The organism is Micromonospora sp. NBC_01405 (assembly GCF_045040155.1).
In the GTDB taxonomy this organism is placed as follows: domain Bacteria; phylum Actinomycetota; class Actinomycetes; order Mycobacteriales; family Micromonosporaceae; genus Micromonospora.
This window is the reverse complement of sequence record NZ_CP109532.1, coordinates 7,141,459-7,199,129: the sequence shown is the minus strand read 5'-3', so window position 1 is coordinate 7,199,129 and position 57,671 is coordinate 7,141,459. Positions and strand designations below refer to the sequence as shown.

General features: G+C 68.9%; 46 protein-coding genes and 4 pseudogenes (2 of these 50 only partly in view). 18 read left to right on the top strand and 32 right to left on the bottom strand.

From position 1 onward, the window contains the following. On the top strand, positions 1 to 170 hold the 3' portion of the coding sequence (locus OG559_RS30780) for a GbsR/MarR family transcriptional regulator (RefSeq protein ID WP_405110569.1). The gene continues 307 nt to the left of window position 1, outside the view; only the last 170 of its 477 coding nucleotides appear in the window; the start codon falls outside the window, past its left edge; it ends in the stop codon at positions 168 to 170. Positions 171 to 254: 84 nt separating this feature from the next. Here OG559_RS30780 and OG559_RS30775 read toward each other — a convergent pair whose 3' ends face one another. The 16 genes and pseudogenes from OG559_RS30775 to OG559_RS30700 all read right to left on the bottom strand — a co-directional run bounded on the left by OG559_RS30775 (position 255) and on the right by OG559_RS30700 (position 16,253). Next, on the bottom strand, positions 255 to 731 hold the full coding sequence (locus tag OG559_RS30775) for a transposase (protein WP_405117091.1): 477 nt from the start codon (positions 729 to 731) through the stop codon (positions 255 to 257). A gap of 48 nt (positions 732 to 779) precedes the next feature. Next, positions 780 to 1,076 (bottom strand): annotated as a pseudogene (locus tag OG559_RS30770) (integrase core domain-containing protein); the annotation flags it as partial. A gap of 107 nt (positions 1,077 to 1,183) precedes the next feature. Continuing rightward, positions 1,184 to 1,708: a MarR family winged helix-turn-helix transcriptional regulator gene (locus tag OG559_RS30765; protein WP_405110566.1), complete on the bottom strand. Its 525-nt coding sequence runs from the start codon at positions 1,706 to 1,708 to the stop codon at positions 1,184 to 1,186. 532 nt (positions 1,709 to 2,240) lie between these two features. Next, on the bottom strand, positions 2,241 to 3,464 hold the full coding sequence (locus tag OG559_RS30760; protein WP_405110564.1) for an ABC transporter substrate-binding protein: 1,224 nt from the start codon (positions 3,462 to 3,464) through the stop codon (positions 2,241 to 2,243). Between the two features lie 556 nt (positions 3,465 to 4,020). Then, the gene (locus OG559_RS30755; protein ID WP_405110561.1) at positions 4,021 to 4,803 is read right to left on the bottom strand and encodes an enoyl-CoA hydratase/isomerase family protein; all 783 of its coding nucleotides are present in this window, start codon (positions 4,801 to 4,803) and stop codon (positions 4,021 to 4,023) included. 65 nt (positions 4,804 to 4,868) lie between these two features. Beyond that, positions 4,869 to 5,633: an ABC transporter ATP-binding protein gene (locus tag OG559_RS30750; protein ID WP_405110558.1), complete on the bottom strand. Its 765-nt coding sequence runs from the start codon at positions 5,631 to 5,633 to the stop codon at positions 4,869 to 4,871. Next, positions 5,630 to 6,394, bottom strand: a complete 765-nt coding sequence (locus OG559_RS30745) for an ABC transporter ATP-binding protein (RefSeq protein ID WP_405110555.1) — start codon at positions 6,392 to 6,394, stop codon at positions 5,630 to 5,632. Before OG559_RS30745 ends, OG559_RS30750 begins: the two co-directional genes overlap by 4 nt. Next, positions 6,391 to 7,317 (bottom strand): branched-chain amino acid ABC transporter permease, encoded by a 927-nt coding sequence (locus OG559_RS30740; RefSeq protein WP_405110552.1) that lies wholly within the window; start codon positions 7,315 to 7,317, stop codon positions 6,391 to 6,393. Before OG559_RS30740 ends, OG559_RS30745 begins: the two co-directional genes overlap by 4 nt. A gap of 47 nt (positions 7,318 to 7,364) precedes the next feature. Further along, a complete protein-coding gene (locus tag OG559_RS30735; protein ID WP_405110549.1) occupies positions 7,365 to 8,237 on the bottom strand; it encodes a branched-chain amino acid ABC transporter permease in 873 nt (290 codons plus the stop codon). After that, a complete protein-coding gene (locus OG559_RS30730; protein WP_405110546.1) occupies positions 8,237 to 9,310 on the bottom strand; it encodes a CaiB/BaiF CoA transferase family protein in 1,074 nt (357 codons plus the stop codon). Before OG559_RS30730 ends, OG559_RS30735 begins: the two co-directional genes overlap by 1 nt. A 46-nt stretch (positions 9,311 to 9,356) precedes the next feature. Beyond that, positions 9,357 to 9,680, bottom strand: a complete 324-nt coding sequence (locus OG559_RS30725) for a hypothetical protein (protein ID WP_405110543.1) — start codon at positions 9,678 to 9,680, stop codon at positions 9,357 to 9,359. Positions 9,681 to 9,682: 2 nt separating this feature from the next. Further along, entirely contained in the window at positions 9,683 to 11,059 is a 1,377-nt protein-coding gene (locus OG559_RS30720) for an acyclic terpene utilization AtuA family protein (RefSeq protein ID WP_405110540.1), read from the bottom strand. Positions 11,060 to 11,088: 29 nt separating this feature from the next. Next, positions 11,089 to 13,143 carry a 3-hydroxyacyl-CoA dehydrogenase NAD-binding domain-containing protein gene (locus OG559_RS30715; RefSeq protein ID WP_405110537.1) on the bottom strand — a complete coding sequence of 685 codons (2,055 nt, stop codon included), beginning with the start codon at positions 13,141 to 13,143 and terminating at the stop codon, positions 11,089 to 11,091. Then, the gene (locus OG559_RS30710; RefSeq protein ID WP_405110534.1) at positions 13,136 to 14,296 is read right to left on the bottom strand and encodes an acyl-CoA dehydrogenase family protein; all 1,161 of its coding nucleotides are present in this window, start codon (positions 14,294 to 14,296) and stop codon (positions 13,136 to 13,138) included. The genes OG559_RS30715 and OG559_RS30710 overlap by 8 nt, the downstream gene beginning before the upstream one ends. Further along, positions 14,293 to 15,069, bottom strand: a complete 777-nt coding sequence (locus OG559_RS30705) for an SDR family oxidoreductase (RefSeq protein ID WP_405110531.1) — start codon at positions 15,067 to 15,069, stop codon at positions 14,293 to 14,295. Before OG559_RS30705 ends, OG559_RS30710 begins: the two co-directional genes overlap by 4 nt. After that, entirely contained in the window at positions 15,066 to 16,253 is a 1,188-nt protein-coding gene (locus OG559_RS30700; protein ID WP_405110528.1) for a thiolase family protein, read from the bottom strand. Before OG559_RS30700 ends, OG559_RS30705 begins: the two co-directional genes overlap by 4 nt. Positions 16,254 to 16,845: 592 nt before the next feature. Here OG559_RS30700 and OG559_RS30695 point away from each other — a divergent pair. Beyond that, the gene (locus tag OG559_RS30695) at positions 16,846 to 17,928 is read left to right on the top strand and encodes a CaiB/BaiF CoA transferase family protein (protein ID WP_405110525.1); all 1,083 of its coding nucleotides are present in this window, start codon (positions 16,846 to 16,848) and stop codon (positions 17,926 to 17,928) included. Between the two features lie 100 nt (positions 17,929 to 18,028). After that, positions 18,029 to 19,015 carry a cyclase family protein gene (locus OG559_RS30690; RefSeq protein WP_405110522.1) on the top strand — a complete coding sequence of 329 codons (987 nt, stop codon included), beginning with the start codon at positions 18,029 to 18,031 and terminating at the stop codon, positions 19,013 to 19,015. A gap of 285 nt (positions 19,016 to 19,300) precedes the next feature. Here OG559_RS30690 and OG559_RS30685 read toward each other — a convergent pair whose 3' ends face one another. The 3 genes and pseudogenes from OG559_RS30685 to OG559_RS30675 form a co-directional block, all read right to left on the bottom strand. Then, positions 19,301 to 19,591 (bottom strand): integrase core domain-containing protein, encoded by a 291-nt coding sequence (locus OG559_RS30685; protein WP_405117088.1) that lies wholly within the window; start codon positions 19,589 to 19,591, stop codon positions 19,301 to 19,303. Continuing rightward, positions 19,558 to 19,809, bottom strand: a pseudogene (locus OG559_RS30680) (DDE-type integrase/transposase/recombinase); the annotation flags it as partial. The pseudogene OG559_RS30680 and the gene OG559_RS30685, both read right to left, overlap by 34 nt. A gap of 40 nt (positions 19,810 to 19,849) precedes the next feature. Beyond that, on the bottom strand, positions 19,850 to 20,035 hold the full coding sequence (locus OG559_RS30675; RefSeq protein ID WP_405117132.1) for a hypothetical protein: 186 nt from the start codon (positions 20,033 to 20,035) through the stop codon (positions 19,850 to 19,852). Here OG559_RS30675 and OG559_RS30670 point away from each other — a divergent pair. Then, positions 19,956 to 20,414 (top strand): annotated as a pseudogene (locus OG559_RS30670) (transposase); the annotation flags it as partial. The gene OG559_RS30675 and the pseudogene OG559_RS30670 sit on opposite strands and share 80 nt — an antisense overlap. A 159-nt stretch (positions 20,415 to 20,573) precedes the next feature. On the opposite strand, the gene OG559_RS30665 reads toward OG559_RS30670, so the two are convergent. The 6 genes from OG559_RS30665 to OG559_RS30640 all read right to left on the bottom strand — a co-directional run bounded on the left by OG559_RS30665 (position 20,574) and on the right by OG559_RS30640 (position 24,661). Beyond that, positions 20,574 to 21,431: a hypothetical protein gene (locus OG559_RS30665; RefSeq protein ID WP_405110519.1), complete on the bottom strand. Its 858-nt coding sequence runs from the start codon at positions 21,429 to 21,431 to the stop codon at positions 20,574 to 20,576. Between the two features lie 102 nt (positions 21,432 to 21,533). Beyond that, positions 21,534 to 22,049, bottom strand: a complete 516-nt coding sequence (locus OG559_RS30660) for a hypothetical protein (RefSeq protein ID WP_405110517.1) — start codon at positions 22,047 to 22,049, stop codon at positions 21,534 to 21,536. A gap of 334 nt (positions 22,050 to 22,383) precedes the next feature. Beyond that, a complete protein-coding gene (locus tag OG559_RS30655) occupies positions 22,384 to 22,758 on the bottom strand; it encodes an AAA family ATPase (RefSeq protein ID WP_405117085.1) in 375 nt (124 codons plus the stop codon). 323 nt (positions 22,759 to 23,081) lie between these two features. After that, on the bottom strand, positions 23,082 to 23,534 hold the full coding sequence (locus OG559_RS30650; RefSeq protein WP_405110514.1) for a SitI3 family protein: 453 nt from the start codon (positions 23,532 to 23,534) through the stop codon (positions 23,082 to 23,084). A 12-nt stretch (positions 23,535 to 23,546) separates the two neighbouring features. Then, positions 23,547 to 23,957 (bottom strand): hypothetical protein, encoded by a 411-nt coding sequence (locus OG559_RS30645; RefSeq protein ID WP_405110511.1) that lies wholly within the window; start codon positions 23,955 to 23,957, stop codon positions 23,547 to 23,549. Positions 23,958 to 24,133: 176 nt separating this feature from the next. After that, positions 24,134 to 24,661, bottom strand: a complete 528-nt coding sequence (locus tag OG559_RS30640) for a DUF6244 family protein (RefSeq protein ID WP_405110509.1) — start codon at positions 24,659 to 24,661, stop codon at positions 24,134 to 24,136. Between the two features lie 191 nt (positions 24,662 to 24,852). Here OG559_RS30640 and OG559_RS30635 point away from each other — a divergent pair, with 191 nt between their 5' ends. The 3 genes and pseudogenes from OG559_RS30635 to OG559_RS30625 all read left to right on the top strand — a co-directional run. Then, the gene (locus tag OG559_RS30635; RefSeq protein ID WP_405117083.1) at positions 24,853 to 24,963 is read left to right on the top strand and encodes a helix-turn-helix domain-containing protein; all 111 of its coding nucleotides are present in this window, start codon (positions 24,853 to 24,855) and stop codon (positions 24,961 to 24,963) included. A 35-nt stretch (positions 24,964 to 24,998) separates the two neighbouring features. Then, positions 24,999 to 25,124 carry a hypothetical protein gene (locus OG559_RS30630; RefSeq protein ID WP_405110506.1) on the top strand — a complete coding sequence of 42 codons (126 nt, stop codon included), beginning with the start codon at positions 24,999 to 25,001 and terminating at the stop codon, positions 25,122 to 25,124. Positions 25,125 to 25,320: 196 nt separating this feature from the next. After that, positions 25,321 to 25,683: pseudogene (locus OG559_RS30625) on the top strand (DDE-type integrase/transposase/recombinase); the annotation flags it as partial. 125 nt (positions 25,684 to 25,808) lie between these two features. Here the strand turns inward: OG559_RS30625 and OG559_RS30620 are convergent. Continuing rightward, entirely contained in the window at positions 25,809 to 27,515 is a 1,707-nt protein-coding gene (locus OG559_RS30620; protein WP_405110504.1) for a glycosyl hydrolase family 8, read from the bottom strand. A 280-nt stretch (positions 27,516 to 27,795) separates the two neighbouring features. On the opposite strand from OG559_RS30620, the gene OG559_RS30615 reads away from it, so the two are divergent. From OG559_RS30615 to OG559_RS30570, 10 genes are all read left to right on the top strand, one after another. After that, positions 27,796 to 28,986 (top strand): ROK family transcriptional regulator, encoded by a 1,191-nt coding sequence (locus OG559_RS30615; RefSeq protein ID WP_405110501.1) that lies wholly within the window; start codon positions 27,796 to 27,798, stop codon positions 28,984 to 28,986. A gap of 160 nt (positions 28,987 to 29,146) precedes the next feature. Continuing rightward, positions 29,147 to 30,472 carry an ABC transporter substrate-binding protein gene (locus OG559_RS30610; protein WP_405110498.1) on the top strand — a complete coding sequence of 442 codons (1,326 nt, stop codon included), beginning with the start codon at positions 29,147 to 29,149 and terminating at the stop codon, positions 30,470 to 30,472. A gap of 5 nt (positions 30,473 to 30,477) precedes the next feature. Beyond that, positions 30,478 to 31,425 (top strand): carbohydrate ABC transporter permease, encoded by a 948-nt coding sequence (locus tag OG559_RS30605; protein ID WP_405110495.1) that lies wholly within the window; start codon positions 30,478 to 30,480, stop codon positions 31,423 to 31,425. Beyond that, the gene (locus OG559_RS30600; RefSeq protein ID WP_405110492.1) at positions 31,422 to 32,270 is read left to right on the top strand and encodes a carbohydrate ABC transporter permease; all 849 of its coding nucleotides are present in this window, start codon (positions 31,422 to 31,424) and stop codon (positions 32,268 to 32,270) included. Before OG559_RS30605 ends, OG559_RS30600 begins: the two co-directional genes overlap by 4 nt. A 7-nt stretch (positions 32,271 to 32,277) precedes the next feature. Next, on the top strand, positions 32,278 to 33,531 hold the full coding sequence (locus OG559_RS30595; RefSeq protein ID WP_405110489.1) for a 6-phospho-beta-glucosidase: 1,254 nt from the start codon (positions 32,278 to 32,280) through the stop codon (positions 33,529 to 33,531). Then, entirely contained in the window at positions 33,528 to 34,502 is a 975-nt protein-coding gene (locus tag OG559_RS30590; RefSeq protein ID WP_405110486.1) for an N-acetylglucosamine kinase, read from the top strand. Before OG559_RS30595 ends, OG559_RS30590 begins: the two co-directional genes overlap by 4 nt. 220 nt (positions 34,503 to 34,722) lie before the next feature. Further along, positions 34,723 to 37,149: a PQQ-dependent sugar dehydrogenase gene (locus OG559_RS30585; protein WP_405110483.1), complete on the top strand. Its 2,427-nt coding sequence runs from the start codon at positions 34,723 to 34,725 to the stop codon at positions 37,147 to 37,149. A 376-nt stretch (positions 37,150 to 37,525) separates the two neighbouring features. Then, complete coding sequence (locus tag OG559_RS30580; RefSeq protein WP_405110480.1) at positions 37,526 to 39,265, top strand: discoidin domain-containing protein; 1,740 nt, start codon at positions 37,526 to 37,528, stop codon at positions 39,263 to 39,265. Continuing rightward, on the top strand, positions 39,265 to 40,470 hold the full coding sequence (locus OG559_RS30575) for an MFS transporter (protein WP_405110477.1): 1,206 nt from the start codon (positions 39,265 to 39,267) through the stop codon (positions 40,468 to 40,470). The genes OG559_RS30580 and OG559_RS30575 overlap by 1 nt, the downstream gene beginning before the upstream one ends. Then, positions 40,467 to 41,444: a hypothetical protein gene (locus tag OG559_RS30570; protein WP_405110474.1), complete on the top strand. Its 978-nt coding sequence runs from the start codon at positions 40,467 to 40,469 to the stop codon at positions 41,442 to 41,444. The genes OG559_RS30575 and OG559_RS30570 overlap by 4 nt, the downstream gene beginning before the upstream one ends. A gap of 197 nt (positions 41,445 to 41,641) precedes the next feature. Here OG559_RS30570 and OG559_RS30565 read toward each other — a convergent pair whose 3' ends face one another. The 6 genes from OG559_RS30565 to OG559_RS30540 are packed head-to-tail and all read right to left on the bottom strand — an operon-like array spanning position 41,642 to position 55,643. Next, on the bottom strand, positions 41,642 to 43,477 hold the full coding sequence (locus OG559_RS30565) for a hypothetical protein (protein ID WP_405110472.1): 1,836 nt from the start codon (positions 43,475 to 43,477) through the stop codon (positions 41,642 to 41,644). Then, complete coding sequence (locus OG559_RS30560; protein ID WP_405110469.1) at positions 43,470 to 47,960, bottom strand: DUF6603 domain-containing protein; 4,491 nt, start codon at positions 47,958 to 47,960, stop codon at positions 43,470 to 43,472. The genes OG559_RS30565 and OG559_RS30560 overlap by 8 nt, the downstream gene beginning before the upstream one ends. Then, positions 47,957 to 49,291: a ComEC/Rec2 family competence protein gene (locus tag OG559_RS30555; protein WP_405110466.1), complete on the bottom strand. Its 1,335-nt coding sequence runs from the start codon at positions 49,289 to 49,291 to the stop codon at positions 47,957 to 47,959. The genes OG559_RS30560 and OG559_RS30555 overlap by 4 nt, the downstream gene beginning before the upstream one ends. A gap of 56 nt (positions 49,292 to 49,347) precedes the next feature. Next, entirely contained in the window at positions 49,348 to 51,786 is a 2,439-nt protein-coding gene (locus OG559_RS30550; RefSeq protein ID WP_405110463.1) for a LamG domain-containing protein, read from the bottom strand. Further along, positions 51,783 to 51,974, bottom strand: coding sequence for a hypothetical protein (locus OG559_RS30545; protein WP_405110460.1), 192 nt, complete (start codon positions 51,972 to 51,974; stop codon positions 51,783 to 51,785). Before OG559_RS30545 ends, OG559_RS30550 begins: the two co-directional genes overlap by 4 nt. Before the next feature lie 48 nt (positions 51,975 to 52,022). Continuing rightward, positions 52,023 to 55,643: a hypothetical protein gene (locus OG559_RS30540; protein ID WP_405110457.1), complete on the bottom strand. Its 3,621-nt coding sequence runs from the start codon at positions 55,641 to 55,643 to the stop codon at positions 52,023 to 52,025. An 802-nt stretch (positions 55,644 to 56,445) separates the two neighbouring features. Between OG559_RS30540 and OG559_RS30535 the strand changes: the two genes are divergently transcribed. After that, on the top strand, positions 56,446 to 57,671 hold the 5' portion of the coding sequence (locus OG559_RS30535) for a fibronectin type III domain-containing protein (protein WP_405110454.1). 223 nt of this gene lie beyond the right edge of the window; 1,226 of the gene's 1,449 nt are visible here — the first part of the coding sequence; its start codon is at positions 56,446 to 56,448; its stop codon lies beyond the right edge, outside the window.

Below are 57,671 nucleotides of genomic sequence, written 5' to 3'. Positions count from 1 at the left end.
ACATGACGGTCAAGGCGATGCGCGAGGCCGCCGAGCAAGGCATCGCGACCACCGGCGAAGACAGCACCGCCGGCCGGCGCCTGGCCGAAATGCGTGACTTCTACGACTACCTCTGGCGCGAACTACCCGTGCTGATCGACAGGTGGAGGAGCCAGAAACCCGGTCAGTGACCTTAATAACATCTCGGCGCCCGGCCGCAGCCCTACCTGCCCGAGAAGACACTCCGACCGCTCCTCGGGACGCTCGCCACCGCACTAGGTTCTGTCTTGCGGATCTTGGTGGTCGGGGACGGCGCGTAGCCAGTCGAGGGTTTCGACCAGGTGGAGAGTGGCCTGGAAGTGGGCGGCGAGTTTGTCGTACCTCGTGGCGAGTCCTCGCCAGTGTTTGCGCCGGTTGAAGCCGCGTTCGGCCTGGTTGCGGCACCGGTAGGCGACCTTGTCGTACCTCGTGGCGAGTCCTCGCCAGTGTTTGCGCCGGTTGAAGCCGCGTTCGGCCTGGTTGCGGCACCGGTAGGCGACCTTGTCGAACCGTGGTGGTCGGCCGCCGCGTCGTCCGTTCCGCTTCCGGTTGGCGATCTGGTCGTTGGGCTCGGGGATGACCGTGGTGATGCCCTTGTCCCGCAGCGCGGTCCGGTTCGCACGAGAGGAGTACGCCTTGTCACCGGTGAGCGAGTCCGGACGCTGGCGGGGCCGTCCGACACCGCCGGGTCGGGGGACCCGGACCTGCTCCAGCAGGGGGACCAGGTTGGGGTCTGCTGCACGAGTAGGTGACAGGTGTAGTCACGCGGCCTGACTGGCCGGTGGGTGCATGATGGTCTCGAATTCAACGGGGGTCAACCGGGACAGCGACCGCTGTCGTCGGCGTCGGTGGTAGGTCCGTTCGATCCAGGTCACGATCGCGATCCGTAGTTGCTGGCGGGTGGCCCATGATCGCCGGTTGAGGACGTTGTTCTGCAGGAGGCCGAAGAAGGACTCCATGGCGGCGTTGTCGCCGGCGGCGCCGACGCGGCCCATCGATCCGGCCATCCGGTGGCGGTGGAGGGCTCGGACGAATTCCCGGGACCGGAATTGGCGACCACCGGCGACAACCCGTCGGTGAGCTTTCCCTGGTCACCGCCACGGTCGCCACGCTTCCGACAAGCAACAGCGCCCTCCCATCCTTGTTGATCAATCAGTGACGGGGATTAGGTGAGAAGGACGCTGCGCAGCGCTCGGAGCTCGCGGATCTGCTCCGCGGTGAAGATGCTGTCGATGAAGACGGTCGCGTTGAGTCGCTTGGTCGCGTCGAGAACCACAGCGCGGCCAATCTCGGTGAGCTGGACGAGCTTCGACCGCCCGTCCGTCGGATGGGGCACCCGAGTGATGAAGCCCTGCTTCTCCAAGCGACCGACCACGATGCTCGCGGTCGTCTGGTGAACCTCGAGCTGCGCGCATATCGTCGTGAGCGGCAGCGCTCCGCTCCGGCTAAAGTGCAGGAGAATGAGAACCTCGTAGCGGGAGAACGTTAGGTCGAGGCCGCGCAGTTGATCATCGATGCGCGCGAGCAGCAGGCGGTGCGTCCGGATTAGCGAGGTCACCACCGACATCCCTGGGGCGGCGTCACCCCAACCATGCGCTACCCACTGGCTGTACGACGCCTCCACCGGATCGTGGAACGCGGGGCTCTGCGGGTCGTCGTCGGACTTGATTGCGGGGTCTGCCTTGGTCATGAGAGGAGCATATTCTGCTCTGTGTCAGGGATCTGGAAGAGGTCGTCGCTAATGGTTGGTCAGGCTGCGGTGGCAAGGTGATGCGCGGTGAGGGCTTCGGCTGGGCATGGTGGCCCAGGGTTGAGTGCAGGCGTCGCCGGTTGTAGAAGATCTCGATGTGCTCGGCCACGGCGAACCGGACGCGGGCCTGGGTGTCGAAGTGCCGCCGGTGGTACGTCTCGGCGTTTGGGTGCTTCCATCTCCTTCACGCGGGCGTTCTCGTTTCGAGTGTTGTTCCGTGCCGGCTTGACATGTTCACAACGCTAGGTGTTAACCCAGTTTCCCAGGGGTGGCTTCGTGGACTTCCAGGTCACGGGCCGCGGCCGCGATCGGTCTACCGGTCTCGATGACCATCCACACGGCCTCACGTCTGCCGATAGGCCGCACCTGGGGAGGTCGTAAAACCATCATCAACGAAAACGAGAGCAACTGAACGTGCACCCCCGCCGGCAGTACCGGCGGGGGCCGCTGGTGTTCGAGCTACGTGTCGATGCTATACGGTGTACGGCTTGACCATGTTGAGGTCGCCCGTGCTGAGACCGCCTACCGCAGTCATCTCACCGGCCTTGAACTGCACGACCTGGAGGCTGCTATTGAACACGTGGCTGTCCGGCCCCACGGCCTGAGGGGTGAACAGCGTTTCGGCGGGGTCGAGTTTGGTCGACTCCAGCGCGGCACGGAACGACTCACGGGTGATCTTCCCCTCGACGCCGCGCAGGGCGGCGACGAGCGCCTGTGCCGCCGAGTAGCCGTACTCCGTGTAGACGCCCTTGACGATCGACGAGTCGTACTTGTCCAGGGTGTCACGGAAGAGTTGCGCCTGCGGGGTGGCCGCGTTGGGCAGTTGGTAGGGCACTGCGCCGTACACGCCCTCGGCGAGTTTGCCGGCGAGGGTGATGGTCGACGGGTCGGTTGCGCCGGGTCCGGTGTACCAGGTCGGGTGGTAGGCGCGCGCATCGGCCGCCTGCAGCACCGCCGTAAGCTCGGTCGGCGAGCCGTAGATGGCGACAGTCTCCGCTCCGGCGTTGCGCAGCTTGGTGATCAGTCCAGAGAAGTCGGTCTGGCCACGGGGGAACTCGTCAGTCAGCACGATGGTGCCGCCAGCAGCTTTAACACCCTGCTCGAAGCCATGGGCCCACGAGTATCCACCCAAGTCGTTGTATCCCGCGTATCCGATCTTGCGGACACCCAGGCTCTCGACGATGTACTTGCCGGCGATGGCGCCCTGCACCTCGAGCGGTGTCTGCACCGTGAAGATGTTGGCATTCACCGGAATGACCGTGGACAAGAACCCCGCAGCCGCGGAAACCAGAGGGATCTTTTGCGATTTGAGGTAGGGAAGGATCGCGGAGTAGGTCGCCGCGCTGCTGATCGAGCCGATCGCGATGATCTGATTCTGCTCGACTGCTCGACGAGTGAGCGTGAGGGCGAGCGACGGGTCTGTCTGATCGTCGAGCTGCAGGACGTCGATCTTCCGGCCGTCGATCCCACCCGCTGCGTTTACCTTGTCGATGTAGGACAGAAAGCCGCCGTTGATCTGCTCATTAAGTGCGATGAGGCCGGGAGGCGTACCCCCCGACATGGCCTGCGTGATCGCGACCTTGATCGAACCGGAATTCGAAGTTCCGGATGATTGAGCACTGCATGCGGCAACGGCAGCCACGGCGGCGAGAGCCGCCAGGGCCGAGAGGTGTCTGAACCGGGAAGGTGCGTTCATGGGCGCGAGGCTCCTTGTCTGCTCCGGCTCCACGCGAGCCAAGCCGTCCCGTCAGCATAATCCCAACTCTAATGATGTCAATGCTAATCCCATTGCTGTAAATGCGCCCGGCTGACCAGCGCGTTGTCTTGATCAACAGCACCAACGGGGCCGCGTGGAGTTCGACCGGGCGCCAGGGTCTTCGCGAGGTAGTTATATGATCGGATAGCCTGCTTCAGGGCAGTTGCTCCGTCGGGGTTACGCAAAAGAACGCGGACTCCTGGTGATCATTCAGCCGCTTCGACGCTGGCCACTTCCCAACGCCGTCGGCCTGCTACCGGGAACCTGACAGCTACCCTGACCGAACTTCCACCGGTAAGCGACGACGAGCTACGAATGAACCTTTTTCAGCCTCTTCCTGCGGTCGATAGTGGTCGCAGTGGAGGGCGGAGCGCAGGCGCCGCGTGATCCAGGTTGAAGATGGTTCAAAGACGATCAACCACCTACCTGGCCAACCTTCACTCTGCTGGGCGCACGAGATGGCCTCACTGTGAGAGCGCCACGACCGCCGGACCTATCAGCTCACCGCGTCGGCACCATCGAGGTAGGCAAGAGACTCGAGGGCGAGTCCGTGTCCAAGCCGTTGGTGCATCGCAGTCCGCAGCTTGTCGCTCAGGAGGATCTTCGTGAACCGGCGCACTAGGACCGGCCGTTGCCGTATGTACCGGGCGAGTTCGAGTGCCCGCAGCATGAGTGCGTCAGGGGGAAGTACCTCGTTCACCATTCCAAGATTGTGAGCGGCTTGGGCCGAGATTATCTCGCCAGTCATGAGGAAGTAGGTTCCGCGCCGGATTCCCATTATTTCCTGGTAGACGACGTGGCACCCATCGCCGGGCACGATGTGGTCGTGGAAATGGACGGAGTCCTGGAACTCCGCAGTCTCCGATGCCAGTACGATGTCGCAGAGAAATACAAGTTCGGCGTGGCGCACGGCCGGTCCATTGACGGCGCAGATGACCGGGACCCCGATGTCGAGCAGGTTAAGCTCCAAGCGCGTTGCTTCCCAGTAGCGCCGCTCCCATTCGCGGGGCGTTGAGTCAGGCCGTATCCGTGCCCCCAACTCCGGAGCCGTCGGGAGTGGGCCGCTGAACACGTCACCCGTGCCGGTGAAGATGACGACCTCGTTCTGCTCGTCGCCGGCCACGTCCGCGAACGCTGACAGCAACTTGAGGTGATCAGGCATCGTCCACATGAACGGCCCGTCACCGGAGTGGAGCCTCATCGTGAGGATTCCATCCTCGCGTTCAAAGTGAACCATGTCGTACTTATCCTGGTAATCAGCGAGGTTCGTCGTACCCATCGCCCCTGCCTTTCATCGGCCCAGCCGCTGCATCGGCGGGGCACAGGTCTTGCCCCTGGGTCTTCTCACGAGCCCATATAAGCGGCACGCACGCCGGGATCCCGGCGCACCTCGGCCGGCGTGCCCTCGGCGACGATCTCACCGAGATGCAGCACGTATACCCGGTCCGCGCTGTCGGACACGAAGTCGAGATCGTGTTCGACAAGTAGAATGCCGCGGCTGCTGTTCCTGGCGATGGCGCGCACGATCCGCGAGAGCATCGCACGGTTGTTGATCGACAATCCGGCCGCCGGCTCGTCGAGCAACAGCAGCGCGGGCTCGGCGGCGAGCGCACGGCCGAGGCCGACCAGCCGCCGGCTGCCGGTTGAGATGTCCGATGCCTGTTTGTCGAGCAGTCGGGTGACGTTGAACTCATCCGCCAGCGATCGCGCGCGTTCCCGAGCAGCCACTTCCCGGCGCCGCCCACTCGGCGTCGCGAAGAAGGTACCGAAGGCGTCGCGAAGTCGGGAAACACCCGACGCGCCAAAGAGGTTCTCCCGGACCGTCATCGACTCGAACAGGTTCCCTTCCTGGAAGGTGCGTGCGACGCCGGCCGCGAAGAGCTGGCCGGGCCGTAGGCCGGCGAGCGCCTTGCCGTTGAGGCTGATCGACCCGCGGGAAGGTCGAACGAAACCCGAGATTGCGTTGAACAGGGTCGTCTTGCCGGCACCGTTGGGGCCGATGAGAGCTACGACCTCGCCCGGGTGGACCTCGCAAGAGACCCCGCGAAGCACCTCATGTGCGCCGAACCGCACCGCCACATCGTCGACAGAAAGAAGGGGCTGACTCATCGGGGTTCTCCCTCCGCATTGCCGTCGTCGCGGGTCGCCTCAAGGCGGTCGCCGTCGGCCACGAGGTGCGCTCCGATCGAGTCGTCCTCCAGGAGCTTGGCCGCGTCGCCCTCGAGGGTGATACGGCCGTGGGTGAGGACGACGGCCCGATCGGCATGGCCAAGCGCCGTGGTGACGTTCTGTTCTACGACGAGAAGCGCAAGACCCTCGGCGCGAAGCTCATCGATCGTCGCCATGACCGCAGTGACCACTGCCGGTGACAGGCCGATTGTGGGCTCGTCGAGGAGCAGGACCCGCGGCGACGCTACCAGCGCCCGCCCGATCGCAACCAACTGCTTCTGGCCGCCGGACAGGCCCTGGACGGACGTGTTCCGCAGGCGCCCCAACGCGCCGCCAAATCGTTGTTCGACTGCGGCTACGCGGGCACGTCCCTCGCGCCGGCCAAGGGTGTAGGCGCCGATCACGAGGTGCTCCCGGACGGTAAGCCCGTCGAAGAGCGCACGGTCGGCGGGGACGTAACCCAGCCCGGCTCTCACCCGCCCGGGGGTGGGGAGGCGGTCAAGAACGACCCCGTCGATCTGGGCGGACCCTGACGTGCAGGTCGCGAGCCCCGCCACACCTTTCAGGAGGGTGGACTTGCCGGCGGCGTTGTGGCCGAGGACGACGAGAACCTCCCCGCCCTCGATGGTGAGCGAGACACCATCGACGATGTCGTCACCGCCGTAGCCGACGTGTAGGTCTTGGATGCGAAGTTCAGTCACGACGACGCCCCTTTCGCGTGGGCACGCCGTAGACGTCGCTCGACGAGTCCGGGCAGGCTTACGATGCCCCGCGGCAGGAACCGCAGACACACCACGATGGCCAGCGCGATGATCACCGGTGTCAGCTCGGCGGAGACGCCCAGGGCGAACAGCAACTCCGGCAGCCCCACGACAATGAACGCCGCGAGGACCGATCCCGTGATCGAGGCGACCCCGCCCACGATGATCGCCACCGTGATGAGCATGGACTGCTGGACCGTGTAGCTTCCGGGACTGACGTACGCCGTGCGGCCCACGAGTAGGACGGCGCCGACACCGGAGATACTCCCCGCGAGGGCGAAAGTTACCAGCTTCCAGTGCAGCGCCCGCATACCCAAAGCGGCGGCTGCTTCCGGAGCGTCGCGCAGCGCCGCCAGGCCGCGGCCGAAGGGCCCGCGGACGAGTCTACGCATGGCCAAAACGACGAGGACGGCCAGTAGACCTGCGACCAGGAACCAGAACCTTTCGGCTTCCATGCCGGGCACTGGCGCAGTGAACAGGCTGTTCACCGCGATTCCGTTCAGCCCGCCAGTCACAGCGCGCCAGCCCTCGGCAGCCCCCGAGAAGGCGAACTGGAACGCCAGCGTGATGATGGCGAGGAACAGTCCCTGCAGGCGCAGCGCCGGGAACGCGAGTAGGACGGAGCCAACAGACGATAGTGCGATCGCGACCAGCGCGGCCAAGAGCAGGGGGATGCCGGCGTTGACCGCCACCGCGAATCCGTAGGCTCCGAACCCGACGATCGCCGCCTGCGCGAGCACGATCTCGTCGGCGTAGCCGAACAGGAGGTTGGCGCTGAGGCAGATAACAACATAGGCGAACAGTTGAGTTCCGAGCGAAAGCCGGAATCCTGGGAGCACGGTCGTGAGGATGGCGATCGCCACGACTGCGGCGACCGTCAGGGCGGCCGGTGACCAGCGACGTAGGACGTTCATACGGCCCCCCGTTGACGTCGGACGGTAAGTCCCTGGGGCCGCAGCAGCAAGGCGAGTCCGATGACGAGCACGGGCACGCTCGCGCGGAAGTGGGACGGGATGTACAGGCTCGCGAACTCGTTCGCCACACCGACCATGAGTGCACCCGCGACCGCCCCGCCCAGTGAGGTGAGGCCGCCGATGGCCGCCGCAGCCAACGCGAGGAGGAGCAAGGGTTCGAGCATGCCCGGGGTGACGAACGTGATCGGGGATCCAAAAAACGCAGTCAGGCCGGCGAAGACGCCACCGATGACCCACACGAGCGATTCGAGCCGGCCGGTCGGAATGCCGGCGATGTCAGCCCCGGTGCGGCTGGCCGCCATCGCGCGCAGCGCAGTACCGAGCCGGGTGAACTTGTAGAAGGCGGCGAATCCGAGCAGGAACACGGCGGTCACCACGATGGTCACAGCCTGTTGACTCGAGACGGGCACCGGTCCGATGAGGAACACCTCCCGTCCGAGGACCGTGGGAAAGGGCCGTGGCGTGTTGCCCCAGACGATGTTCGCGACGGTCCGCAGCAGGATCGCGACCGCGAGCGTGGCGACCACGACCGACCACACTGGCGAATTGCGCATCGGACGGAGCACGATCTGCTGGGTCGCCAATGCGAGCAGCGCGCTGACGCCACACATTACGAGGAGGATCACGGGCATCGGAAGATCGGTGATGCCGTATTCCACGACCACCAGAGCGCCGATGGTCCCGATCATGCCGTGCGCGAGATTGAGCTGTCCGGTCGCCCGGTAGACCAGCACCAGGCCGAACGTGAGGAGTGAAAGAAGGCTCCCGTTGGCGATGCCGAAGACAAACGCGGTGAGAACGGTTTCCATCACAGATCCGGGAGGACGCAAGCGTGCGCATTCAACTGCGGGGCAGCCGTACGCGCGACGGTCGGGTTGGCGGCGAGTTGGTAGGGCAGGCGAACGACGGTGTGGTCACCGACGTCGACAAAGGTCTGGTTGAAGCGTGCCGCCTCGCCGCCGGCCACATCGGAGTACGAGGCGACTTTCGCCGCGGTGAGCCCCGCATCGAGCATCGCCGAGAGAACCTCGGCTGTGGGGCGGTCGCGAAACGCCGCCTCGATCAGGGGTGCCAGCTCGTCGCGCCGTGCAAGGCGGTCGGCGTTGGTCGCGAACCGTGGGTCATGGGCGATATCGAGGTGAAGGATCGCGCACAGCCGTTCCCAGTGCCCAGGCATGTAACAGGAGATCATGACCGCACCGTCGGCGGTCTCGAAGAGACCAACGGGGTACGCGTACGTGACGCTGTTGCCGGTGCGCTCGGGTCCGCGACCCGTGAGTGAGAGCTCGGTGAACTGATGTGACTGTATGTAGATAGCGACGTCGAACAGGGAGAGGCTGATGCGGTCGCCTCGACCGTGCCGGGTGCGGGCGTAGAGGGCGGCCAGCACGGCCTGCCCGGCGGCGAGCCCGGTGGCGCCGTCGATCATCTGTACCCCGGCGCGCATCGGCTTACCGTCCGGCTCCCCGGTCTGCGCCATAATGCCGCTCTCAGCCTGGAGGACGGCATCGACGCCAGCCCGGTCCCGTAGGCGCTCATGCTCCCCGAATCCCGAGATCGACAGGTAGACGACGGCTGGGTTCACGGCACGGATGGCGTCATACCCCAGCCCGAGTCGGTCCATGACACCCGGCCGGAACGACTCGATCACGACATCCGCCTGTGCCGCCAGGTCAGCGACCACGGCCCGCTCGCGGTGGTTGTGGAGGTCGATGGCCAGCGACCGCTTGCCGCCATTCCACGTCTGATACATGGCTCCGAGCCCCCGGGCTACGTCGCCTGTTCCCGGACGCTCGACCTTCAGCACGTCGGCGCCAAGGTCCGCCAGCGCCAACCCGGCTGCGGGCCCAGCGATGAGGTGCGCGAACTCCAGAACGCGCACCCCCTCCAGTGGCGTCCCAGCGCAAGCACGTTGCGCGTCCGGCCAGTCAGTCACCGGAGGCCTCGATCGGCAGGCGCAGAAGGTGGTTGCCCATGGACTTGCCGGTGACGTCCCACCACAAGGTGCGGGTCGAACCCCCGCCGAGCGCTCCGTCAACGATCACGTTGAAGGCGTTCATATTTGGCACCCGGTAGATCGTCACAGGACCATCCGCGAGGCCGGCAAAGAACTCGAGTACGAGCTTTGGAGTGAGGGCAGCGTCGATGCGGGCGAACGCGGCCGCGTCGAACGCGAGGACACAGATGTTGCTGCGCTCGCCCTTGTCACCGGAGCGCGCGAACGCCAGATCTCCGAGCTGGACCGTGGTCATGGCTAGCGGACCTCCTCCACTGTCGTACGGATGCGGGGATACACGGCATCGCGGGGCACCAGCGTGGGCCACAGCGAAATCACAGGACGCGGGGCGGTGGGCGGCGTGTGCAGGGCCATTCCGGCCGGCCCCATGATCCAGAGGTGCGTGACCTCCCGGATGATGGCGCCGACGGCTTCACGGGTACGGGCCCGCGCCGCGACGCGCAGGGCGACCTCGCTGGGCTCCTCGGCCGGCGTCGGCACCAAGCTACCGCCGAGCTCGTTGAGGCCAACGAAGCTGAACCGCAGCTCGTCGAGCTCAATACCAAGACGCGCGACACGGCCGCGGATCATCTCCACGCAGTGCTCGGCCCGGGCCAGCGCGTCCGGCCACGGACACAGGATCATGCCCTCCCCGATCCAGCCGTCCTGATATCCGATCATGAGCTTGAGCGTGTCGGTCGGGGCATGCCCGTGAATCCCGGTCACCTCGACCTCATCCTCGGCCACTTCTCGTACCTGGATGTTGGTCAGGTCGGCAACACCGTCGGGCATCAGGTATCGCGCCGGGTCGTGGACCTCGTAGAGCAGTTGCTCCTTCACCGTGAACTCGTTGACGACACCGCCGGTGCTCGGCAGCTTGCGTATCCGGATCTTGCCGTCGCGCGTCACGTCGGCGATCGGGTAACCCAGGTTGGACTTGTCGCCCTTCACAAGACGCCACTGGGTCGACAGCCCACCGGTGACAAGCGGGCCGCACTCGATCAGGTGCCCGGCCATAATGCCGGTGGCGATGTCGTTGCGGTGCCCGTCGTCGAATGTCCAGCCGAATTCGTGCATGAGCGGACCCAGCCAGATCGCATTGTCGGAGGTTCGCCCTGTGATCACAACGTCGGCGCCCTGGCCGAGGGCCTCGACGATGCCCTCGGAGCCGGTGTACGGGTCCGCGGCGACAATCCGGTCACGGATACGGTCCAGGCCCTGCTCCCCGGTGTCGAGATTCTCGAATACCCACCCACTTGCGGTGATCTTGTCGAGGTCGTCGATGAGGTGCGGCTGCACCACCGTGCCCACCTTCAGGCCGTTCCACCCGTTGCGTCGGGCCAGGTCGGCGACGGCACGGCCCGCGCCTTCGCTGTTCGCGCCGCCGCCGTTGGTGACGAGCTTGATCGACTTCTCACGGGCGATCGGGATCAGCGACTTGAACCGAGGTATGATGTCCGTGGAGTAACCAGCCTGCGGATCACGCATCCGCAATTTGTGCATAATCGACATGCCCAGCTCGCCGAGCATGTCGAACCCGAGGTAGTCCACCTCGCCGCTTTCCGCGAGGTCGAGCGCCGGCTCGTACGCGTCGCCCCACATGGCGCCTCCGCCGCCGAGTCTTACGGTTTCCATGTATCCTTACCTTCCTCGGGTCGTGATGGTCAGTCACTGGCCCGCATCGTGGAACCTGGATTTGTCGCCCGACGAGGCTCGTCCGAAAACGACCGCCTGTCCTGGATCAGTCGGCCCAAGGCAGAGCCCGTTGGGAATGCTTCCCCGAACCCCGCCGCCCGCTCGCGCACCACCGCTGGCCCGACTTGGTCGACCCAATGGAAGGGCCCGCCCAAGGGGCGCGGGAAGCCGATGCCGAGCACGGCCGCAATGTCGCCGTCGTCGGGGTGCTCGATGATGCCCTCGTCCCAGCACAGAAGCGCCTCGGACACGAAAGCCAGTAGCAGGCGCGAGCGGGCGGCCGATTCGCTCGGCCCACGCCCGGCCCCCAGCTCGGGGTTCGCGCCCGCTCGGCGGCCGTTCTCGTAGCGGTAGAAGCCGAGCGATGCTGCGCGACCGCCAGCGCCCTGCTCGACCAGCCTGGTCAGCGCGGCTTCGACCGCGTCCACGTCGAGGCGGTCGGTGAACAGCCGCCGGGCGACGTGGCCGATGCTGGCCTGTAGCACCAGCTGGAGTGTTACCTGATCTATAGCCTGGAGCGGGCCGACCGGGAAGCCGGCGAGCCGCGCCGCGTGGTCGACCGCCTCGACCGCCATGCCCTCGATGACCAGCCGCACGCCCTCGACGAGCCATCGCGCATACACCCGCGAGGTGTAGAAGCCGGGCCGGTCCGCGACAACGATCGGGACCTTGCCCATGGCGGCGCCGAGACGGGCCAACGCCTCCACTGTCGCCGGCGTGGTCCCAGCGTGCGGCACGAGTTCGATGAGCCTCATCCGCTCGACGGGGCTGAAGAAATGCATGCCCATGAACCGTGACGGGTTCGGCACCGATGGTGCCAGCGAGCTGACGCTGATGGCCGACGTGTTGGTGGCGATAACAGCGTCGGGTGGCACTACCGCAGCCACGTCCGCGAGCACGTCGTGCTTGAGTTTCGGGACCTCGAAGACGGCCTCAACCACCGCGACCACGCCATCAAAGCGGTCCCATCCGGTCGTGGCCGTCCACGATCCGGCGTGGCCCGAGCCTTGCGCGACCAACTGGTTCCGCCGTTGCTGGGCCGCGGCGAGGCGTTCGTCGTCGACGTCGCGTATGACGACGTCGATTCCGCGGGAGGACGCGACCGCGGCGATGCCCGAACCCATCTGGCCGCCGCCTATGACCCCGAGCGTTGACAACGGCGGCAGCGAGGATGCCCGGGTTGCCTGGCGGATGCGCGATTCGATGTCTCTCAGGTGCCTGGACGCCGCAAACTCGGGCCCTTGCAACAGTTTGATGAACCGTTCCCGCTCGACGCGAAGTCCGGCCTCGATCCCGCCGGCCACTCCCGCGCTGACGGCGGCGAAAATTGCGCGCTTCGCCTCGGTGGAGGCGACATCCCTGGACTCGCGGTCGCGGATCACGGTCAGGTCGGCCTCCTCATTTCCCGTATTCTCGGGCGGCTGCCGGGCGAGTTCATGGGCGATCGCCACGGCGGCAGTGACGGGATCGCCGTCGACCAGCCGGGCGAGCCCGGCGGCTGCGGCGTCGCCGGCGCTGAGGCTGCGGCCGGTCGTGAGCAGGTCGAGTGCCATCGCCGTCCCCACGAAGCGGCGCAGCAACTGTGTGCCACCCCCACCCGGGATGAGGCCTAGCGTGACTTCCGGAAAGCCGAACGTGGCAGCCGCTGAGCAGACGATGACGCGCGCCCCCAGGGCCAGTTCCAACGCTCCGCCATAGGCCCGACCGTTGACGGCCGCCACGATGGGTTTAGGCGACGCCGCCATTCGCAGCATCATGCTGTGTATGCCTTCAAGGACCACGGTCGCGTCCTCGCGGCGCGCGAGCTGCGGCAGCCAATCAAGGTCAGCGCCGGTCCCGAACGACCCCGACTTGGCCGAGGCGAGCACGGCGGCGGACACCTCCGTACGGTCAGCCAGGCCGCGTAGGCGCGCATCGAGCTCGGCGAGCAGCACCTCGTCGACCACGTTGACGGGTCGGTCGGCGGCGTCGAGCCAGAGCACAAGAACCTCGCCGCGGACCTCCGCGCGGATACGATCAGCCATCTCCGCGTGTCCCCTTCAGCCCGAGTGATCTTCCGATGACATCCTTGAGTACCTCGTTGGCGCCCGCGTAGATGGTTTGCACCCTGCTGTCAGCCCACGCCCGGGCGATCGGGTATTCGAGCATGTAGCCGTATCCGCCATGGACCTGGACGGCCCGGTCGACAACTCGCTGACACATGTCCGTGATCCACCATTTGGCCTGCGCGGCGTCGACATGATCGAGCTTCTTCGCGCCGTGGCGCAGGATCAGTTGGTCGAGGTAGACGCGCGCGATGTCGACTTCCGTCTTCATCTCCGCGATTGCCATGCGGACGCTCTGGAGTGCACCGATCGGAGCGCCGAAGGCGACCCGGTTCCGCGCGTGTTCGATCGCGAGATGGAGGGCCCGCCGGGCCTGCGCCTCGGCGTGGGCTGCGACGGCCAGCCGTTCCTGCGTCAGGTGCTGCTTTATGATCGCGAGGCCGTCCCCCTCGTCACCCAGCCGATCCTCGACAGGAACCCGGACGTCGTTGAAGAACAGCTCGCACGTGCCAGCGGCGTGCTGGCCGACCTTCCGCAGCGGCGATCCCTTGGCGAATCCGGGTGCGTTGCCGGGAACGACGAGCAGACTCAGGTTCTTGCCGGGTCCGGTCCGGACCGCCGTGACGACGAGGTCGGCATTCGTGCCGTTGGTGATGAACGTCTTCGACCCATTGACGACGTAGTGGTCACCCTCGCGTACCGCGGTGGTGGTGATCGACCCGACGTCGGAGCCGGCCCCGGGTTCAGTCATGGCGAGTGCGACGATCGCCCGGCCGGCGACCGCGTTGGGCAGCCAGCGCGCCTGCTGCTCGCTGGAGGCCGAGTCCACCAGGTACGGCATGGCGATGTCGGCCTGCATGCTCAGGTTGAGCCCGACCGCCAGGACGTCGGCCTCGGCGAGACACTCGATGAGGATCGCGTTGTACCGCCAGTCGCTCACCCCGGCGCCACCGAACTCGGGCGGCGCCGCGAACCCGAACACGCCGATCTCGCCGGCCTCCTCGAACAGCTCGCGGTCCACCCGGTGCTCCCGCTCCCAGCGTTCCCGGTTCGGCACAATCCGAGTCGCCACAAACCGGCGTACGACGTCGCGGTACTGCTCATGCGTGGACTCGTAGATGCTTCCGCTCATCGCAACGTCCCCCAGCCTCCGTCAACCGGCAGAACCACACCCGTGACCCAGCCCGCCGCCGGCGACGCAAGGTAGATCGCGGCACCGGCGATGTCCTCGGCGCGACCGTTGCGCCCGAGCGGGTTGCCGTCGCGGAGCTCCTCGAACTCGCCTGGGACAAACGCACGGCTGGTCATGCGGGACTCGAAAATGCCCGGCGCTATCGCATTGACGGTGATTTTCTCGGCCGCCAGCCGCTTGGCGAGGTGACGGGTCAGGTGGTGCAGACCGGCCTTCGACGCCGAATACGCATACGACTCCCACCGCGGCACGAACAGACCATCCACCGACCCGATGTTGATGATCCGGGCCGTGCCCCGTACCGCGACCGCGCTGCGCAACGCGGGAAGGCAGGCGACCACCACCTGGAACGGAGCCTTGAGGTTGAGCGCGAGCACCTTGTCCCAGCCCTCGTCGGGGTACTGCTCTAGGTCAGCGCCCCAGGTCGTCCCGGCGTTGTTGATCAACACATCGAGCGAGTCCACGTGCTCTGCAAGGTCCTCGGCAAGGCGCCGGGCACCAGTCCGGGTCGACAAATCAGCCGGGATCGGGATCGCGCGGGGTCCCAGTTCGTGGGCGAGCGACTTGCAGTCCTCAGCAGAACGAGCCGAGATGAAGACCGTCGCACCGCCCGCTATGAAGCCCGATGCCAGCATCGCCCCGATCCCCTTTGTGCCGCCCGTGACGAGGACCGAACGCCCCGCGACATCGAACGACGGAGCTGCGTCGCTCACCGGACACGCTCGATGATGGTCGCGTTCGCCATGCCGCCGCCCTCGCATACCGTCTGTAGTCCCCAGCGGCCGTCGCGCCGTTCAAGTTCGTTGACCAGGCTGCCCAGGAGCTTGGCGCCGGAGGCACCGAGCGGATGGCCGTTGGCAATTGCTCCCCCGCCCACGTTGACGCGGTCCGGGTCGGCCTTCATCTCGCGCTGCCATGCCAGGACCACGGGGGCGAAGGCTTCATTCACCTCAAATACGTCGATATCATCGATCGTCAGCCCGGCCGATGCGAGCACCTTCCGGGTCGCCGGGATGACGCCGGTCAGCATGAGGAGTGGATCGTCGCCGACCACTGAGAATGTGCGGACCACGGCTCGGACGCGAAGACCGAGGCGTTCAGCGACGGACCGCTCCGCCAGGAGCACGCCGGCCGCCCCGTCAGAGATCTGGGAAGAGTTGGCGGCGGTGACGTGCCAGCCGATCTCGGGGAAGCGGCGCGCGTATTCGTCGGCGAAGAAGGCCGAGCCGAGGTGGGCGATGGACGCTGCGGTCGTCTGCGGCCGCACGCCCTCGTCGGTCACCATCATCTCACCGGTGAGGCCATCTCCCCGGTGGATCCGGGTAGGGATAATGTCGCCACGATCGGAGTTGGCAGCCGCCCGCTGGTGTGAGCGAGCGGCGAACTCGTCGAGGTCGTCGCGGCCGAAGCCCCAACGCGCGGCTATGAGTTCGGCCGAGATGCCCTGGGGAACGAGCCCTTCCTCGAATCGCCGGGCTACACCCGGACCGCTGGGATCCTTGCCCGCCGTCGAGGAGAACATGGGCACGCGGGACATCGACTCCACACCGGCTGCGATCACGATGTCATAGGCGCCGGCCATAATTCCCTGCGCGGCGAAGTGGATGGCCTGCTGGGAGGACCCACATTGGCGGTCGACCGTCGTGGCGGGCACGGTGACCGGGAAACCGGCCGCCAACACCGCGTTGCGGGCCACGTTGAAGGACTGTTCGCCAATTTGCGAAACACAGCCCACGATGACGTCATCTATGGCCTGTGCGTCCATTCCGGTCCGCTCGACGATCGCCCCCAGGGCATGGGCAAGCAGATCGACCGGGTGCCACCCCGACAGCGATCCGGACGGCTTGCCCTTGCCTATCGGCGTCCTGACGGCGTCAACAATGACCGCTTCGCGCATCACCCCTCCTTGGGTCGTGGGCCACGTTACATTGCTGTCCATGTAAATTACAAGAGTCCAAAACGTTGCCGGCGGATGACGGGGGCGCCCTGGGTCAGGCGGTGGGCGGTCAGCCAGGCCAGGGTCCGCTCGAACCGCCCAGCGGCTGGGGCGCACGGCGAAGCCGCGCTGGTCGGCGGGCTTTCGCAACGATCCCCACGGCGGGGTGCGCAGGATGTCGCGGGCCCAGTCGACCAGGCGGCCAGCTAAGGCGGAGACGGCGAAGACGTGCCGGACGGGGGTAGCCGGGTGCGGCGAGCAGGGCCACCTCTGGCGCCGCCTGACCCGCGGCCACGAAGCCCTACCCGCCACCTCCGCCAGCATGACGCGCATCGCATCCAGTCATACATCTAAATTGGTGACGATGAAAATCAGCCCTTGCCGAGGGCGTCACCGCAACGTATCTTCCACCCGGGACGTGGAAATGGGTGCCATGACTCGCTCATCAGGACTGGCTTGCCCGGCACCCCCGGCCGGAGCGAGCTGGCTCGGCCACTGTGGATGGTTGCCTCGGAATCCAAAAATGGCGCTCGACAATGCGGAGGAATAGTCAATGGCGGGACCACTAAGTGGGCTGCGCGTCTTGGAGTTCGCCGGTCTGGCGCCCGGACCGCATGCGGCCATGGTGCTGGCCGACCTGGGTGCCGACGTAGTACGGATCTGCCGACCGGGCCAGGACTCAGACCCCGTGGCGGCCAACCATCTGCTACGTGGTCGGGACAGCGTCGCAGTCGACCTGAAGTCGGTGACCGGCCGGGAACTGGCTGCGCGGCTGGCCGCCCGTGCCGACGTGTTGATCGAGGGACACCGGCCTGGCGTAATGGAGAGGCTCGGTCTCGGGCCGGACAAGTGCCTGGAAGACAACCCCCGTCTCATCTACGCGCGGATCACGGGCTGGGGCCAGGACGGTCCGCTGTCCCCGCGCGCTGGCCACGACATCAACTACGTCGCGCTCACCGGGGTGCTGCGGGCGATCGGCCATGTCGACCAACGACCAGTGCCGCCGCTGAACCTGGTCGGCGACTTCGGTGGCGGATCAATGTTTCTGCTGGTCGGCATCCTCGCCGCGCTCTGGGAACGAGGTCACAGCGGTCGGGGCCAGGTCATCGACGCGGCCATGGTCGACGGCGTCGGAGTGCTCGCCAACGCCATCTGGGGACTGCGCGCCAACAACCGCTGGTCGGACGAACGCGGAACCAACCTGCTCGACTCCGGCGCACCGTTCTACGACACCTATGAATGTGCCGACGGCGAGTACGTGGCCGTGGGAGCCATCGAGCCGCAGTTCTACGCCGCGCTGCTGGATGGGCTGGGGCTCACCGACGCCGACCTGGCCGCGCAAAATGACCGGGCCAACTGGCCACGCGTGCGAGCCCGGCTGGCGCAGGAGTTCGCGCGCCACCCACGCGCACATTGGGAGAGCGTCTTCGCCGACACCGACGCCTGCGTGACGCCGGTGCTCAGCTTCGCCGAGGCTCCCCACCACCCGCACCAGCGGGCCCGCGGGAACTTCGTCGACGTCGGCGGTGCCGACCAGCCGGCGCCCGCGCCGAGGTTCGCCCGAACGCCAACGGCCCGCCCACGGCCCGCCCGCGATCTCAATCCGTCGGCGCTCGCGGACCGATGGACCCGATAAGCAGCATTGATCGATCAAGCCCACCGGGAGGAACTCAAGGCTGCCGCCCAACGTCGGCTGCCATGAGGACGAGCCCAATGGATGGAAGGCGGTACAACGCATGACAGACGGCAGCCACGAGAGGAAGAAGCCCGCCCTCTCCAACTGGGGCGCGTTTGGCGATGACGACGAAATTGGGACACTGAACTACCTCACGGCCGACGTCGTGGCCCGTGCCACTGGCGCCGTCCGTACCGGGGAACGGTTTCCGCTCAATCTCCCGATGAATGTGCCAAGCGTCGGGCCGGAGCAAATGCCCGTCTTCAAGATCGATGCGCCCGGCTTCAAGCGCGTATCCCATCGCGTGAACACAACCATACCGCAAGGTCTCGTCACGAACGACGACCATGTACTGATGGCCACACAAGGATCGTCTCAGTGGGATGCGTTCGTTCACGCCGGGTTCGACGAACCGGAAGTCGACGGCGTCTTCTACAACGGGGTGACCCGGGCCGACGTGAGTTCCACCGGCCATGCCTACCGGGGCGGCATCGACAAGATTGCGCAGGTTGGAATCGTCGGCCGCGGCGTGCTGCTTGACATAGCCCGACTCGTGAGTGGGGGAGGCCCCGAACCGCTACCCCTGGACTATGTAATTACGGTCGACGACACCATCAGATGCATGCGAGAGGAGGGGGTGGAGATCCAACCCGGCGACATTGTGTGTTTTCGCACGGGCTGGACGGAAGCCTTCCTCGAAGCTGACGAATCTTTCCGGGTGGAACACATGTCCGTCAAATCGGGCCATATCCACCCGCAGGCCCCTGGCATTACCGGTGACCACGCCACACTCGCCCATGAGCAGCGATGGTCGGCGGTAACGGCGGACAACCCTGGAATCGAGGCGATGCCGATGCCAGCACCCCAGGACACCGCCCATGTGCGGATGTTGCGCAATCTTGGCATACCCTTTGGCGAGTTGTTGCACTTCAGTGCGCTCGCGGAGGCATGTGCACGTGATAGGCGCTGGGAATTCATGTTCGTGGCCGTTCCACTGTGGATTCCAGGTGGTGCGGGATCTCCTGCAAACGCTATCGCGATCAGATAGGCGCCAGCGGGAGATTGCTCGCGGCAATGAGGGCTGTTCGAAGTTGAGTGGGTTCGCGGCTGGAGTCGATCCGAACGTGAGGGCTCGCAACTCGTCGCTGATCATCCGAATACGGGTCGCTGTTGCCCGTGCCGCGTCGACTGCCAGCGAGAACAACGGGCGACTCCGCCACGACGAGTCCGGCTGCGGCGAGCCGATCGGTGAGGACTGCGCCGTAGAAGCCGGTGCCGTCAACGACCACGAGTGTCAAGCCCCGGGTTTGATGGAGAGTTGGTTAGCTGGTTTTCAGCGTGCGGTGGCCGGGTGGGTCATCGCGTGGAGTGCCTCGTGTTCGGCGGGTGGGACGTGGTCGAGCTCGCCGTGTAGGCGGCGGTTGTTGTACCAGTCGATGTATTCGACGGTGGCCATCTCCAGGTCGTCGAGTCCGAGCCACGGGCCTTTGTTGCGGAAGAGTTCGGCCTTGTACAGGGAGTTGAACGCTTCGGCCATCGCGTTGTCGTACGAGTCGCCCTTGGAGCCGACCGGGTGACGGCGCCGGCCTCGGCGAGTCGCTGGGTGTAGCGAATTGCTCGATATTGGACTTTTCTGTCCGAGTGGTGGACCAGTCCGCCCAGGTCAGCGCCTTGGTTTTCGCGGCGCCAGATCGCCATCTTCAGTGCGTCGAGGGCCAGATCCGTGTAGAGCGACGTGGACACCTGCCAGCCGACGATCATGCGGGAGTGCACGTCGAGGACGAACGCGGCGTATACCCAGCCCACGTTGGTGCGGACGTAGGTCAGGTCGGCGACCCACATCTGGTTCAGTCGCACTGCGGTGAAGTCACGTTTGACCAGGTCAGCGGGTCGGCTGGTCTCGGCTGCCGGCCGGGTCGTGCGCGGTGACCTTGTCGCGCAGCAGTCCGCGTAGCCCGGACTCGCGCATCAGCCGCTCGACGGTGCACTGGCTGTGGTGGTCGCAGGCGACCACCACTGACGCCGAGGTTGACCTGCTCTGGCAGGTGTTCCTGCGCCGCTTCGACATCGAGCACACCTTCCGCATGCTCAAACAGACCATCGGCTGGACCAGCCCGAAGCTGCGAGACCCCCATGCCGCCGACCGCTGGACCTGGCTGGTGCTGGCCGACCTCCGCCGACCATGGGAACGCCCCGCACCACCCGAACGGCTCTCACCTGCCCGCGTCCGCCGCGCGTTTCGGCACCTACGCGCCAAAGCCGGCTGCCCCGCCGCCGCACCGAAACCGAGCCGACCCGGCCCTGGACGACCGCCCGGACACCCCAACCGCCACCGAGCACCATGCTACGACGTCCACATCGTCACAGCCGCTACCAGGAACAAGCCGAACAGCAACACCAAGAAAACGAAGACCTCGAATAGCCCGAGGCTACGACGCACAGGTTAAAGATCAAGTTAACCGTCTCGTGGTGCGCGACCGCTTAACGCTGACGCCGCCGATCGATCTCGGCGAGGACTCGGTCTGCGTGCGGGCGTAACTGGGTCGTCAGCTCGTACCCGGAGATCCTGCCAGCGCTTCTCGGACATCCTTACCGGCACCGGGTGCTTAAGGCGCGGCCACCACGACCTCGGCGACGTTCCCGCTGTAGCAGGTGGCGGTGGCGATGTTCGGGGCGGAAACCGTGTGGGCACCGTCGACGACGTAAGTTACGCCGGTCTGGAGGTTGCGGCACTGGATCTGCACCCGGTAGCTACCAGTGTCACACTGGACGCTGCCCCGACCGTAGTAGCGCTTAATGCCCTCGTGGACCCACTCCATCCACGGTGCGCAGCCGGTGACACCGGTGCCCGGCGGATCCTGCACGGCGTACACCTGCTCAGCGACGTTCCCGCTGTAGCACGTGGTGGTGGCGGTGCTCGGGGCGTTGACGACCTCGGTGCCGTAGACGACGTAGCCCACGCCAGTCTGAGCGTTGCGGCACTGGATCTTCACCCGGTAGCTACCGGTGTCACACTGGACCCGGCCCCGACCGTAGTAGTGGCTACTGCCCTCGTGGACCCACTCCATCCACGGTGCGCAGCCGGTGACACCGGTGCCCGGCGGATCCTGCACGGCGTACACCTGCTCCGCGACGTTCCCGCTGTAGCACGTGGTGGTGGCGGTGCTCGGGGCGTTGACGACCTCGGTGCCGTAGACGACGTAGCCCACGCCAGTCTGAGCGTTGCGGCACTGGATCTTTACCTTGTAGCGCCCGGTCGAGCAGGTCACCTTGCCGCGGCCCTGGTAGTAGCTGTTTCCCTCGACGACCCATTCGATCGAGGTGGTGCAACCGGTAGGTGCGGACAGTGTGGACCCGACAGCGAGGGCGGCAGGCTCCGCTGCCGGGGCCGCCTCGGCGGGAGCCGTCAGAGCAGACAGCCCGAGAAGGGCCGCAGCGAGCGTCGCGAGGGTACGCCTGAACATGACAGTCTCCTGATGGCCGTGGGGTCACAGCTTTCGTCGCGGAATAGCCATGCTAGAGAAAATATCGATGCCCGTCGAGATTCTGGACCGGGTTGACGCGGATCAGGGCCGAGGTGGCGCCGGGCCCGTGACGTCGGCCTGATCGAGGGCAAGAAACCCGGCCAGAACATCGGCCGGCCCGAGTGGCGAGCAGACCGAGATCGCCCGGCTGCGCCGGCAGTTGGAGCTGGCCAACCGGAAGATCGCCCGGACCGAGGCGGCGTTGGACATCATGGGAAAAGCACACGGGCTCTGGCCGAGATCTCCGAGAGCGCGGACATCGACACCAGGCCGCCGGTGGGCGGTGCTGCGGGCCATCCCGGTCAGCCGGGCCGCCGCCCGCGTCGACGTGTGCGCGGTCACCAACGCCGCGTGGGCGTCGGTCAGGGCTTGGTCGGCTCCCGCATCCCCATCGGGCGCCCGCCGGCGCCGCGGCCCGCGCCGGCGAACCGACTCTCCGACGCTGAACGCGCCCACGTCCCTGGCCGTGCTCGACAGCGACCGGTTCGTCGACACCACCCCGACCGAGGCATTCGCGACGCTCCTCGACGAAGCGTCTACCTGGCCCTCGATCTTCACCCTCTACCGGATCCTGCGCGCCAACAACCAGGCCATCGACCGACGCCGCCAAGCCCGACACCCCACCCGGGCCCGTCCCGAGCTGACCGCCACCGGCCCTGGGCAGGTGTTCACCTGGGACATCACGAAACTGCCAGGCCAGCGCCGGGCGCTGCGTGTCGATGATTCGGGTCTGTCAGGGCTGCTCAGAGCCGTTGTGACGGGCCGGTGTGAGCGTGGCGGACAAGCCAGACACCCTCCAGATACCGGAGGGGACCTCTTCTTTCCTGGGCGTGCACGCGGCCCCCGGGGTCGTGGGGCGACGTGTGGGGGTCGTGCGGGTCGGGTGGTGTGGTCAGTCGGCTGTGTCGTTCGCCGTCGCGGGGTTGGCCTCGACCACCCGGGCGAAGCCCTCGCCGTGCAGGGTGGCCAGGGCTGCGCGGGTCCGGGCGTGCTGGTCGACGATGACGACGGCGGCCGGGACGGCGCGGCCCCACCGGCGGCCGGGGGCGGGTCCGGGCCGGTCGGCTTGCCGGGCGAGGCACACCCGGAGCGGGGTCGTGAACACCACGGCGGTCGCGGGCACCTGGTAGCGGGCGGCGAGCGTGAGCAGCCACGCCCGGTCGGCGGCGCTGGTGCTGGTGGCGTCGACGACGGGGGTCGGCGCGGGGCGTGAAGCCCGGGGCCATCCTGCGGGAGATCGTGGAGGCGCACTACGACGTGCATCGATCGCGTGGGGTGCCGCCTCCAGCGACGTCCTTGTCCGTCAGGAAGTTGCGCGCTTACCGGCCCTCGGGGAGCATCGGAACGAATAGTCACGCTAGACCCGGCGCGAGTAGACCGGGGGCTTCACTTTCGTGGACGAGGACTTGGTAGCGGTGGCCGTCGTCGGCCTCAGGGCTTTGCGAGCCAGCGAAGCACGTCGACGGTGAGGATCACGTCGTATGGAAGACCGCGCAGGTCTTCCGCAGAAACCTTCAGGCCGCGAGCCCGAGCCAGGTCGGCCAACTCAGGTGCGGTGCCGCGGGATCTGTGTCGGACCGAGATGCGGGCTCAGCCGGTGACGAGGTGGTCCAGGTGGTAGTGGTTCCACCAGCTCGTGCGGTGTGTGCGGACGACTCCGTTGGTGCGGGTGAGGAGGAGGTGGTTGCCGTCCTGGATCAGGGCCGCGTCCTCGTTCCGGCCGGCCAGTACCCTGGCCACCGTCGTCACCATGTTGGGGATTGCCTTGTCGGCCAGGTCTTCGGCGCGCATGGAGAAGGTGACGTTGACGTACGTCTCGGGTTCCCATTCCCAGCGGGCGTCGTCGTCTGTCTCGGCTTCGTAGTAGCCGTGCGTGCCGGAGCGGACGGTGATGGCGTAGCCGCGTTGGTCGTACAGGCGGGCGCTGAACAGCCGGGGGTTCGATGTCGGCTGCGGCTTCTCGCCGGGTTCCGTGGCGGTCAGGGCGGCGACCTCGCCGACGGCGGGATCGCCGGCCAGGATCAGACGGAACTCGACGCCCATGTCCGCCCCTTCTCAGTCTCGCCGGATGATCTCTTGAAGCGTACCGTCGGGTTTCACCACGACCAGTTCCTTCAGTCCGTCGATGGGCCAGTCGTCGAACTGGCGCCCTAGCGCGCTCATGTCACCTTCCCAGTCCTGGAGGTTCACCACCACCCGCCGGGTCTGCTCGTCGTCGACCTTCTCCCGGACCTGGCTCCAGACATTGCGTACAGACGTGCGCGCCGCCGGCGAGTAGCAGTCGAAGACATGACCTTCGACGAGGTAGTCCGGATCCTTGTCCGGGTTGCCGCTGTCGCCGGTGCGGGCGCGGGCCTCGCTGGTCTCCTGTGGGGTGGGATTCTGGTGTACCCGGTACCCCTTGCCGGCCACGCTGTCGGCGCACTCGTTCTCCAACTCCAGCGCCCGTCGGGTGCTGGCATCCACCTTGGGCCCGATCCTGGTACGCGGTCCGGTCGGTGTGCCGCTGCTGACCCCGGTGCGTTGCCGGCTCCACGGCGGGAAAACGTCGGGGGAGCCCTGCCCGAGGCCGGGCACGACGCGCGAGGAGTCGTTGCTGGTGGTCGGCGCAGGGCTGGCCGGTGGGTGCCGGTCAGCCCTGGTCAGTTTCCCGAGGACCCCAACTGCCGGGCCTGGTTGGCCGCCGCTTCGACGGCCTGTTGGGCGGAGCCGCTGCGCTGCACGAGAAGCACCAGCACCTGCTTGATGCTGTCGAAGACCTGCAGGAGTGGGCCTGGTTGTCCGCCGTGCAGGACCGCGCTGACGAGTCGTCGGGCGTCGTCGACGTGGCTGATCGTCGCGGTGGTGTACTCACGGGCGCCGGCGATGCGCTGCTGGACCGGCGCCAGCCCGGCGATGGTCTCCTGCGCGGTGGCCTGCCGTGGGACGCTCGCGGCGGCCGTGGTCGCCTCCCTGACCTCAGCGGCAAGGCTGCCCAGCCCGCCCTGGATGGTGGAGACAGCCGCGCGTACCCGGGTCATTCCGGCGGCGACCGCGGCGAACCCGGCACCGGCGGCCCGTACGGCGATCTCCTGGGCCTGCCTGTCGACCGCCGCCGTGAGGCTCTGGGCCCGCTCGACGCCCGCGGTCAGGGCGCGCAGATCCCCGATGATCTGTTCCATGCTCGACATGTGTCAGCCACCCCGACCGAGTACGAATTTCGGAGCCTGCAACCTATCCGGCGGATTCGGCCCCCGGGCACCCCGAGCCGCGCGGACGCCACTGCTGTCGCCATCGTGCATCCCACGACTGGGCAGGTTCAGTTGGTCGTAGCGTGTGATTTTGGCGGTTGGGTGGAACAGGATGTTCCGCCGTGCGTGCGATGTTGACCTTGGCTGATCGTGAAGAGATATCCCGTAGCCTGGCCGAAGGCTTGGAATACAAGCCGATTGGTGTCCTGATCGGCCGCAACCCGTCTGTGGTTGCACGCTAGGTCGCTCGGCACGGAGGCTGGAGGCGGGTACCGGGTTGCGGTCGCCGAAGCGGTGGCGGGGGTGTCGCGACGGCGGGACGAAGACCTGGGCGGTCGAGCGGGTGCCGGGCCTGCGCGAGGTGGTGCTTGAGCGGCTGCGGTGGGGCTGGTCGCCGGCGTGATCGCGGGTCGGTTGGTGTTCGACTATCCGGACGATCAGGCCTACCGGTGTCACACGAGGCGATCTATCAGTGGGTGGGCTCTGTTGCGTTGAGCGTGGGCTTGATCGATTACGGGCTTGACTGATGTGGTGTGGCGGTACGTCTGCCGGGTCGTTGACCAGCACGGGCAGGTCATTGACGTACTCGTCTCAGCACACGTCGGGACGCAGCCGCAGCCCGGCGGTTCTTCCAACGGGCGCTGAGGACGTTGAAGGTCACGCCTTGCGAGGTGGTCACCGACGCCGCGCCCGCCTATCCCAAGGTGCTCGACGAGCTGATCCCGTCGGCGTGGCATCACGTCGAGCGGCACGCCAACAACCCGATCGAGGCCGATCACAGCCAGCTCAGGCACCGACTCAGACCGATGCGGCGGCTACGTACCGACCGCACCGCCCAGACGATCATCACCGGACATGCCTTCATCCAGAACCTACGCCGCGGACACTACGAACTCACTACCGACATCCCGAAATCGAGGCGGGTGGCCGCCGCGTTCACCGAACTCGCCCAAGCAATCTGACCAGTAGCGCCGACTCGGCTCAGCGTCCCCCCGACCGTCGACGCAACAGCGCCGCCGGACAGGTTGCCGCGGGCGGTCCTCGGTCATCAAGGGGCCGCCCGCGGCCGGTCACTGTGTGGGCGGTGTCACGGGGTCCAGAAGTTGCCGGAGACCACGATCATCGTCTGCAGCTGCAGGCTCGCCGAGTAGTAGCCCGAGGTGTCCAGCAGCGTCGACTTGATCTTGTTCCAGAGTGCGTCGAGCCAGGCCTGGCTGCCCGGGTCGGTCATCGCGGTCACCGCGAACGGCGCGAAGAACGCCGCCTCGGAGCCCGAGCTGAGCGCGGTGCCGTCGAGGGAGTAGCCGACGGCGATGTTCGACGGGTTGCCGCCGGTCTTGGCCTTGACCCAGGTGTTCAGCTTGCGTGCCGCGGCCAGCGACTGCGCGTCGCCGCTGGTGACCGCGTCGGCCCCGATCCGCCACGGGTCGCGGCAGGCGTTCCACCAGTACTTGCCGTCGTTGGGGTCCTCCAGCACCTGCCCGGTGGCGGGCTTCGGCGTGGTGTTCGTGTTGATCACGAAGTCGGGCAGCAGACCGGTGTTGGGGGCGTAGCCGCTCTGCAGCGACGCGGTGACGGACTGGTGCTTGGCCAGGATGGTGTCCCAGGCGGTGTCGCCTGTCGCCTTCCGGTAGGCGCGGAAGTGGCCGGGCATCCAGTCCGAGGTCCGGCTGAGGTAGTAGTACGAGTCGCCGGCGCTGCTCCAGTCGCCGAGCAGGGTCAGCTTGGTGGTGGCGTTGATCTCGCTGGCCTTGATCGCGTTGATCCGGGTGACGGCGAGCGACTTGTAGTTGTAGGCGCCGGTGCTGCCCCACTGCTTGTCGGCCAGCAGCAGCCCGTACGCGATCTCCAGGTCGCCGTCGGTAGCGGAGTCGGAACCGTTGACCGAGGTGCAGGAGGTGTTCTGCTCGGCGGCGTGCAGGTTCGGGTTGTTGACCGACGGGTGCGCCAGCACGTACTTGAGCAGGCCGTCGAACTGCGTCTTTGCGTTGGGGTCGGCGCCGGCCATCAGCGCGGTGATGACCATGCCGTAGCCCTGCGCCTCGGCGACGTACGGGTGGTCGGCGTCGGGGGAGTAGACCTCGTACCAGCCGTTGCCGCAGTTCTGCTTGATGAACGCGTTCTTCCAGGTGTTGTAGTAGCTGATCACGGTCTGGTCGTGCGTGGACGCGGCGCCGGACAGCTTGAGAGTGCCCGCGGCGTACGGCCGCAGGTGCGAGCCGAACGGCACGGCAACTCCGCCGGGCGGGGGAGAGGAAGTCGGGGAGGGGCTCGGCGACGGCGTGCCCGTCGGCGCGTAGACCTCGAACTCGTACAGCGAGTATCCGTACGTGGTGCCGCGGGCGGTGCCGTACATCCGGATGTAGCGCCCGCTGGCGGTGAGTCCGGTGAGGTCGTCGGTACCGCCGTTGCCGGTGGTGGTGGAGTAGATCGTGGTCCAGGTGCTTGCGTCGGGCGAGACCTCGATGCGGTACGCCTTGCCGTAGGCGGCCTCCCAGCGCAGTGTCACCCGTCCGATCTGCTGGCTGCTGCCCAGGTCGATGCGGATCCACTGTGGGTCGGTGCCCTCGGTGCTGGCCCAGCGGGTCGAGGTCGAGCCGTCGACGGCCTTGTCGCCGCCGAGCGAGGAGGTTTCGGTGGAGGAGACGGCGGTGGTGCGGCCCAGGGCCAGGTTGGTGGCGGCCTCGGCGGACGTGGCGAGGAGGAGCCCGCCGAGAAGTGTGCCGGCGGTGGCCACGGCGGCGGCCGCGAGCATGGGGCGGGCCCGTCCGGGCCAGGCTGTTCTGCGCATCATTGCGGGACTCCCTACGGAGGGTCGCGGTGCGTGCCGCAGCTGCGGCACGCGGTGATACGAGCGGACATGTGACCGCACGAGGGGCGTCGGCGAGCGGTCGCGATGGCCCAGGGCCCCGGGCTCGGGGGGAACGTATGCCAGGAGACGCCCGTCACACAAGATGGTTAGGAAGATTGCCTAACGATTCTGGCGCACCTCTTGACCACTGTGGACTCGCCGCCCTAGTCTCCGGCATCAGTAAATCTGATTGCCTAACGTTCCTTGACACAAGCGAGGGCGGATGACCCGACCAGCCGGTTCGTCGAAGCTGCTGCGCGCCATGAACGAGAGTGCGATCCTGGCCCACCTGCTGGACCATGGCCCGCTCACCCGTGGCGAGTTGCGGGAGCTCACCGGGCTGAGCAAGCCGACCACCTCGGACGTGCTGCGCAGCCTCACCGATGCGGGGCTGACGATGGTGGTCGGACGGAGCTCGGGTGGCCCGGGACCGAACGCCGAGATCTACTCGGCGAATCCGAAGGCGGGGTTCGCGGTCGCGATCTGTATCCGGGAGGTTTCCGAGATCCCGGGGCCGTCGCTCATCGCGGCGCTGATCGATGCCGGTGGTGTGGTGCACGCCCGGATCGAGGACTCGATCGACCTGACGACACTCGACCCCGTCGACGCGATCACCGACACGGTCACCCGGGTCATCGGACGGGCGGGGGTCGGCGCTTCCGCGGTCCGCCACGTAACGCTCGGGGTGCCGGGTTCGTACGACGCGGCGAGCGGGGTCATCCACTACATCGACGTGCCCGGGTTCGACCGACCCGGTCTCGTCGAACGAATCGCAGCACGGTTGGGCACCGTGGTCGAGGTCGAGAACGACGTCAACCTCGCCGCGATCGCCGAACGTACGCACGGGGTCGCCGCCGGGGGCGCCAGCTTCACACTCTTCTGGATCGGTGACGGTCTCGGCTTGGCCATCGACCTCGGCGGCACGCTGCTACGCGGGGGGCGCGGCGGCGCAGGCGAAATCGGCTACGTGCCGGTGTCGCTGCCCTCAGACTGTCCGCCTGCCGACCTGCAGAGCCTGATCGGTGGTCCCGCCGTTGTGGCGCTCGCGGCTGAGCACGACATCGCGGCCGCCACCCCGGGCGCCGCGATCGGTGTGGCCGTCGCCTCGGCCCACCCTCGGGCCGGACGGTTCCTCGACGCGGTGGCCGCCCGCATCGCGCTCGGTCTGGCCGCCGTCGCGGGTGTGCTCGACCCGCCGCTGATCGTGCTGGCCGGCGACGTCGCGCAGGCCGGCGGGGAAGCGCTCGCGCAGCGGGTCCGTGCCGCGCTGCCCGGCACGACCCCGCTTGACATCACCATCGCCGTCACCGAGGTCGACGACGACGCCGTACTGCTCGGAGCGCTCGAAGCCGGACGGCGAGCGGTGCGCGAATCCTTGATCGACAACCAGCGCACCGCCATGCAGGCCGGCTGACCGCCGCCTGCCGCGGCGCGCTCAGCCCTGCTCCTCCGATCAGCACCACCGATCAGCACCACCGTGTGGCCCGACCGGCGTCCCTGCCGCACCAGGCGAAGGGCTCGGTCGAGCCGCGACCCCGCAACTCCGAATTTCTGATTCCGGAGAGGAACACTTCATGCAGCGCTTGCGGAACCGGCGTACGACCATGATGGTCGGCATAGTCGCAGCATTGGCAGTGGTCACGGCGTGCACCCCTAGCGAGGCGCCGAAGCCGATCGCGACCTCGGGCGTCGAGCCCACCGGCGCGGTCGAGCTGTGGCACTTCTTCACCGACCGTGAGGCCAAGGCCCTCGACGGGACGCTGGCCAAGTTCAAGGCGAAGTACCCGAAGGTCACGCTGACCGTCAAGGGCGGGCAGGACGACGCCAAGGTGACCACCGCGATCGGCGCCGGCACCGGTCCGGACGTGGCGATCAGCTACTCGACCGACATCGTCGGCAAGTTCTGCGCCGCGGGCGCGTGGGTCGATCTCAACCCGTACCTGCAGCGCGACGGCGTCGACCTGAACGCGATCCCGCAGGTCGCCCGTTCCTACACGGAGTTCCGGGGCAAGCGGTGCACGATGCCGTTCCTGGCCGACGCGTACGGCTTGTACTTCAACAAGGGAATGTTCGCCGAGGCGGGGCTGACCGAGGCCCCGAAGACCCTCGCTGATCTGTCCGAGATGGCCAAGAAGCTGACCAAGCGCTCGGCCGACGGCACCATCGAGCGGGCCGGCTTCCTGCCCCTGTTCGGCTTCTACGAGAACTCCCCGTCGCACTTCGCGCCGATGGTCGGCGCGAAGTGGCTCAACGAAGACGGCACCTCGGCGATCGGCTCCGACCCCGCCTGGAAGGAGCTGCTCACCTGGCAGAAGGAACTCGTCGACTGGTACGGCTACGACAAGCTGGAGAAGTTCCGCGCCTCGCTGGGTGACGAGTGGTCGGCCGACAACGCCTTCCACAAGGGCAAGGTCGCGATGGCCGTCGACGGCGAGTGGCGGTTGGCGTTCCTCAAGGACCAGGCGCCGAACGTCGAGTTCGGGGTGGCCACGCTGCCGGTCAACAAGGCCGAACGCGCGGGCGCGGGCTACATCTCGGGCAACGTCATCGGCGTCTCGCGGACCGCCCGCAACCCGGAGGCGGCCTGGGCGCTGATCAAGTTCCTGACCACGGAGACCGACAGCATCGTCGACCTGTCCAACGGCATCCGCAACGTGCCGACCACCACCGCGGCGCTGACCTCGCCGCGGCTCACCGCGGACCCGGCGTTCAAGGTGTTCCTCGACATCTTCGCCAACCCGAACTCGGGCACCACCCCGCCCAGCGCGATCGGCCCCGGTTACCAGGAGACCTTCTCCGAGTTCCTGCAGGGGTGGCAGTCAGGGACGCAAGCGGACCTGAGTGCCGGACTGGCCGACGTCGACGTCCGGGTCAACAAGATGATCAAGCTGGCCGGCTAGCCGCGATGCCGACCGCAGCCAGCCAGGGTGCCGGCCGTGTCCGGCGCTCCCTCGTCACCCTCACCTTCATCGGGCCCGCGCTGATCGGCATCCTGATCTTTCTGGTCTACCCGCTGGTCGCTGCGGTCTACTTCTCCTTCACCCGCTTCGACATGTTCAACCCGCCGGTCTGGGTCGGGCTGGACTTCTGGGAATATGTGCTGTTCGACGACCCGACGGTGTGGATCGCGGCGAAGAACACGCTGGTGTTCGTGCTGCTGATGGTCCCCGCCCGGACGGTCGGCGCGCTGCTCACCGCCATGCTGCTCAATGCGATGAAGCGATCCCGCAGCATCTACCGCACGCTGTACTACCTGCCCGCTCTCGCGCCCCCGGTCACCGCCACCATCGCGTTCGTGCTGCTGCTCAAGCCAGGCACCGGGCCGGTCAACACGCTGCTGGCGCAGTTTGGCGTCGAAGGGCCGGGCTGGTTCAACGACCCCGACTGGGCCAAGGCGTCGCTGACACTGCTGGCCCTGTGGGGCGTCGGTGACCTGATGATCATTTTCGTCGCGGCGCTGCTCGACGTGCCGCAGGCCCTCTACGAGGCCGCGTCGCTGGACGGCGCGGGCCGCTGGCACCAGTTCCGCTACGTCACCCTGCCCACCATCTCGCCGGTGCTGCTGTTCGCGACCATCACCGGTGTCATCGGCACGTTCAACTACTTCACCCAGGCCGCGGTCGCCGGCAGCGTCGCCTCCGGCCAGGTCACCTCGGGCAGCGGCATCGCCGGCACGTTCGGCTACCCCGAGAACTCGACGCTGACCTACCCGATGCGGCTCTACTCCATCGGCTTCGGCAACAACCTGTTCGGGGCCGCGAACGTCATGGCGGTCATCCTGTTCGTGGTGTCGATGACCGCCACGATCATCCTGCTGCGGCGGTTCAAGGCGTTCAGCGGAGGCGACTCATGACCCAGTCCATACCCAGCGGCCGCGGACACCACGTGCTCGGCTTCGTCGCCCGCCACGCGATCGGCATCGCGATGGCCATCATGTTCCTCGGCCCGATCGTCTTCCTGCTGCTCACCTCGTTCATGACCAGCGACCAGACGCTGACCGCGAACATGTGGCCGCAGAGCTGGCACCCGGAGAACTACGTCGAGGTGTTCCGGAAGACGCCGCTGCTGCGGTTCATCGGCAACACGTTCCTCTACGCGATCCTGGCCACCGGGTTCATGCTGCTGGCCAGCGTGCCGGCGGCATACGCGCTGGCCAAGCTGCGGTGGCGCGGCCGCAACGCGACGATGGTCCTGATCATCTGCATGATGATGCTGCCGCCGCAGGTCACCACGGTCCCGCTCTACATGATGTGGGCCAACACCGGACTCACCGGCACGCTGTGGCCGCTCATCCTGCCGATGCTGGCCGGAGACGCGTTCTCCATCTTCCTGCTGCGCCAGTTCCTGGTCACCATCCCCGACGAGTACCTCGACGCGGCCCGCGTCGACGGCTGCGGCGAGTGGCGCACGCTGCTGCGCGTCATCCTGCCCATGGCCAGGCCCGGCATCGCCGCCGCGGCCATGTTCCAGTTCTTCTACGCCTGGAACGACTACTACGGCCCGTTCCTCTACACCAGCGAGAACCAGGACGCCTGGACCATCTCGCTGGGCCTCGCCTCGTTCCGGTCGCTGCACCACGTCGAATGGCATCTCGTCAGCGCGGCGACCCTGCTCACCATGGTCCCGGTCATCGTCCTGTTCTTCTTCGCCCAGAAGGCGTTCGTCCAGGGTGTCACGCTGACCGGCGTGAAAGGGTAGCGACTCCATGAAGATCGCCGTGGTCGGCGGAGGTTCGACCTACACCCCCGAGCTGATAGACGGGTTCGCCCGCCTCGACGCAACCGTCACCGAGATAGCGCTGATCGATCCGGCAGCCGACCGGCTGCCGATCGTCGGCGGGTTCGCGCAGCGGATCTTCCGCCGCCACGGACACCCCGGGCGGATCACCTGGACCACCGACCTCGACACCGGGCTCGCCGGCGCCGACGTCGTCATCATCCAACTGCGGGTCGGCGGGCAGCGCGCGCGGATCAGCGACGAGACGTTCCCGCTCGAATGCGGCTGCGTCGGGCAGGAGACCACCGGAGCAGGCGGTCTCGCCAAGGCCCTGCGCACCGTTCCCGTCGTGCTCGACGTCGCCGAACGTGCACGCCGCCACGCCGCACCAGGAGCGTGGATCGTCAACTTCACCAACCCGACCGGCATCGTCACCCGCGCCCTGCTCGACGCCGGGCACCGGGCCGTCGGCTTGTGCAACGTCGCCATCGGCTTCCAGCGGCGCTTCGCCACGCTGCTCGGCGTGGCACCCGGGCAGGTGACCCTCGACCACGTCGGCCTGAACCACCTGACCTGGGAACGCGGCGTCCACGTCGACGGCGTCGACCGGTTGCCCGAGCTGCTGTCGGCGCACCTGGACGAGATCGCAGGCGAGGTGAACCTGCCACCGGCGATCCTGGCCACACTCGGCGCGGTGCCGTCGTACTACCTGCGCTACTTCTACGCCCACGACCAGGTCGTCGAACAGGAACGCGGCGCACCGACCCGGGGCGAGCAGGTCGCCGAACTGGAAGGTGCCCTGCTGTCCATGTACGCCGACCCCACCCGCGACACCAAACCCGACCTGCTCGCCAAGCGCGGCGGCGCGTACTACTCCGAGGCCGCCGTCGGGCTCATCGGCTCGCTGCGCAGCGGCGACGGCGCCACACACTCGGTCAACGTGCGCAACAACGCAACCCTGCCGTTCCTGCCCGACGACGCCGTCATCGAGGTCAGCTGCCGGGTCGACGCCGACGGCGTGGCGCCGCTGCCGGTCCGGGCCGTCGGCCCCCACATCTCCGGCCTCATCTCCCACGTCAGCGGGTACGAGGAGCTGGCCGTGCACGCCGCCGTGGCCGGTGGACGGCAGCGGGTCTACCAGGCGCTGCTGGCACACCCGCTGGTCGGCCAGCACGACCTCGCCGAGAGCCTCACCGACCGGCTTCTCGCCACGAACGCCGCGCACCTGAGGTGGGCCGCATGATCGGCGAAAGGACCGTGGTCGCGGTCGACGGCGGCAACTCCAAGACCGACGTCATCATCGCCACCGTCGCCGGAGCCGTGCTCGGGCGCGCCCGGGGACCGGCGTCCTCGCCGCACCTGATCGGCGTGCCCGACACCATCGGCCTGCTCGGCCGGCTCATCGCGCAGGCCAAGCAGCACGCGGGGCTCGGCACGGCCGCGGTGTTCGACCGGGCCGAGGTCTACCTCGCCGGCGCGGACCTGCCCACCGAGGTGCGGATCCTGACCGAGGCAGTGACCGCGGCCGGGTGGGCACACCAGAACCGGGTCGACAACGACACCTTCGCCCTGATCCGCGCCGGCACCGACGCCGAACGCGCGATCGCGGTCGTGTGCGGCGCCGGGATCAACTGCGTCGGCCGCGACGCCGACGGGCGAACCGCACGGTTCCCCGCCCTCGGGATGCTCACCGGAGACTGGGGCGGCGGACACCACCTGGCCTCCCTGGCGCTGTGGCACGCGGCACGCGGTGAGGACGGTCGCGGGCCGGCCACCCGGCTGACCGAGGCGGTCATCGACCACTTCCGGGTGGCCACGGTCGAGGACCTCGGCATCGCCGTGCACCTCGGCGAGGTGGCCCCCGCCCGCGTTGACGAGCTCACCCCGGTCCTGTTCGCCGTCGCGACCAGCGGGGACCAGGTGGCCCGTCGCATCGTGGCCAAACAGGCAACGGAGGTGCTGTCCCTGGCCCGGGTCGCCGCCGAGCGGCTGGGCATGCGCGAGGAACGGCTGGCTCTCGTGCTGGGCGGGGGCGTGCTCGCCGCCCGGCATCCGCTGCTGCACCAGTCGATCGTGGAGGGCATGCCGGCCGCGCTGCCCCGCGCCGAGGTGGTGGTGTCGGCGCAGGCTCCGGTCGTCGGCGCCGCCCTGGCCGGCCTCGACGCCCTGGGTGCCACGATGGACGCGAAGTCCGCGCTGAGGACCGCCGTCTGACCGGCTGTCCACGCCTTCCCTGGGCCCGTCGAGCAGAGCCGGGCCCGGCGTGCCACGTGATCCTCCGAGTGTCGAGCACCCAGGCTGACGCCGCCCCGCACTGCGGCACTCAAACATTGACCGATATGCATGGTCGCCGTAGCATCAGCGACTGTAAGTCAGTTTGACTATCCTTCACCCTCCGGGAGAAAGGCACGCAATGGTACGAACCAGAGCGGGCATGAGACTCATCGCCGCGCTCGGCACGGAAATCCTCATCGTCGGGTCGGCCCTCATGGTGACTCCCGCCCATGCCGCACCCATCCGCTACGAGGCCGAGAGCGCCACCATCGGTCAGGGCCTCGCCGAGTCCAACCACCTCAACTTCTCCGGGACCGGCTTCGCCGACACGGACAACGTGGTCGGCAGCTACGTGCAGTGGACGATCAGCGCCGCGACCACCGGCACGGCGACTTTCACGGTCCGCTACAGCAACGGCGCCGCGGCAGACCGGCCCGCCGACATCGCCGTCAACGGCAGCGTCGCCGCGGCGACGTTCGGCAGCACCTCCGACTGGGACACCTGGGCCGACAAGACCGTCACCGCCCCGGTCAGCGCCGGCAGCAACACCGTCCGAGTCACCTCCACCTCGGCAGCCGGCACCGCCAACCTCGACTACCTTGAATTCGAGGTCGCCGGAGCGCCGGCCTTCACCGACTATCAGGCGGAGAACGCCGTCATCGCTCAGGGCGCGGTCGAGTCGAACCACACCGGTTACACCGGCACCGGCTTCGTCAACACGACCAACGTGGCGGGGGCGTACGTGGAGTGGACGGTGACCGCGGCCGCCGCGGGCACCGCGCAGCTAGCGTTCCGCTACGCCAATTCCGGCGGGGCGAACCGGCCGGGAGACATCGCGGTCAACGGCAACCTCGTCGGCAACCAGCCGTTCCCGGCGACCACCGCCTGGACCGACTGGACGGACGTCACGGTCAGCACGAGGCTGGCCGCGGGAGCCAACACCGTGCGGCTGACCGCCACCGGCGCGCTCGGCCTGGGCAACATCGACCGGCTGCGCGTCACCGGGCAGAGCGACTCGCAGGCGCCCAGCACACCGGGCGCCCCGAGCTGTTCCGCCGTCACCTCCAGCAGCATGACGCTGAACTGGGGCGCGTCCACCGATGACGTCGGGGTGGCGGGATACGACATCTACCACGACGGCAACCTGCTGAGTCAGACGACGGGCACGGGCACCTCGCGGAACCTGACCGGCCTCTCGCCGAACACGGAGTACCGCCTGTCGGTGTTCGCCCGGGACGCGGCCGGCAACGTCTCGCTGTCCAGCGCGCAGGCGATTTGCTCCACCCTGGCCAGTTCCGACACCCAGGCGCCGACCGCCCCGGCGAACCTGGCCTACTCGAATCTGAGCGGCAGCAGCGTCACGCTCACCTGGACGGCGTCCACGGACAACGTCGGGGTCACCGCGTACGACGTGCGCACCGGGACGACCGTCGTCAAGTCGGTCATCGGCACGCCCCCGGCGGCGACCACCTCCGTCACCGGGCTCGCCTGCAACACGGCGTACGGGCTGAACGTCGTCGCCCGAGACGGCGCAGGAAACACGTCAGGGCAGAGCAACACGGTGTCTTTCACGACCGCGACCTGCAGCGGCGGCGTGCCGTCAGGGATCACACAGATCTCCACCGGCTGGACGATCCCCTGGGGCACGTACTTCATGCCCGACGGGCAGACCGCCCTCGTCACCGAGCGGGACGACAAGGTCACCTCCGGCCAGTTCAAGGTCTTCAAGGCGACGCTGTCCGGTGTGCGGACCCAGGTCGGGACCGTCCCGAACGTCGTCACCACCGACGGTGAGGGAGGCCTGCTCGGCGTCGCTGTGGACCCCGGCTGGGCGTCCAACCACTACGTCTACTTCATGCACACCGCGTCGGAGGGCAACCGGGTCGCCCGGATGACCTACGACGGCAGCACCCTGACCGGGTACACCACGATCCTTTCCGGGATTGCCAAGAACCGCTACCACAACGGTGGCCGCCTGGCCTTCGGGCCGGACGGGTACCTCTACGTCTCCACCGGTGACGGGCAGACCAGCAGCCGGGCCCAGGACCTCAACTCGCTCAACGGCAAGATCCTGCGAATCACGACGACCGGCGCCGCGGCGCCGGGCAACCCGTTCGGTACCCGGGTCTACAGCTACGGCCACCGCAACCCGCAGGGCCTGGCGTTCGACTCGCAGGGCCGGCTCTGGGAGGCCGAGTTCGGCAACAGCATGTACGACGAACTCAACCTCATCAAGCCGGGCAAGAACTACGGCTGGCCGACCTGCGAGGGCACCTGCGGCGTCGCGGGCATGGAGAACCCGAAGCGACAGTGGTCGGTGTCGACCGCCTCGCCCAGCGGTATCGCGATCGTCCGCGACGTCGTCTACATGGCGACGCTGCGCGGCGAGCAGATGTGGCGCATCCCGCTACTCAGCGGCGAGACCACGGGCACTCCGACGGCGTACTACACGGGCACGTACGGACGCCTACGCACGATCACTAAGGTGCCCGGCTCCGACCAGCTCTGGCTCAGCACCACCAACTGCGACAACAACGGCGGGGCCGCGAACGGCGCCGACCGCACCCTGCGCATCACCATCAGCTAGCGAAGTGCCGCTCCGCACGGGTCCCTGATCCGATCTGTGCGGAGCGCACCCGCACGGCGTCGCGGGCTCGCCGTCACCGTCACCGAGCACGTCGCCCCCCGCCCGGTGGCACGTCAGTCGGCGTCAACGGCCAACTGCACGTCTGCGGGCTGAAGCTGCGCAACCAATACGACACCGCCTGCGGCATGTACGCGATCGTCGACTGGCACGGGGGACGACCGAAAAGGCAAATTGTTTTCCTATCCCTTGACATCGAAGTACGTAATTGGAAGCCTCTTCCCAAGCGGCTTGGCGCGGCTCCGGAACACCTTCGGAGTGACGCGCTTCAGTGAACAACTGCCCCCGGCCGGTTGGACTCCCTCCCCAAGGAGGCACCGTGCGCTGGAAGAGAAAGCTACCCACCCTCGCTGTAGCCAGCACCGTGCTGGTGGCTACGGCACTGATCGCCATCGTCGACCGGGCCGACGCCGCCGACGTGCTCCTGTCCCACAACCGGCCCGCCACCTCCTCGTCGACCGAAAGCAGCGCATACGGTCCGGAGAACGCCGTCGACGGCAGCGCCACGAGCCGCTGGGCCAGCGTCGAAGGATCGGATTCGCAGTGGCTCCGCGTCGACCTCGGCTCGTCCGTCGCGATCAACCGGGTCAAGCTGACCTGGGAGGACGCGTACGGCTCGGCGTACCGGCTGGAGACCTCGCCGGACGGGACCGCCTGGACCACCGTCAAGACCGTGACCGGCGCGGACGGCGGGACCGACGACCACACCGGCCTCAGCGCGAACGGACGGTACCTGCGCGTCTACGGCACCGCCCGCGGCACGTCCTACGGCTACTCGCTCTGGGAACTGGAGGTCTACGGCCCGGACGGCACCCCCGACCCCGGTGGCACCGACCACCAGGCCGAGAACGCCACGCTCTCCCAGGCTGCCGTCCTCAGCAACCATGCCGGATACACCGGGACCGGGTTCGTCGACTACACCAACGTCGTCGGTGGCTACATCGAATGGACCGTGACCGCGGCCGCGGCCGGCAGCCGGCCGGGCACCTTCCGCTACGCCAACGGCACCACTGCGGGACGGCCGCTGAGCATCGCGGTCAACGGCGTCACCGTGACGTCCGGGCTCGCCTTCAACCCCACCGGTAGCTGGAGCACCTGGACCGACCAGACGATCAACGTGCCACTCCGGGCCGGCGCCAACACGATCCGGGCGACCGCCACCACGGCGACCGGCGGCCCCAACATGGACAAGCTCACCCTGGGCACGGCACCGACCGCCTCGCCCACCGCCTCTCCCTCGCCCAGCCCGACCGGTGGGACCACCTTCACGGTCGCCGCCGCAGGTGACATCGCCGACCAGTGCACCGCGAGCTCCAGCTCCTGCCAGCACCCGAAGACGGCCGCGCTCGTCACGGCCATGAACCCCGAGTACGTCATCACCATGGGCGACAACCAGTACGACGACGCCCGCCTGTCGGACTTCCAGAACTACTTCGACAAGACCTGGGGCAAGTTCAAGTCGAAGATCCGGCCCGCGCCGGGCAACCACGAGACGTACGACCCGGCCGGTGAGTACGCCGGCTACAAGTCCTACTTCGGGCCGATCGCCTACCCGCAGGGCAAGAACTACTACAGCTTCAACCACGGCAACTGGCACTTCATCGTCCTCAACTCCAACAGCTTCGACGACAGCGCGCAGATCTCCTGGCTGCGGGCCGACCTCGCCGCGAACACCAAGGGCTGCATCGCCGCGTCCTGGCACCACCCGCTGTACAGCTCTGGCGACCACGGCAACGACCCGGTGAGCAGGCCGATCTGGCAGATGCTCTACAACGAGGGCGCGGACCTGGTCCTCAACGGCCACGACCACCACTACGAGCGGTTCGGTCCGCAGGACCCCGACGGCGACGCCGACCCGAACGGCATGGTCGAACTGCTCGGCGGGATGGCCGGCGCGCCGCCCTACCCGATCGTCAACGTGCAGCCCAACAGCCTCAAGCGGCTGTCCGGGACGTACGGCGTCATCAAGCTGAACTTCACCGACAGCACCTTCTCCTCCCAGCTGATCGGGACCGACGGCGCGGTCAAGGACACGAGCCCGACCTACACCTGCCACTGATGTACATCACCGCCAACCGTCCGCCGGGACGGGCGCTGCTGCGCTCCGTCCCGGCGAACGTCCTCGCCCTCGGCATGGTCAGCATGGTCACCGACATCTCCGCCGAGATGGTCACCGCCGTCCTGCCGCTCTACCTCGTGCTCGCGCTCGGGCTCAACCCGTTGCAGGTCGGCATGCTCGACGGCCTCCACTCCGGGGTGACCGCACTGGTCCGCCTCGCCGGCGCGCACGCCTCCGACCGCTGGCGCCACCGCAAACTCGTCGCCGCGAGCGGCTACGGCCTCTCCGCCCTGGCCAAACTCGGTCTGCTGCTGGCTGGGACCTCGGTCGGCGCCCTCGGTGCCGTGATCACCGCGGACCGGGCCGGCAAGGGACTGCGGACGGCCCCGCGGGACGCGATGATCTCGTCATCCACCCCGCCGGACCGGCTGGGGCAGGCGTTCGGCGTGCACCGGGCCATGGACACGCTCGGGGCCTTACTCGGTCCGCTCGCCGCGTTCGGGGTGCTCGCCGCCACCGGCGGGTCCTACGACGCCGTATTCATGACCTCCTTCTGCGTCGCGGCGCTCGGGCTGGTGCTGCTCGCGCTCTACGTCCGCGACCCGCGCACCACTCTCGCGGCCGAGCCACCGCGGATCGGGACGGCCGTGCGCGCCATCGTCGGCGACCCTGCGTTCCGGCGGATCTGCGCCGTCACCATCCTGCTCAGCCTGGTGACGGTCAGCGACTTCTTCGTCTACCTGCTGCTGCAGAAGCAGCTCGCGATGACGCCCGGCCTGTTCCCGCTGCTGCCGCTCGGCACGGCCGCGGTGTACCTGCTGCTCGCCGTGCCGCTCGGGCGCCTGGCCGACCGGCGGGGCCGCGTCGGGGTTTTCCTCGGCGGGCACGTCACCCTCCTCGCCGCCTACCTGCTGCTCGCGGGTGCGGCGACCGGCATCGCGCTGCTGATCGTGGTCCTCGTGCTGCACGGCACGTTCTACGCGGCCACGGACGGCGTCCTGATGTCCGCCGCCGGACCGTTGCTGCCCGAGGCCCTGCTTACCAGCGGGATGGCCGTGCTCCAGACCGCGCAGGCGCTCGCGCGGCTGGGTTCGTCGGTCGCCTTCGGCGCGCTCTGGACCGCCTGGGACGCCCGGACGGGCCTGCTCGTGATGGCGGGCGGGCTCGCGCTCTCCCTACTCGCCGCCCGGAAGGTGATCCTGTGAAACGTGCCCTGGTCCTCGCCGCGTCGATTGTGGCGCTCGCCTCGGTCGCGATCACCTATGCCGTGCTGGCCGCGGCCGATCCGTCGCCGGCCGGCGCGGCTCTCGACACCACCCGCTCGGGGCAGTTGCTGTTTCTCGACGCAGGCGGCCGGGTCGCGGCCGTGCCGTCGGACGACCCGGGCGCAGCCCGCACCGTCGGGGACCTGAAGTGCCGGCGTTTCCACTCCTCCGGCGGGACGGCGGTCTGCCTGACGGCCGAGGTGCGCGGCGGCCTGCCCCGGACGAGCGCGCTGATTCTCGACAGCGAGCTGCGCGAGACGAACCGGCTCAACCTCGCAGGCGTCCCGAGCCGGGCCAGGGTCTCGCCCAGCGGCAGGATGGTGGCCTGGACGGTCTTCGTCACCGGCGAGTCCTACAACGCCACCGGCTTCTCCACCTGGACCGGGATCCTCGACACCAGGACTGGCTATCCGATCGTCAACATCGAGACGATCCCGCTCTACATCGACGGCAGGCGTCACCACGCGGCGGACGTGAACTTCTGGGGCGTCACGTTTGCCGCCGACGACAACCGCTTCTACGCGACGGTCTCCACGCGGGGCCGGACCTACCTGGTCGAAGGTGACTACGCCAAGTGGGAGGCGCGGACGCTGCGCGACAATGTGGAATGCCCGTCGCTCTCGCCGGACGGGACCCGGCTCGCGTTCAAGAAGCGGGTCTCGCCGTCGGCCGCCGAGCCATGGCGGCTGCACGTGCTGGACCTGGTCACGATGCGCGAGACCCCGCTGGCGGAGACCGCCAGCGTTGACGACCAGGCGCAGTGGCTGTCCCAGAGCGAGGTCGCCTACGCGAGACCCGGCGCAGCGGGCGGCGCGGACATCTGGGCCGTTCCCGCCGACGGCTCAGGAAGCCCCCGGCTGCTCGTTCCCGCCGCGTCCTCACCCAGCATGCCGATCCGCGTCGACGGGCCGTAGGCCGTGCCGGCTCTGTTGCATCGGCGGATCGGTGGACACGCGGAGCCGCGTCAGCGGGCACTGGTCAGATCGCTCGTGCCAGTTCCGCTGAACCGCGTCAAGCTGCTCAAGACCACGAAGCGGCCACGTGAGTTCGGATGGCTTCTGCGGCCGACGATCGGTCATGACGTTGCGGGTGCCCTTACTCGCCGTCGAGATCAGCCGCGCTGGAACGTGACCCGCTCGGCGGTCTCGGTGAGCTGCAGGGCCAGCTCGCCCGCGTCGAGATCCGCCGCGTCGACGCCGAGCGCCTCGGCGACTGCCGAGGCCAACGCCGCCACCGGTACGGTGCGCAGCGTTCCCAAGGGCAGCGGGCCGACCGGCGGCGGCGTGGTCCTGGCGCCGCCGGGGGTACGCAGCGTCTTGCCGATCACACCGTCGGCCGGCTCCTCGACGGCCAGGTGCTGCCCCTCCGGCGGCTGGTGCAGGTCCAGCCGGGCCAGGTCACCGGTGAAGAGGCAGAGCAGGATGTCGGGCGCCAGCCGGGCGGTCCGCCACGGCGCCAGCGCCCGGGTGCCGCCGGTGTCGGCGTAGGCGTCGATCAGCAGGCCCGGGTAACCGGGGACGATCGCTGAACGGATCAGGGCCCCGGTGACCGTCGGATAGTCCAGGGGCAGCGGATCCGCCGCGTCCCGGTCGGCGTCGGCCGGGCCGAGCCGTCCGATGCTGGTCGCGCCGTCGACCAGGTGCCGTACCCAGCGCTGGTCCAGGCCGACGAAGCGGATGCTCTCCACCGGCAGCAGCCGCTCGTCGGGTAGCAGGTAGCCGAAGGGCACGCCCTCCAACCGGGCCAGGTTCCGCAACCAGGTGAGCAGGTTGTCCGGCATGGTGGTGTCGGTGGCCGGCACGGCGAGCGGGTAGCTCGCCGGCACGGTCTGTTTGGCGTCCAGGTCACGCCGCCGACGCCAGGTGTAGAGGCTGGTGCTGACGTCGGTGCTGCGCAGCGCGAGCAGGCGGCCGAGCTGCCAGGACGCGGCGTGGCTGACGTCGAACATGCCGACCTCGGGGTGCAGCCGCAGCAGCGCGTCGGCGGTCCGCTCCGGGGCGACCGGGCCGCCGTCCGTCGCACCGGCGGTCAGCGGCCCCCGGTACCAGCCGATGCTCCGGCCGCCCTGGCGCAGCCGGTACCGCAGCGGCACCAGCCCCCGACCCAGGAAGCGGTCGCTGACCGGCTCGCCGACCTCGGGTAGCCGGAGCTCACCGTCGTCCGCCGCCAAGTCGCGGACCAGCGCGGGGAACGAGTGGTCCGCGCTGACGCAGGCGAACCGCCAGCTGGCCAGGCTGATCACCGGCACGGTCGGCACGCCGGTCGGGCCCCGCCCCGGATGCGGCAGGTCGAGTGCGGCGCCGGAGCCGTCGGCGCGGAACCGCTGCTCCAGCGAGACCAGGTGAACGGTGCTGGTCGCGCCGGCTGCCGGCAGTCGGTTGCCGACGACCACCGCCGCGTCGGCGTCCGCCGAGGCTCCGGTGCCGCCGCGTACGTGCGCGAGCAGGCGCAGTTCGGTGTACGACGGCAGCAGCTCGGTCAGCAGGGCGACTGGTACGTCGATGACGGTGACCGGGTCACCGGCCGAGTCGTGCCGCTCCAGGGCGGTCGCCGCTGCGGGCAGTGCGCCCTCGTCGGCGAGCGCGCCCAGCGTGGTGGTACGCGGCACCGGCTTCTCCGCCTCGTCGAAGAGGAGTAGGGCGAGCCACGGCGGTCGGTCCGCGCCACCACCGCCCGGATCGCGTTCCCAGGGCAGGGTCGGCCGGTCCAGCACGACGTGCGGCAGCACGTTGCCGTGGTCGCCGAGACTGCCGTCGGGCGGGAAGACCGCGCGGATCGCGGTCGGTGGCAGCGTGAACCGGTCACCGCCGACGCTGAACCGTCTGCTGCTGTGGAACGACTCGGTCGCCGCCCCGACGGTGACCTCCTGGGCCAGGGTGATCTGGTAGTCACCGGCCTCCAGCAGCGGTCGACGGTGCGCGGTGAACGTGACGGTCGAGTCAGACATGAGCGGCCACCCTGGGGATCTCGTGGTACTGGCTGGTGTCGAAGCCGGTCAGGTCGACCGTCGCGTCGGGCAGCAGGGCCGCCAGGACGCCCGCCCGGGCAGCGGCCACGGCCGGCGTACCCAGGCTGCCGGTGATCAGCTTCGCGCGTTCGGCGTCGGTGCCGGTCTCGTCGGGTACGTCCGCCGGCGGGGCGAGCCGGATCGCGTCGGTGATCTCGAACAGCGCGGTGTCGGCCTGGAGCGCGGCCCGGTCCAGCCAGGCCGGTGCGGGGCCGGCCGCCAGTCGTGGCGTGATGGTGTAACCGGTGAGCAGCCCCGGCAGCAGCGCCGGGTCGGTGGCCGACGGGGTGAGCCGCCCGCCCCAGAGCGCGGACGGCAGGCTCTTGACCACGGGTGCGTAGTCGAAACGGTCCTCCACGCCGCCGTTCTGGCCGTCCCGGGTGATGGTGATCCGGTGGATCGCGGCGGCCCCGCCGGTGGCCACGCCCATCGGCCCGACCCCGAACCGAGTGCTGGCCGGGCCGGTCCCCAGGGCCCGCTCGGCCGACCCGCTGCCGCAGACCGCCCGGCTGGCCGGCACAGTGCTGTCGGTGGTCAACACGAGCGTCGAGGCGTCGACCAGACCCAGGTCGTCGGCGGGCGCGTCCGGCGCGGCCCGGTGGCTGTCCGCCCGCAGCGCGACGCTCACCACCTCGTCCGCCGTGGGCAGCAGGGTGGCGCTGAAACTGCTCCAGGTCAACGGCTTCGGGCCGCCGCCCCGGCCGGCGCCGAACGAGACGCGGATCGACGTGACGTGCAGGTCGATCTTCGCGGTGCCGCCGAAGTCCGGGCCCCACAGATCGACGTCGGTGCCGACGTGTACGTCGATGGTGTGCGTGCCGAAGAAGTGGTACGTGTACGACGCGCCGATGCCGACGTGCAGCGAGGCCTCGTAGTGGTAGGGCTGCCAGGAGATCAGGAAGTCCATCGAGGCGTCGAACCAGGCCCGCAGCGACCCGTCCTGCCAGACGGCGCTGAGCCCGCCGCCGGCCATCAGGGCGCCCGGAGTGAGCGCGTAGTACGCCGACCCGGACATGCTGAGCTGCGGCGACACCTGCCAGTTGAAGCCGATTCTCGGCACGCTCGGATAGTGCGCCGGGACCGGGAAGTGCGGATGGTAGCCGCCTGCGGTCAGGACGAAGTCGCCGTCGTGCTCGCCGGCGAACCAGGTCGAGAAGGCGATCCCGCCGGTCAGATGGCAGTCCCGGGAGAGCAGGTACGAGTTCCGGGTCAACTGGGCGAGCACGGTCAGGTAGCCGTCGGAGGGTACGAGGCTGGCCCGCAGCGCCAACTGCACCTCGGCGATCGGGGTGACCGCCCCGGCGGTGACGTCGCGCGCCGGCAGGGTCAGCGTCGAGAGCCCGAGCACGTCGAGTTCGAAGCGGTGCCCGAACGTCGCCGCTACCAGCACAAACGAGTCGACCATCTCGAACGAGGTGAAGTGCACCCCGGCGGTGAGCAGGATGTCGCCGACCGACGGCGGCAGCCACCGGGCGAGCGCGCGCAACTCGTCGCCGAGCGTCGTACCCGGCGTACGGGCCCCGGTGGCCTCGGCGACCAGCGGGAACGAGGCGACGTCGTCGACTGGGGGCAGGACCAGCCGCCGGTTGTAGCCGAATCCGGCGGCGATGCCGCGTACGTGGAAGAACGGCGGCCCGCCGATCGGGTAGTCCAGCCACGCGTAGACGAAGACCGACGGTCCCGCCGGCAGCTGCGCGTACGACCCGATCGCGGCGAGCGACAACGGACCGTTGCGCAGCTGGGCCATACCGCCGTACGCCGGATAGGTGACGCCCTCGTACACGATCTCGTTCTTGAGGAACGCGCCGGTGATGCTCACCGGCCCCTCGCGGTAGGAGAGGCCCATCCCGGCCAGGCCGAACGACGGCACCGCGACCGGGTCGGTCAGCGACACCCCAACCTCGAGGCCCTGCAGGGTGAGGGTGAGCCCGCCGACGCCGACCGACGCGTCGAGCAACAGGGCGAGGCGCGGATCCTCGCTGCCGTCGGAGCGGAACGCGAGCCCGACCCGGGCCAGCTGGACCGGGCCGAACGCGCGCTGCACCGGGAGCCAGGCGGTGTCGTCGCCGGTCGTGGTCTGGTTGGCCGGGGTGGGCACCGGCCCGGCCGGTGGCTTGGCCGTCCCGGGCGCGCCGGTGACCGGCAGCGCCACCGGCTGGGCGAGCGGCCCCAGGCGCAGGGTGCCGTCGACGGTGAACCCAGTCGGCAGCCCGGCGGCGGGCAGCGCGGGCACGGCCGCCGGCAGCAGCGCGTTCAACGCGGCGGTGTCGGTCGAGCCCAACGCCGCCGTCGCGGCGAGGATCCGCAGCAGGTCCAGACCGATCGTGGTGTCGCCGGAGAGGTGCTCGCCGACCACCGGCAGGTTGGCCAGATCGACCGTGAGCGTGAGATCCACCCCGAAGAGGTACGCCGTGCCGGTGCCGCCGACCGGTCGGATCAGCGCGAAGAGCAGGTGCCGGGGGTCGACGACGATCCCCTCCGGCAGGTACCCGGCCGCTGTCGGCGAGACGGCGCCGACCATGGCCCGCAGGTCCGGCACCGGATCGGTGTCGGCGTGCGTGTACGACGCGGCCAGCCGCTGGGCACTCGGATCGCTGGCGAGGTGCAGGTCGAGCTGCGGGTGGAATGTGCCACCGTCGACCGGTACGGCAAGCTCGATCAGCCCGTCGAAGGAGCGCTGCGCGGTGTCGACGGTGACGGTGATCGCCACGTCGGTGGTGTCGACCGGGAAGCGGGCCTGACCGGTGACGAAGAGCCGTCCGGCGCCGGTGGTGATGTCGACGCCGAGGTTCTGCACGGTCAGCCCGGCCAGCGGTGCCGGCAGGGCGAGGTCGCCGTACCGGCGGGCCAGGTCGTCGACCAGCCCGCCGATCGGGATGAGCTGCCCCGGGCCGGTCTCGCCGGAAAAATCCCACTGCCGCTGCGACGCGGAGTCGTACGTCGCCCGCACGGCGAGCGTGACCGTGTGGATGACGAGGGTGGCCTGGGCCTGGAAGGTCGTCTCGTCGGCCGTCCGCCGGACGGCGAAGAGGACGTCCACCAGGTCGATCCCGTCGGCGACCGGCCAGTCGCCGCCGAGCACGACCTCGCCGTCGAACGTCGTGCCCTGGCTGTCGGTCGGCAGCTCCGCGAAGGTGTGGAACTTGACCACGCTCAGATCCGGCAGGTGGGCTGGATCCGAGTGGGTGAAGTGCTGGTACACCTCGCGGATGCTCAGCGGCGGGTCGCCGTCGCGCAGCGAGCCGCCCAGCGTCCGGGTCGCCGAGTTGGCCACGAGTTCCAGCACACCGTGCTCGCCAATCCCGACCAGGCCGCTCAGCGTGACCGCCATCCGGGGGTCCGAGACAGGCGTGTCGACCCGCAGGTCCAGGTCGATCTGTTCCAGGGTGAGTAGGTCGTCGACGATGGTCCAGTCGGCCTCGGTCCAGACCGTCATGGTGACGTAGTCGATCTTTGCCGTACCGCCCGGGGTGAGGTGCAGGGTGACCGGGCCGAGGGTGATGTCCGGCCCGGCGTCGACGCCGAACGGCACCGGCACGTCCGACACCCCGGCGATCCGGGCGATGTCGGCCAGTTCCAGCGGGCCGAGCGGGCTGAAGTCGGCGGTGAGACCGAGCGGGGCGCCCCACTGGCCGACCCGGGCCTCCACCAGCACCTGCCTGGTCCGGGCGGCGCCGTCCGGCCCGGTGGTGACCGGCAGCGCGCCGGTGACCAGCAGGTACGCCTCGACCTCGTGGTCGACCGTGTAGGTGTTCAGCCGGGGCTCGCCGATCACCTCGTAGCGCAGGTCGGTCATGGTGACCAGGCCGAGGTCGAGGGTGTGCCCCTCGGCCCCGTACAGCAGGACCAGCGGCACCGTCGGCGTCTTCACATCGAGCGTGTCCGGCGCGAGTCGGACCATGGTGATCTCGCCGGTGACCGGGTGGCTCTGACCGGGGAAGAGCAGTGCGATCGCGGCCATCCCGGTGGTGACCCGCAGCGTTCCCTGGAACGTCATCGGCAGGTCCGCCGGCTCCGGTGCCGGGTCGGTCCCGACGGGGTCCAGACCAGCGGAGTCGAGCACCAGGATGGGCGCGTCGAAGAGCAGGCCGCCGAGGAGTCCGTCGCGCAGCACCGGAAAGGCGTCGGCGAGGGACCAGGTCGGCCCGGCGGTCGCGGTGACGCTCACCCCGGTCACCGACTGCCCGTTGAGGGTGAAGCGCACGGTCACCGTCATCGTGCCGAACGGTGCGCCGTCTCCGGTGCCGGTGACGACGACCGCGCCGTCCCGGTCGGCCCGGGACGCTCCCATGAGGGTCAGCCGACCGGTCGGCAGGAACCGACCGAGGTACGCCGCGACCCGTGGCGCGAGTCGGTCGACCGGTAGGTCGAGGCGACCGGCCGCGACGTCGGCGAGCAGCGTCTCCAATTCGTTCCTGGTCATGGCTTCTTCCAGATGATGTCGAGCTTCGACTCGTGCCACGGGTCGGAGGCGAGCGAGCCGGTGGTGTAGACCGGGGCGGTCAGCTTCTTCTTGGTCTGGGTGATCTCGTCCGCGCCGACGACCCAGTACCAGACCTCGTGTTCGGTGGCCGTACCCGCGCCGAACTGGTCGGCGTACCCGTTCACGACCCGGCTGTCCGGCAGGTGGTGTTCCTTCACCCCGGTCTTCCCGGCGCTGATCACCGCCTGGCTGCGCGGCTTCACGAGGTCCATGAAGGCCTCGGACGACGACGTGAGGTGGCTGCCATGGTGGGCCACGTGGAGGACGTCGACGTTCGCCAGGTGCACCCTGTTCTTCGCGGCGTTGACGCTCTTCTCCATCAGGTACGTCTCGGTGGACTTGGTGGCGTCCCCGCAGAGCAGCAGCTTCTTGCCGAAGACCTCGACGAGGAGCACCACGCTGGCCCGGTTGGCCAGCTTCTCCGCGTCGTTGTCCTTGGTGTACTCCTTCTTCACCCCGCTCGCCAGGATGCTGATCTTGCAGCCGCTCATCTCGTGGTGGATGACGAGCCGGCCCTCGCTGTCGAGATAGTTGAAGAGGTCCGCCGTCGCCACCTCGGTGGCCTCGGTGGCCGCGTCCTTCGTCGGCACCGGCACGTCGACGTACTTGGTCTCGTACTTGTTCCGCCTGGCCAGCGCGATGGCCCCGTCGATGACCGTGGCTCCGCCGGTCACCACCGTGTCCTTGTTATAGGTCACCAGGTACTCGTAGCCGGTGTCGAGCTGCCACTTCTGCACCCAGGTCTGGGTGGATCGCCGGTACATGCCCAGGTCGGCGCTGTTGTAGATCCGGTCGACGTACGGCGACACCTTCTCCCGGGTCAGCACGTCGGCGAGCTTGTTGTTGTGGTCGTCGTCCGGATGGGTCAGCACGAGGATGTCGAGCTGCCGTTTCTTTCCGCCCGGAGCCGTCCCGCCCAGGAACCGCTTGCCGAAGAGGCTGTACTGGGCGAACCTCTTCAACGTCGCGTCGGAGAGGCCGTCCGAGGCCAGCGACCCGCAGTCGACGAGGAGGGTCTTTCCGCCCGGCGTGGCCAGCGCGATGCAATCACCCTGGCCCATCTTTACCCAGCGTGCATAGAAGTTGCCGTCACCGGGCTGCCCGGAGAGGTCGATCCCATCAGTCGCCGCCGTGGTGTACCGGGTGGTCAGCATGTCGATGTCCTCGACGACCGCGGTAGCGGCCGCGTCCAGCACGATCCTGGCTCTCTTCTTGGTCGAGCTGCGGTCCCCGGGAGCGGGCCCGGACGAGCTCCTGTCGCGTTTCGGCATCGAAATTCTTCTCCAGGCACGGGTGGGCGGAGGGTCGCGGACGGGCGACGGACGGGTCAGAAGGGGAAGCGCCGCGCGAGTTCGAGCAGTCGACGCAGCTCGGTCTCGCCGATGGCGGTCCCGCCGAGCCGCAGCGACGACAGCGAGGCGGTCCGGGCGAAGATGTCCCGGAGTTCATCGTTGCCGGTGTGCCCGTCCTTGAACATGAAGCCCTCGGGTCGGCCCTCGATCCGGTGCCAGAACTTGTTCGCGTGGTGAAACCGCAGGCTCGGGAAGGTCACCTGTCCCGCCGGCGTATCCTGCTGGAACAGCTCCAGGTACACCTGCTTGCCGGTGGCCTGGTCCGGCCGCTCCAACCGGAGGTGCCCCTCCGCCCCGCTGGCCGCGACCCTGTCCACCTTCAGGGAGGTGAACGTCCCGAGCCGGACGAAGATGTCGCTCAGGTCGTCGCGGTCCATCGGACCCCACTTGAACATGAAGCCCTCGGGCCGGCCCTCGATCCGGTGCCAGAACTTGCTGGCGTGGTGGAACCGGATGCTCGGGTACGTGATCACGTTCTCCGCCGTCGGCGCCTGGTACAGCTCCAGGAAGACCTGCTTGCCGCCGGTGGAGTCCTCCCGGCGCAACTGCAGGTGCTCGGTGCTGGACTTCACCGTCAGCCGGAACGGCGCGGTCGTGGCACCGATCGCGACGTTGTTGCCGAGCGGGTTGATCGCCAGCGGAGACCCGCTGTGCGACTGGATCCACGAGTACGTCGAGTGGTAGCCGAGCCGCAGATTCGGCACGTTGGTCGGGCCGATGACCAGACTGCCACCGTTCGCGTCGGTGTACCGGTCGACGATCTGCAGCCGGGCCTCCGGCGTGCCGGTGCCGACGCCGACCCGGTTGCCGGTGAAGAGCAGCGGGGTGCGCTCCACGTCGACGCTGACGAAGCCGTCCTGGAAGCCCGGGATGTTGCGGTACGACAGCACCACCGGCGCGTGTCCGGGTGAGGCCAGCGCGTAGATCGGCCCGATGGCCAGCTCCAGCCAGCCCTCGGCGGCGATCGAGGTGTCCGCCTTCGGGGTCAGCGTCCACATCGCCCGCTGGTCGTCGATGCTGCGTTCGACGTCCCAGCCGACGCCTGTCGCGCCGCTCAGCGTCACCTGGATCGAGTTGATCTGACCGGCGGTGGTCAGTGCCCAGTCCCGGGTCTCGTTCGCCAACTGCATGTCGAAGGAGAGGACCAGTGCCGACGCGCGCTCCTTGCCGATCGCGGCGGAGCCGGCCAGTGCGATCGGGACGGTACGGGAGACGTTGGCCACCCGCAGCCGCAGCGAACTCGTCCCGGCCCCGTCGCTGAGCACCCGGTGGCCGCCGACGAAGCCGATGTCGAGCGGGATGTCCGGCCGCCCCCGGTGGTTGACCACCTCCAGCGACTGCTGCCGGCTGCCGACGATCTCGCTGGTCTCGCCGGTGTAGCCGAGCCGCTGGTAGGCCAGCTCGACCCGGGTGACCCGGGTGCCGTCGGCACCGTCGGCGCGCAGACCGGTCAGCGGCAGGTCGATCGACCTGCCGGCCGGGACGACCGCGTTCGCGGGGCCGAGCAGGTGCAGGACGGTACGGTCGCCGTTCGCGGCCAGCGTCCAACCCGCCGCGGCGACCGCGACCGGGCTGACCGTGGCGAGGGTACCGGCCCGCCAGGTCAGGGTCAGGTGCCGGTTGGTCACCGACACCGGGCCGTCGACCGGCCAGAGCGTGATGTCCTGGCGGGAGGAGTTGCTGATCCGCAGGGTGAGGGTCTGACTGGTGGCGGCGTCGTCGATGTAGAGCACCGGCTGCTCGTCGATGTTCGCCAGCTCGAAGTCGAGCGGGTGGCTGCGCACGAACGCGTTGACGGTCGACGCGTCGACGGCCATCAGGTCCCGTACGTCGGTGGGACTCAACGCGACGTCGTAGAGCCGGGCGGCGGCGATCGACATCGGCTGGTACTGGCTGGCGTTGTTCGGCACCCGGCCGATGACGAAGGTTCCGTCCATCTGCTCCGGTGGCGGGACCGAGGCGTTTTCGTAGACGACCACGCCGTCCAGGTGGATCCGGAGCGTCGCGGTGTCCCGGGTCACCGCGAGGTGGTGCCAGGTGTCGAAGGTGAACACACCCTCGCCGGTGTTGTACCGCCGGCTTGTGCCGCCGGGCGTGTCGGTGATGATGTGGCCGAGGTAGTTCACGTGCAGCGCGCTGCCGCCGCGTCCCATGATGGTCGGCATTCCGGAGGCGGGCTTCGGCACGCGTACCCAGAGCGCCATCGTGTAGGTGGTGCAGCGGGGCAGCGTACCGGCGGAGACTGCCGCGTCGCCGACCCCGTCGAGGGCCACGACCGCCCCGAACTGGTCGTTCGGCGCGACCGTCGGGTTTCCCTCCACCCGGCCGTCGAACTGGTTGGGCGAGTAGTCGACGACGACCCCGCCTGGTGCGATGTCGTCGAGCTGCCAGAGGAGCAGCGGCTCGGGGCTCATGCCGGCCGCGCCACGGAGAGCTCGGTGCGCTCGGCCCCGGCCGGGGCGGCCGGCACCTGCACCTGCGGGCTGGCCTGCCGGCCGATCGTCTCGATCAGCTCGTAGACCCGGGCGTACGGCAACTGGCCGAGCGCCTCCAGGACGGTGTTGGTCTGGTTCAGGGAGAGGGTGAGGGTGATCTGGGACATCGGATCGCTTTCTCGATGAGGGTGCGGCGGGAGTTGGTGCGGCTCGGGTCAGGCGGGCGACTGCTGGCGCAGGGTGAGCCAGCCCTCGCGGGCGGTCAGGCCGGTGGGGAAGGTGTCGGCGAGTTCGGGCGGCTCGGTGGTCTCAACCCAGCCGGCGCCGTCTCGCTCCCGCCAGGACCAGACCCGGTCCGGGTCGGCGGCCGGGGTGACCAGGCCGAGCGTGTCGGCGCCGGTCAGCACTGGTGCGGCCAGGAAGCCGGTTTCGAGCCGGGCCAGGGCCTCGTGGTGGTGCGCGGGGTCCAGCCGGGAGGAGACGGTCGGCAGGACCCCGGTGGTGGCGTGGATCGCGCCGGCCGGTTCCAGCAACACGGTGAGGGTGCGGGCCGGCAGGTCGATGCCGACCGTGAGCGGCGGGTCGCCGTCGGCCTCGGCGAGGGTGACCACGTCGTGGTACCGGTCGCCGAGGGCGCCCCGGCCGTCCTCCAGCCAGTAGCCGAGCGTGCCATCGCCCAGCCGGCCCCGTTCGCCGAGCCGGACCGGAAAGCGGACGGACGGGTACTCGTTGGTTTCCCGGCCGGTGCGTCCCAGGTCCTGCCGGAAGACGTTCCAGTCCTGGTGGATCGCGGGCAGGCCGGAAGCGGTCAGGTCGAGGGCGAGTCGTACCACGGCCACCGGCCGGCCGATCAGCATCGCCCGCCCCTGGTGCTGCCCCGGGTCAGCCGGCCCCACCGCCTCCAACGCGTCGTCGAGTCCGGTCAGGAAGTCGGCCAGCCCCGAGGCGCCCAGCCCGCGCAGCCGTTCGACGACGGTACGCAGCCGCAGGTTGCCGATCAGCCCGACGTCGGTGACCGGCCCGTCCGGGGCGGCCTCCCACCGGGCCCGACCCGGCTGGGCCGGATCGGCCGCCAGGTAGAGCGTGCCCAGCCAGTCCCCGCCCGTCGCGTAGACCCGCAGCCCGTCGTCGAGCGGGTCAGGCAGCAGCCAGCCGCAGACCGGCGAGGAGTCCGGCAGCCCGCTGACCGGACGGTCGACGGCGTCGGCATCGGCGTCGAGCAGGTCCAGCCGTACCCGGGCCGGCACCGCGAGCCGGGGCGGCATCGCCACCCAGGTCGGACGGTTCGGCATGGTCAACCAACTGGTGGTGCGCGGCTGGTCGACATCGACGTCGTACCCGACGCCGAAGCTGCCCACGATCCGCAGCCGACGCAGCCGCAGCGCGCCCGCGCGGATCGGGTTGAAGTCGCTCAACGGGACCGGCGCGTGCCGTCCCTGGCCGGCGACCGCCTGGTCCACCAGGGCGGCCAGCGCCCGTCCGCTGGCAAAGCCCGTCGGGTCGATGATCGGCAGCTGGCGGACCAGGTGGCGCATGACCAGGGCGTCGTTGAAGCCGCCGAGGCTCTGCGCCAGGTTGCTCTCCTCGTGCTCGGCAAGGTGCCGGTGCGCGGCGGCGAGCGTGCCCAGCCGGGGGTCACCGGTCTGCGCGGCGCACCAGCCCAGCAGCGGCGCCGGGTCGGCGTCGAGCTGGTCGGCGGTGATCGGCGGCAGGCCGGCGGCCTGCCGTTCGTCGTTCGCCCTGGCCAGTGGGGTGCCACGCAGGTAGCGCAGGATCCGGGTGGAGAGCACCGGCCGGGCGGCGGCGGAGAGCACGGTACTGCCGGCGTAGACGTTCGCGCCGGTGTCCAGCACGTCGTTCTCCGGCCGGGGCCGCAGCTCCCGGTCGCCGTAGGGCAGGGTGTAGTTGGTGGTGACGAAGTCCGGGTCGAAGTCGCGCCCGGCCGGGTCGAGGTTGTTGCCGGCGCGGGCCGGAAAGAACTCCACCTCCCAGTGCAGCAACACCGGATGCCAGGGCTGGTCGGTCCAGGAGCGAAGGCCCGGGTGATCGGGTTCCGCGGCGGCCAGCTTCGTGGCCAGCGCCCCGGTGAAGTCGGCGAGCCGGCGCACCCCGGCCGGGCCGCCCAGGTCGGCGCCGGCCAGCCCGGGTACGTCCAGCACCGCGCAGGGCAGCAGCCCGTCCGGCTGGTCGGCGCCGTCCTGCCCGTACCGGTCCGACGGAGTGGCCGCCGCGCCGGTGAGCAGCACCACCGGTTCGTTCGCAAGCTGGTACGGCGTGCCGGGCACCTGCTGCAACGCGAAGCGGCTGCGGGCGGTGCTCGCCGCGACGTTCACCGTGTCGAGCGCCTGTTCGGCCGCCTGCCGGGCGGCCAGCAACCGGTGAACCAGGCCGGTACCGGTGCCGACCGGCGGCCAACTGCCGAGCGCGGCGAGCCGGCCGGCCAGGGCGCTCACCTCCCGGCGCAGGTACATGGCGACCAGATCCGGGTCCGGATAGTCGGACCGGCCCTGCTGCGGGTACGCACAGACCAGGTACCGGTGCCAGTCGGCGAAGATGCGCTGGCGCGCCCCTGTGACCTCGGCCGCTGCGGCGTCGTACCCGGACTGCGCCTCGTTCAACGCGACCAGCAGGTCACCGAAGCCGGCCGGAAGAGTCAACCGCTCGCGGGCCTGCCGCTGCTCCACGCTCACCGGTCCGAGCCCGGTCCCGTTGCCATCAACGGATCCGTCGCCGTTGCCGTCGAGCGGGTCGTCCTGGCGTCGGACCGTCCAGACGGTGCCGGCGGCGACCGTGCCGAACGACGACTCGTGCCGGGCCTGCGCGAGGCGGACCGGCAGGTCCAGCGTGCTGCTCTCCAGCTCGTCCGCGAAGGTCAGTGCTTCGAGCAACTCCTCCGTGTCGGTCTCGGTGACACCGGGCAGCACCGCGCCGAGGTGGGCCGCGAGCGCCTCGGAGGCGGTGTTCGCCACCCAGACCCAGCTCTCCTGCGCCGCGCCGGGACCGGTGGCCGGTGCCCGCTTCGCGCTGCTGGCGAACGTCAGCCGACCGAAGCAGACCATCCGCGCGGGCGGGATACCGCCGTTGTCCGGCACCGACCAGCCCAGCTCGTCGGCGAGGGTGTCCGACCAGCTCCGGTCGCCGGCCGTGGACAGGGCGGCGAGCAGTTCGTCGTCGGCGGTCTCGACGTACCAGCCGACCACGTCGTAACGCAGCCCGTCCGGTGGCGCGACCGCGCCGTATTCCTCGTCGTGGTGGCCGAACACGCTCGACGAGTTCGGATAGAAGGCGGCGAAGGTGGGCTCGCCGTAGTCGAGTGCGGTGAGTGCGGCGAGCCGGTCGGTGGGGGTGCCCGGCCAGGCCGACAGGGGCAGGCGCCGGCCGAGGTACCGCCAGGGCCGGCCGGTCGAACCCCGGGGGTCGGCGTCGAGCAGCGGGTGGACGACGCTGCCCCGGTCAATGTCGGTGAGCGCGTCACTCTCCACCACCCACCGGTCCTGGACGCCGTCTGGCCTAGTCCGGGTGACCAGCCACCGGTTCGGGACCCGGGGCAGGTCGACGGCCGGTCGGGTGCCGCCGGTGGTGGCGACGTGGGTCAGTCGGGTGAGCGCGTCCGGCAGTGACCAGTGCAGGTGGATCCCGGCCGGCAGCAGCAGATCCTGCTGGAACGGCGCGGGCAGGATCGCGTCGCTGAGAAAGCGCTCGTCGGTGTTGGCGTCCCGGCCGGTGACCGCGTCGAGGTACGGAAGACGGGTGAAGTCGGCGGTGGGTCCGGTGGCGGTGCGGTCGGTGGCGAGCCACAGGGCATCCACCCTGACGGGCACGGCGAGTAGACGCATATCAGTGCGATTCCCTAAATGGTCGCGGCGGCTCGGCTGCCGGGTCGCAGGGGGCCGGCTCACCGTAGGGCATTTCCGCCGGCATGCCGTTCGCAAAGTTGACAGCGTCGTCGCTGGTGCCTCAAACGGGCACGTGCTAATCCCGCCGACATTCGATCGATTTCCATGACCGGCGTGGTGGGCTCTCACCGGGCCCGGCGGGTTGCGTCCGGTGACCACGTTGACCTGGGCATCCGCGCCGGCAGGTCGTCGAAGAGGCCGGCCGGACGGCCGGTCGACAGTGGCTCGCCGCCACATTCTGCTCTCACTGGAACACGATCGTCGTTCCGGCTTATTGGTACCTGCGGTCCGACTGCGGCGACCGTTTGGTCACTCGTAGGTCGGAGAACTGACACGGACGCATCAGGGTGAAATCGGTCGGCGCACGACGGACGGCAATCAACGCACCCCGCCATTGGACGAACAGGGCCTGGTAGATCGCCTCGTGGAAGATGCGCGTGCCGTCATCATCGGGAAAGCCGAGCCTCAGCCGGTGAGGCTGGTCGATGGCCGGGGCTCGTGGTCGGCTCGGTGCTGGTGGGCGTGCGCGGGCCGTAGGCCATAGCGCGTGCGCGCGGCCCGGCGGCAGCCGGGCGTACTTGATCCTGTAGAGCAGTTTTGAGCCAGTCGGATCTTGGTCGAGGGCCTTGGTCTGGCTGGCTTACTGCTTGGGTGCGCGGTTGCGGCTGCTGCGCCCCTGACGTTGACATCGACAGGAAGCTTTGTTTACGGTTTCTCGGCGTCTCTATAGAGGGGATCGCCGATGCGTACGCTCGTCGCCACGGCCGCCGCGCTGACCGCCCTGCTGACCGTGCTCGCCGGCACCACCGGCACCGCGGCTGCCGCCGGCCCCGCCCCGCTGGCGCCGGCCGACCTGACCGGCTCGGTCGCCGCCACCGGCATTTCCCTGTCCTGGCGTCAGCCGGCGGGCGGCCCCGCGGTCGCGTCGTTCCGCGTCTACGAGGGCGGCGCGGTCGTGCGGCACACGGCGACGACGTCGGCCCCGATGCAGTACCTAGGCGTCAACACCACCCACACCTACACGGTGACCGCGGTCTCCTCCAACGGCGTGGAGTCGCCCCCGTCGGCGCCGTTCACGGGCACCACGTGGACGCCCGGCATGGCGCCCCAGTGCGACGAGCCCGCGCCGCTCACCGTCTTCGACGTGACGTCCTCCGCTCTATCGGTGCGCTGGTCGGTGGGCCGGGCGTCGCCGCAGCTCGCTTTGACGGTCAACGACCGCGACTACGGCATCGTGCCCGGCACGAGCCTGCGCGTCGGCGGCCTCACCCCCGACACCGCGTACACAATCGCCCTGCGCCGCGCCAACTGCGACCCGCGCAACGCACCGGTTGGCTACGCCACCACCCGCACACCGCCCGGCGCGACGAATGCGACCACCGCGCCGCGAAACCTCGCCACCACCGCCCAGACCGACCGCTCGATCGGCCTGACCTGGTCGGCCCCGTCCGACGGCTCGTACGTCCACCAGTACGCGGTCTACGATGGCGCTTACCGGGTCGCCACGACCTGGACCGCGTCGGCGACGGTCACTGGCCTGTTCCACAACACCGCGCACCGCTTCACCGTGGTGGCGCTGGACGTGGCCGGCAACGAGTCGGAACACAGCCCCGTCCTGTCCCTCTCGGCCGCCGCCTGCCCGGTTCTCCCGCCGTCCCCGTCCAGGGTGACCGCCACCGCTGTCACCGCGTCGACCCTGCGCCTGGACTGGACCCTCGAGTCGACCGCCGGCTCCTACACGGTGCTGGACGGCGACAGCGCCGTCGCCACCGTCACCGACCCGGGCGCAGTGCTCACGGGCCTGGCGCCGGCCTCGCCACACAGCCTGCGCGTGGTCGGGTCGCTGCCCGGCTGCCCCGACACGCCCGCCTCGGCGCCGCTGACCGTGACCACGCTCCCGGGCCCCACCGACCGCCCGGCGGCTCCGCTCGGCTTTCGTGTGGCCCAGCCGACAGTCGCCAACACCTA

Excerpts from the sequence above, each read along its gene's own strand:
- OG559_RS30575 (WP_405110477.1), top strand. The coding sequence starts at position 39,265 with ATGTACATCACCGCCAACCGTCCGCCGGGACGGGCGCTGCTGCGCTCC.
- OG559_RS30635 (WP_405117083.1), top strand. The coding sequence starts at position 24,853 with ATGTTGACCTTGGCTGATCGTGAAGAGATATCCCGTAGCCTGGCCGAA.
- OG559_RS30700 (WP_405110528.1), bottom strand. The coding sequence starts at position 16,253 with ATGCGCGAAGCGGTCATTGTTGACGCCGTCAGGACGCCGATAGGCAAG.
- OG559_RS30695 (WP_405110525.1), top strand. The coding sequence starts at position 16,846 with ATGGCGGGACCACTAAGTGGGCTGCGCGTCTTGGAGTTCGCCGGTCTG.
- OG559_RS30555 (WP_405110466.1), bottom strand. The coding sequence starts at position 49,291 with ATGCCGAAACGCGACAGGAGCTCGTCCGGGCCCGCTCCCGGGGACCGC.
- OG559_RS30765 (WP_405110566.1), bottom strand. The coding sequence starts at position 1,708 with ATGACCAAGGCAGACCCCGCAATCAAGTCCGACGACGACCCGCAGAGC.
- OG559_RS30565 (WP_405110472.1), bottom strand. The coding sequence starts at position 43,477 with ATGTCTGACTCGACCGTCACGTTCACCGCGCACCGTCGACCGCTGCTG.
- OG559_RS30610 (WP_405110498.1), top strand. The coding sequence starts at position 29,147 with ATGCAGCGCTTGCGGAACCGGCGTACGACCATGATGGTCGGCATAGTC.
- OG559_RS30540 (WP_405110457.1), bottom strand. The coding sequence starts at position 55,643 with ATGCGTCTACTCGCCGTGCCCGTCAGGGTGGATGCCCTGTGGCTCGCC.
- OG559_RS30595 (WP_405110489.1), top strand. The coding sequence starts at position 32,278 with ATGAAGATCGCCGTGGTCGGCGGAGGTTCGACCTACACCCCCGAGCTG.
- OG559_RS30600 (WP_405110492.1), top strand. The coding sequence starts at position 31,422 with ATGACCCAGTCCATACCCAGCGGCCGCGGACACCACGTGCTCGGCTTC.
- OG559_RS30560 (WP_405110469.1), bottom strand. The coding sequence starts at position 47,960 with ATGACCAGGAACGAATTGGAGACGCTGCTCGCCGACGTCGCGGCCGGT.
- OG559_RS30720 (WP_405110540.1), bottom strand. The coding sequence starts at position 11,059 with ATGGAAACCGTAAGACTCGGCGGCGGAGGCGCCATGTGGGGCGACGCG.
- OG559_RS30545 (WP_405110460.1), bottom strand. The coding sequence starts at position 51,974 with ATGTCCCAGATCACCCTCACCCTCTCCCTGAACCAGACCAACACCGTC.
- OG559_RS30615 (WP_405110501.1), top strand. The coding sequence starts at position 27,796 with ATGACCCGACCAGCCGGTTCGTCGAAGCTGCTGCGCGCCATGAACGAG.
- OG559_RS30675 (WP_405117132.1), bottom strand. The coding sequence starts at position 20,035 with ATGTCGAAGCGGCGCAGGAACACCTGCCAGAGCAGGTCAACCTCGGCG.
- OG559_RS30665 (WP_405110519.1), bottom strand. The coding sequence starts at position 21,431 with ATGTTCAGGCGTACCCTCGCGACGCTCGCTGCGGCCCTTCTCGGGCTG.
- OG559_RS30725 (WP_405110543.1), bottom strand. The coding sequence starts at position 9,680 with ATGACCACGGTCCAGCTCGGAGATCTGGCGTTCGCGCGCTCCGGTGAC.
- OG559_RS30650 (WP_405110514.1), bottom strand. The coding sequence starts at position 23,534 with ATGGGCGTCGAGTTCCGTCTGATCCTGGCCGGCGATCCCGCCGTCGGC.
- OG559_RS30710 (WP_405110534.1), bottom strand. The coding sequence starts at position 14,296 with ATGAGCGGAAGCATCTACGAGTCCACGCATGAGCAGTACCGCGACGTC.
- OG559_RS30620 (WP_405110504.1), bottom strand. The coding sequence starts at position 27,515 with ATGATGCGCAGAACAGCCTGGCCCGGACGGGCCCGCCCCATGCTCGCG.
- OG559_RS30750 (WP_405110558.1), bottom strand. The coding sequence starts at position 5,633 with ATGAGTCAGCCCCTTCTTTCTGTCGACGATGTGGCGGTGCGGTTCGGC.
- OG559_RS30715 (WP_405110537.1), bottom strand. The coding sequence starts at position 13,143 with ATGGCTGATCGTATCCGCGCGGAGGTCCGCGGCGAGGTTCTTGTGCTC.
- OG559_RS30640 (WP_405110509.1), bottom strand. The coding sequence starts at position 24,661 with ATGTCGAGCATGGAACAGATCATCGGGGATCTGCGCGCCCTGACCGCG.
- OG559_RS30735 (WP_405110549.1), bottom strand. The coding sequence starts at position 8,237 with ATGGAAACCGTTCTCACCGCGTTTGTCTTCGGCATCGCCAACGGGAGC.
- OG559_RS30585 (WP_405110483.1), top strand. The coding sequence starts at position 34,723 with ATGAGACTCATCGCCGCGCTCGGCACGGAAATCCTCATCGTCGGGTCG.
- OG559_RS30755 (WP_405110561.1), bottom strand. The coding sequence starts at position 4,803 with ATGGGTACGACGAACCTCGCTGATTACCAGGATAAGTACGACATGGTT.
- OG559_RS30550 (WP_405110463.1), bottom strand. The coding sequence starts at position 51,786 with ATGAGCCCCGAGCCGCTGCTCCTCTGGCAGCTCGACGACATCGCACCA.
- OG559_RS30760 (WP_405110564.1), bottom strand. The coding sequence starts at position 3,464 with ATGAACGCACCTTCCCGGTTCAGACACCTCTCGGCCCTGGCGGCTCTC.
- OG559_RS30590 (WP_405110486.1), top strand. The coding sequence starts at position 33,528 with ATGATCGGCGAAAGGACCGTGGTCGCGGTCGACGGCGGCAACTCCAAG.
- OG559_RS30605 (WP_405110495.1), top strand. The coding sequence starts at position 30,478 with ATGCCGACCGCAGCCAGCCAGGGTGCCGGCCGTGTCCGGCGCTCCCTC.
- OG559_RS30690 (WP_405110522.1), top strand. The coding sequence starts at position 18,029 with ATGACAGACGGCAGCCACGAGAGGAAGAAGCCCGCCCTCTCCAACTGG.